Source organism: Bacteroides oleiciplenus YIT 12058, assembly GCF_000315485.1.
Classification (GTDB): domain Bacteria; phylum Bacteroidota; class Bacteroidia; order Bacteroidales; family Bacteroidaceae; genus Bacteroides; species Bacteroides oleiciplenus.
Map to the genome: position 1 here is coordinate 57,672 of NZ_JH992944.1, position 54,165 is coordinate 111,836.

The following is a 54,165-nucleotide window of genomic DNA, read 5'->3' on the forward strand; positions in this document are numbered from 1 at the left end:
AATAGTGCTTCTTTAATTAACTTAAAGTTGCAGAAGCTATTGTATTATGTACAAGCATGGTCTTATGGCATCAATAAGAAGCCAATGTTTACCGGAGAATTTGAGGCATGGATTCATGGTCCGGTTAACCGTAGTATTTATGACCGTTTTAATGCAACAAAATATCTCTATTCTGAAATCAATCTGGACGATTGCATTAATAAGGATGTTGCTTTATCACCGGAAGATGCAGAGTTCGTGGACTTCATCTTGGAGAATTACCTTAAATACAGCGGTGCTGAATTGGAAAGATTGTCACATTCAGAAACACCTTGGGTTAAGACAAGAGGGGATTTAGGGAATAATGAACGATGTGATAACATTATTTCTTCAAGACTAATGGAAGAATTTTATGGAAAAAAATGGGAAGAAATTAACGCTTAATGCTGATAAACCCAAGTTTGGTAGTAAGGCATTAGTATCTTCCGAGCAAGAGAAAATAATAGAGAGAAGGAAAATTACTTTTTCCTTCTCTTATTTTAAGCAAATATCCAACTTTGGCGTTGGAGGATGTTCTCCTAAATGGTATGTCAGCTTTTTGGATAGAATGTCCGTATTAGGCACAATGACACCACAAGAAGTATTGGAAGTAAATCGTGGAAGTGATGCCCTTCGTTGCCATCCGATTGACTGGAATGCACAAAATATACCTATCCAAAGAGATGATTTGGATTGGTTGCCTGAAAATATATTAAAGAATGAAGCTGAATTTCCAATCATGCAATTCTCCATATCTACGGGGACAGGACGAATAGTAGGCTTTTTTGATAGGGATTCTTCCGTTTTCCATGTCGTTTTATTAGACCCCAATCATAATATACAACCTTCCAAGAAAACCAATTATCAGATTCAACCCACTACACAGGGAATATCACAATATGACGAATTACTGAATAAATTGGAAAATATAAAGAAAATTGTACAGGATTGTAAAGATAAAAATTGCAAATTACATGCGCATTTAAAAATGATAGAAGGTTTGCATGATAATATCGTGTATGTAGGCATTGATGAAGATTTCTACGCTACTTACCAAGAAATACTTCAAGTACATTCCTTGCAAGAAATTCTGGAACAGGGAATTTTGGAATTTGCAGACAGCAATTAATTATATTATTAAACTAATTTTCATTTCAAAGCGCATAATAGTGAAAAGGAAAAAACAGCAAGGGAGTCCCTACAACCTGTTTCCCGAACATAATCCCTATGAGTTTGCATACGAACCGGACGACTGCGACTGTATGCCGGAGATGATTGCCGAAAGGAAGAGCTTCAAGAAGCTGGGCAGGGACGAAAAAGCAGTCATAAAGGACTTTATCGTGGATGCCGTTACGACGTATTGGCATGAGAAACGGCAGATACCTGTGGGGGAAAGTCTGGCAGCCATCAGGAAAACGCTGGCACAGCTTTATCTGGAAGAGTACCGCGTCATACTGAAAGACGATACGGAGTTGAAGAACTACCTGCGCGACAATGCCCTGTCCACTATAAACAAGCTGCTGAAAGCGGAGAAACAGGAAGAACGGAAATAATAATCCGGTCATCAGACATGATACAGAAGAAATGACGGTCAAGGCTATAACAACCCTGACCGTCATTTCTGTTTGTTTACCCTTTGTTCTGCAACAGGTGTTTCAGGTTCTCATCACCGGCGATGCGTTCCAGTTCGTCGGTAACTATCTGTTTCACTTCCGACTTGATACGGTTGTAGTTCTCCTGTATCATTTCCTTCATGCAGTCCTTGCCGTTCTCGTCGGTAAAGTCCGTAATGATGGGAATAGGCTTGTAAGCCTTCGTTTCCGCATCGACTTTGGCACTATCCACCACAATCTCCGCATGGAAGATTTTCTGCTCGATGCGCTCGGTGAAGTTGTCGGACACCGAACCGACGAACATTCCCTGTGTCAGACCGGAAATCTTGCTGGGCGGGATAAGGCTGTCCATCTGCGTGTTGATGGAGGTGGATTTGTCCTGCCGGTTGATGGTGATGCTCTGCCGCTTCTGCAACACCTTTCCGAAGCGTTCGCTCAATGTTTTGGCGGTTTCGCCTACCACCTGACCGGAGAAGATATTGCCGACCGTATTCATCACGACCTTCGCCTCCTTGTCGCCATAGTCGCGGACCAACTGACTAAAATCCTGAAAGCCCAAACAGACGGCTACCTTATTGGAACGGGCGGTTGCAATCAGATTGTCCAGTCCCTTGAAGTAAATGGTGGGAAGCTCGTCGATGATAACCGATGATTTGAGCATCCCTTTCTTGTTGATGAGCTTGACAATACGGCTGTTATACAATCCGAGCGCTGCGCCGTAAATGGAAATTCGGTCGGGGTTGTTGCCCACGCAGAGAATTTTAGGCTCCTTCGGGTTGTTTATATCCAACGTGAACTCACTGTCCGACATCACCCAATAAAGCTGCGGTGAAATCAGTCGGGAAAGAGGAATTTTGGCGGATGCAATCTGCCCCATCAACTGCTCGGCTGCGCCTCCGAGCCATGCGTCCATGAAGGGAGAGAGGTAATTTTCCAGTTCGGGATAACTCGTAAGAATAGGGAAAATATCTTCATAGCGACGGTTCAAAAGTTCAATGGCATGGGGAAACGTGCAGTACCTGCCGTCCTTGTAGATGCGCAAATACCAGATGATGGCGGCAAAGAGGATAATGGGCGACTCCACAAAGAAGTCGCCCTGCTTCTGCACCCAACTCTTGTTTAAGTTAAGCATGATGGTGTACGCACTCTCGTAGGCATCGGTAATATCCTCCATGAAATCGGGATGTATGGGGTTACAACGGTGGCTGCGGCGCGGATCGTCAAAATTGATTACATAGAACTGCGGCTTGACCTTGTAACCGTCCAGATGATTGATTAAGTGGTTGTAGGCAATCATGGAAAGGTCGGGAAACTTGAAGTCATAACAGTACATTGCAAAGCCTTTCTCAACCTGCTGCTTGATAAAATTGTTTACAACCGCGTATGACTTCCCGCTACCCGGCGTGCCTAATACGATGGACGCACGAAAGACGTTTACCACGTTAATCCATCCGTCATTCCACTTTTTCCTGTAATAGAAACGGGTGGGCAGATTGACCGAATACTCGTTTTCTATCAGGCGTGTTTCCTGCTGGAAACTCTCGTTCTCGTTATTGAAAACATCGTCCATGAGGTTGTACTTCAACAGGCGGGACATCCACAGACCGGACATGAGCAGGCAGATATAGCCTGCGGTCATGGTGGCTATATAAAGTGCCGTGTCCGCCTCAATAGGTAACGGCAAGGCGAGCAGCCACCAGTTTAAAAAGAACAGTACGAAGCCTATGGCAAGCACCGCCCAAATTTTGCGCCATGTGATTTTTTCCTCCTTCACCCCGTGTGTTCCCAAACAGGAAAGCGCAAGCAGGACAAGGGCGAAGAGTTTCGTGTAGAGGATGGAGCCGAACAGTCCGGCGGTGCGGTGGAAGTTCATCAGTACCTTGTCCACCACGCCTATGTTCACGCCCCATAGCTGTATCGCTTCATAGCAATACCAATAGATATTGATTACTACTAACAGGATACTGACGGCACGCAGAAAATCCATGATTTTCGCCAGTGCCCTTAAATCGTCTTCTTGTTGTGACATACTTCTTTGAATTAAATTTTACGTTGGTTCTTCTTCTTTTTCTTACGTTTCAGCTCACGGGCGAAAGCGTCTTCGGCCGCATCGGTTCCGGATGAGCCGGAGGTGAACAAGCCGAGTGAGTTGTCCGGTTCCTCATAGCCGGAAACGGCGGTCTGCTGCGGCGCATCCTGCGCTGCGCTTTCCGCGGGAAGGGTGAACGGCAGAAGCTGTTCTCCGGCAAAGGGCAGCGTGAAATGCTCCTGCAAGGCGTTGGCGGAAAGCTCCTTTCCCATGCGGGAGCCGTTGAGTACGCATCCGGTACGGTGGTCGATGAAGGTCGCCCCGTAGATGCGCCCCGTGTCGGTTTCACGCAGCACGGTGTCGATACCTTTCTCTTTCAGCATTTTCACGAACTCGTCCCTGCGGAACGTGCGGTTCAGGACGGCAAGCACCGTCCGCTTTGTCGGTACGGTGAAGTCCTTCTCCTTGATTTGCTCTTTGGAGGTTATCAAGCGTTCCGCAATGGCTTCGTAGCCTGCGGATTTGCCGATACGGGAGGCTTTGAACGGGTTGCCCACCTTGCTGCCCTTGTCATCGGTTGCGGAATAGACCAGTCCGTGATACTCGCGTCCGTCCACTTCGCCACGGGCTTCTTCCACGGTGACGTTGTACAGGGAAAGCAGGGCGCGGTACTCGCCCATTGACTGGAAGCGGTAGGACACGGCAAGGGATTTGACCGTGCTGGCCACCTGCTTTTTTATGTCGCCTTTAGCCGTGTCCACCTTCTGCACGGGTTCCCGGCTGCTGCGCCGTGAGCGTTCCGCCGTGTGCAGCCCGTAGCGCTGTTCCATGTCACGGGTGATACGCTTGCTGCGGCGGAAGAGGTAGTCCTTGTTCAGCCGCTTGCCCTTCTCGTCCACGTTCAGCGACACGATGTGCAGGTGGTGGCGGTTGATGTCCTCATGTTTATAGACCATATAAGGCTGGTTGCCGTAGCCGAGCTTCTCCATGTACTCGTGTGCGAGGTTTTCCAGTTCCACGTCCGTGAGCTTGTCATCGGGATGCGGATTGAGGGAGATGTGGATAACGGTGTTGCGTGTACGCACGTGGGCGGGCATACAGTTCCGGAAGTCGTCCGCCGCCCGGCTTATGTCCACCTTTCCCGTACCCGCGTCAAAAATTCGGTTGGTGGCAAGGAGCTTGCCTTCGTCCTTGTTAATCTTCTCGCCGTTGTAGGCGAGCGCCCCGTAAAGGGAGTTGCCTACACTGATTTTTGCGACCATCGTTCTTCAAATTTTTGGGTGAGTGCGATGATTTGGCGGCTCAACTCTACCAGTTCCATTGTCTGCTTTTCCAGTTTGTAGAGCAATGCCATCGCCTTTTTCTCGGAAAAGCGGCTCTTCAATTCCTTTACGGTCTGGTTGTAGTTGTTGCCGACGGCGCGGTATTGTGCATGCAAAGCGGACAACTTGGTGTAATAGTCAAGCAAGGTCTTGTCGGTTTTCATCACGCGGAACGTGTCACCGAAGACACGTGCCTTGACGAAAACCGCCTTCGCATAGACGCCGGACTGTTCGTACATGGTGAGGAATTTCACCCATTCCTCATTGTCAAAACGCACCATCACGCAGTGCGTCTTGCGGCTCTCTTTGGGGTGTCTGCCCCATTTCGGTTTCTCTTCTTTCATAAAACTGTGGATTTTAGTGGTGTCGCAACAGCACCCACAGCAAAAAGCCAACGGCAGTTTTCTCAGGGCTCACGACTTCGGAGTGAAGCCCCGCCCCCTGCAAGGGCAAGGTGTTGTTTCGGGGAGTAACCCGGAACCCTTTGAGTTACTCAAAGGACACCTTGCTATGTTCTAATGAACATAAAAATCCGCCGTAGGACGGATTGGGGAGTAACCTTGTTACCACTGCCGCCGGGCATCTGCTTTGGACCCCGTCGCTTGGGGGCAAAGATAGAGGGATAAGCACAAAGGAATGAGGCACTTTACTGTGCCAATGACTGCCACTTGCTGCCACAAGCTGCCACTTACGGAGGAAGTGGTACAAGCTGTTGTTTTTCTGTTTTTATTTGCAGCATGTTTGATTGACAAGGCTATCTGTAAGACTATAAACCGTACTGTATGGAAGTCAGTAAACAGGTTAATCAATCAGCCGGTATAGCAATATATCAATATACTGATAATATAGTTTGTAAACAGATACCGTTATCAGCAGATTGATTAGCCGGTTTACAAGTTGTATCACTGGTCGTAAGATTAACAGGCAGCTCTATCAGAGTATTGACCGATTGACCGGCTGGCATATTGATAAATGAATGATTTGATAAACTGATTGTATAACTAATTAAAAAGAAGAAGTATGAGTGAAACTTTATTTGTGGCTTTTTCCACCCAAAAGGGTGGAGCAGGCAAAACGACACTGACCGTATTGATGGCGAGCTATCTCCATTTTGTCAAGGGGCATAACGTAGCCGTGATTGATTGTGATTTTCCACAGTTCAGCATCAAGGACATGAGGGAAAGGGATTTGAGAAATATCGAACGCAATCCCTATCTTAAAAAGATTGCGTTCGAGCAGTTCAAGAAATTAAAGAAAAGGGCTTACCCTATATTGGCAAGCCGACCGGAAGAAGCCATTGATACGGCAAAACGTCTTCTTTCGGCGGAAACCCCACCGGACATCATTTTCTTTGACCTGCCCGGAACGATTAACAATGTGGGAGTTATCCAGACGATTGCTACAATGGATTATATTTTCTGTCCGATTGCTGCTGACCGGGTAGTCATGGAAAGCTCCCTGAAATTTGCAAGTATCTTGAATGACACGCTGATAAGTACGGGAAAATCCAATATCAAAGGATTGTACCTGCTTTGGAATATGGTGGACGGAAGGGAGAAAACGAACCTATACTCCATCTATGAAGCAATCGCCGGAGAGCTGGGGCTCGAAATAATGAAAACCTTTTTGCCTGACAGCAAGCGTTTCCGCAAGGAAGGTTCGGAAGACGAGGAAAAATCCTCTTTCCGTTCCACCGTGCTACCACCGGACCGGATACTCGCCAAAGGCAGCAATATCGACAAATTGGCGGAAGAAATGCTCACTCTGTTAAAACGATAACCTATGGCGAAAAATCTTGATGTAAACATAGATGCAGGTGATTTCCTCGATTCGTTCCGTCCCGAACTGCCTCCGCCTACCTCCCCAAAAGCTGGCATGAAGGGAGAAACGGAAACGGAGGAAAAGGAAAAGAAGGAAGATGTACTACCTAAAAATGAAAAGTCTGCGGATAACGGACAGGGCAAAAAAGAAGCGAAAAATCTGGAAATTGAATATCTGGAACTGTTCATCCGCAATGCGGCTACGGCTGCCCGTGACGGTAAGCTGACTTATGTACGCAAGGAATACCATGACCGGATAATGAAAATCATTCAGGTAATCGGAAAGAACGGGCTTTCTCTCGCCGGATACATAGACCATGTACTGACACAGCATTTTGAACAGTACGAGGAAGTGGTGAAGAAACTGTATAAGAAGAATTATGAAGACGTATTTTAATCCATAAAAAAACAAGAGTATGAAAACAAGTAAGAAAGAAGAGTTTATAAGAAAATTCATGAAAGTTCCTGCCGCAAAAACGGGAGAAAAGAAACAGGTTTACATAAGTGAAGAGAACTATGAGTGCCTCACACTGATTGCCCAAAAACTTAGCAAGAATAAATTTGATTTGAGTGGGTATTTGGATAATATTTTGGCTGACCACATCACCCGTTATGGAAAAACGGCAATAGAACTGAATAGAGAAAGAATAAGGGAAGAAATGATTGAAAATTCATTAAAAAAGTCTTGAAGCTATGACAACCGTACTTGTATGCCTGCTGGTACTCTATAACGCATGGCTCGTGACCTACCTGTTATGGGAGAAACGGCAGGGAGCGGAACGTCCCGAAGCGGACGAGCCGCAACCGCAAGGAAGAACCGCAGACCCGACGGATGTTGTCGGCAGGAGCCTTTTCAGGATGACGGAGAAAGTGCCAACACCTGCCACTTCTGTGCCACAAGCTGCCACTTATGGAGAAAGCGAGGAAGTTGAGGAAGAGGATGTTACTTTTGCCGACGAAACGGACGGAACACCGCCGGAGCAGATACCGGACGACCAACTGGACGATGCCTTTTCCGACCTCCGCATTACCGACGTGCCCGTGGAATATGACGGGGACGGACCGAAAAAGGATGCTACGGTGGGTTACGCTTCGGGAGCTACCTTTGAGGAAATCGACAAGGCGGTACGCACAGCGAAAAATCCGTCGGCAAGTGAGGAAGAACAGCGCAACGCCGGAAAGGTGTTCAGTCAAATGGAAGGCAACGAACTTTTCGACAGGCTGACGAACATGTCTTCCATCGGTAGTAAGATAACGGGGTTGATGGACCTCTACCTGAATAAACCTGTTATTCCAAAGGGGGGGAGAAAGGAAGTCAGGCAGGTCCAGCCCCAACCCATACCCGTGATGCCCGACACCGTGGAGGGCTTCAACATACGGGATTTTGTATAACGGTTAAAAAAGTAATGAACGATGAAGAAAATTGATTACGGTTAGCGGCAAGTGCGACACCACTGAATCCACAAGTAAAAAAGTATCAAACCCGCCGTGAGGACTATCCACCCTCACGGCAACAAAAAAAGAACGATTTATGACAAAGAAACATTTCCTTTCCGCAGCCGCCCTTCTGCTGGCTGCATCTTCCGCCTTTGCACAGGGCAACGGCATGGCTGGTATCACCGAGGCGACCGGCATGGTGACTTCGTATTTCGAGCCCGCCACGAAATTAATTTACGCCATCGGCGCGGTCGTGGGGTTGATTGGCGGGGTAAAAGTTTACGGTAAATTTTCATCCGGCGACCCCGACACGTCCAAAACTGCCGCCTCGTGGTTCGGAGCCTGTATCTTCCTGATTGTAGCCGCCACCATCCTGCGCTCCTTCTTCCTATAATATATAATGTATAGGAATTATGGCAGAATACCCTATCAACAAAGGGATCGGGGCGTCGGTTGAGTTCAAGGGACTGAAAGCGCAATACCTCTTCATCTTTGCGGGAGGTCTGCTGCTTCTCTTCGTCCTTTTTGTCATCATGTACATGGTTGGTATCAACCAATGGTTCTGCATCGGCTTCGGAGTGACCTGTGCCTCCGTGCTGGTCTGGCAGACCTTCCGGCTGAACGCCCTCTACGGCGAACACGGGCTTATGAAGCTCGGAGCCGTCAGGAGCCATCCGCGATACCTTATCAACCGCCGCCGCATCTCTCGGCTGTTCAAACTTAAAAGAAGAAAGGAAGAGAAACAATGAGAAATATACTGAAAGCCACCACGCTGGAAAACAAGTTCCCGCTGCTTGCCGTCGAGGACGGCTGCATCCTCTCGAAAAACGCTGATATAACAGCCTGCTTTGAAGTGGTGCTGCCCGAACTGTACACGGTGACTGCCGAAGAATACGAGGCGGTACACGCTGCCTGGTGCAAGGCGGTGAAAGTTCTGCCGGACTTCAGCGTGCTGCACAAGCAGGACTGGTTCATGCGTGAAAGCTACAAGCCGGAGCTTGGAAAGGAGGACATGAGTTTCCTTTCCCGTTCATTCGAGCGCCATTTCAACGAACGCCCGTACCTTGCCCATACCTGCTATTTGTTCCTGACGAAAACCACGAGAGAACAGAGCCGCAGGCAGAGCAATTTCAGCACGCTGTGCCGGGGGCATATCATCCCCAAAGAGATAGACAAGGAAAGTGCGGCACGCTTTATCGAAGCGACGGAGCAGTTCGAGCGTATCCTGAACGACAGCGGCTTTATCCGCCTGCGCCGCCTGCCTACCGATGAAATCATAGGGACGGAGGAATGTGCCGGAATAATTGAGAAATACTTCTCGCTCTCGCAGGAGCATACCGCCTGTTTGCAGGACCTGGCTTTTTCGGCGGATGAAATGCGCATCGGTGACAACATGCTGTGCCTGCATACGCTTTCCGACACGGAAGACCTGCCGGTGAGCGTGGCGACCGACACGCGCTACGAACGACTTTCCACCGACCGTTCGGACTGCCGCCTTTCCTTCGCCTCTCCCGTTGGGTTGCTGCTGGACTGCAACCATGTCTATAACCAATACCTGTTTATAGACAACAGCGACGAGAACCTGCAAAAGTTCGAGAAGTCCGCCCGTAACATGCAGTCGCTCTCACGCTACTCGCGCAGCAACGCCATCAATCAGGAGTGGATAGACGAGTATCTGAACGAGGCGCACTCCAACGGGTTGGTTTCCGTGAGGGCGCATTTCAATGTAATGGCATGGAGCGACAACGCGGAAGAGTTGAAGCACATAAAGAACGATGTAGGCTCCCAACTCGCCAAAATGGAATGTATGCCTCGCCACAACACGATAGACTGCCCGACCTTGTTCTGGGCGGCTATTCCGGGCAACGCCGGGGATTTTCCGGGTGAGGAGAGCTTCTACACGTTCATTGAGCAAGCCGTCTGCCTCTTTACGGAGGAAACCAACTACCGCAGCTCATTGTCCCCGTTCGGCATCAAGATGGTGGACCGGCTCACCGGACGACCGCTGCATCTGGATATTTCCGACCTGCCGATGAAAAGAGGCATCACCACCAACCGAAATAAATTCGTGCTGGGACCTTCGGGCAGCGGCAAGTCCTTCTTTATGAACCATCTTGTGAGGCAGTATTACGAGCAAGGCACGCACGTGGTGCTCGTGGACACGGGTAATTCGTATCAGGGGCTTTGCGAGATGATACACCGCAAAACAAACGGGCAGGACGGAATTTATTTCACTTATACGGAAGAGAAGCCCATCAGTTTCAACCCATTTTTCACCGACGACTATAAGTTCGACGTGGAAAAGAAGGACAGCATCAAGACCCTGTTACTCACCCTCTGGAAAAGCGAGAACGAGGAAGTGTCAAAAACGGAGTCGGGAGAATTGGGCAGCGCGGTGTCGGCTTATATCCGCCGGATACAGGATGACCGCAGCATCGTGCCGTGCTTCAACACCTTCTACGAATACATGAGGGACGTGTACCGCAAGGAACTGGAGGAAAGGGAGATAAAAGTCGGTAAAGACGACTTCAACATCGACAACTTCCTCATCACACTGCGGCAATACTACGAGGGTGGGCGGTATGACTTCCTGCTGAACTCCCGCGAGAACATCGACCTGCTTTCCAAACGGTTCATCGTCTTCGAGATTGATGCTGTGAAGGAAAACAAGGAACTTTTCCCGGTAGTGACCATCATCATCATGGAGGCGTTCATCAATAAGATGCGAAGGCTGAAAGGTGTCAGGAAACAACTGATTGTGGAAGAGGCTTGGAAGGCTCTCTCTTCGGCGAATATGGCTGAATATCTGCGGTATATGTACAAGACCGTTCGTAAATATTTCGGTGAAGCCATCGTCGTGACGCAGGAGGTGGACGACATCATTTCCAGTCCGGTGGTAAAAGAGAGTATCATCAACAACTCGGACTGCAAGATACTGCTCGACCAGCGGAAGTACATGAACAAGTTCGACCAGATACAAGCGTTGCTCGGACTGACAGACAAGGAAAAGTCGCAGGTACTCTCCATCAACATGGCAAACCATCCGAACCGGCTATATAAAGAGGTGTGGATCGGTTTGGGCGGTATGCAGTCCGCCGTGTATGCCACAGAGGTTAGTGCCGAGGAATACCTCGCGTACACGACCGAAGAGACGGAAAAGGTGGAAGTGTACCGGCTTGCCGAAAAGCTGGGCGGCGACATTGAGGCGGCTATCAGGCAGCTTGCCGAAAAACGGAGGAATGAAAAATAACAGAGTGATTAACTAAAAGAAAAAGAAAGATGAATTTCAACAGACGACAACTGCTGCTTATGGGCAGCTACCTGATAGGACTTGCCGGTGTCATGCTGCAAGCCTGCACCGAGATAAAAGGGACAGACCGCGACAAGCTCTGCGGAAATTGGGAAAGCGTGGAAGGCAAACCCGACGTGCTGATATACCGCGAGGGCGGAGCCTACAAGGTGACGGTATTCAGGAAAGCGGGCAAACCGCGCAGGCTCAAACCCCGGACCTATCTATTGCAGGAAGAGGACGGCAACCTGTTTATCCATACGGGTTTCCGCATAGACGTTTCCTACAATGAGGCGGCGGACGTGCTGACCTTCTCCCCGAACGGCGACTATGTACGCGCGGCGGAAAACGGCACGGGCAGAAAGAAACAGAAATAAGAACAATTCCACTAAATCCACAAGAAAATGAGAATGAGAACAAGAATTATCTGGCTTTTCAGCCTGTGCCTGCTGCTGGCGGGCAGGGCAAACGCCCAATGGGTGGTGAGCGACCCCGGCAACCTGGCACAAGGGATTATCAACGCCACGAAGAACATCGTGCATACCTCGAAGACGGCTTCCAACATGGTGAGCAATTTTCAGGAAACGGTAAAGATTTACGAGCAGGGTAAAAAATATTACGACGCGCTCAAATCAGTGAGCAATCTGGTGAAGGATGCCCGGAAGGTGCAGCAGACCATCCTGATGGTAGGCGACATCACGGACATCTACGTGAACAGTTTCCAGAAGATGCTGCATGACGAAAATTTCACGCCCGAAGAGTTGTCCGCCATCGCCTTCGGCTACACGAAGCTGCTGGAAGAGAGCAACGGGGTATTGACCGACCTGAAAAACGTGGTGAACATCACCACGCTCTCCATGACGGACAAGGACCGCATGGACGTGGTGGACCGGTGCTACAACTCCATGCGCAACTACCGCAGCCTTGTGAGCTACTACACCAACAAGAACATCTCGGTGTCGTACCTGCGTGCGAAGAAGAAACAGGATACGGAAAGGGTGCTCTCCCTTTACGGCAGTGCAAACGAAAGATACTGGTAACCCATGATGCTGATGACGATTGAATTTGATAACCTGCACGCGCTTCTGCGTGACCTTTACACGGATATGATGCCGTTGTGTGGAGATATGGCAGGTGTGGCGAAAGGCATCGCGGGACTGGGTGCGCTGTTCTATGTGGCACTCCGGGTATGGCAGTCGCTCGCCCGTGCCGAGCCGATAGACGTGTACCCGATGCTGCGCCCCTTCGTGATAGGTTTCTGCATCCTCTTCTTCCCGACCGTCGTACTGGGTACGCTCAACGGGGTGTTAAGCCCCATCGTGCAGGGTACGGCAAAGATGCAGGAGGGGCAGACAATGGACATGAACAAGTATCGCGAACAAAAAGACAAGCTGGAATACGAGTCCAAGATGCGCAACCCCGAAACGGCTTATCTGGTGTCGCAGGAAGAGTTCGACAAGCAGTTGGAGGAATTGGGCTGGGGACCGGAAGATATGTGGACCATGACGGGCATGTACCTCGACCGGAAGATGTACGAGGTGAAGAAATGGGTGCGCGACCTCATGCGTGAAGCGTTGGAACTGATGTTCGCCGCCGCCTCCCTGCTGATTGACACGCTGCGCACGTTCTTTCTGATAGTGCTCTCGATACTCGGACCGATAGTTTTCGCGCTTTCGGTATGGGACGGCTTCCAAAGCACGCTCTCGCAGTGGTTCAGCCGTTACATACAGATTTACCTGTGGCTTCCCGTATCGGATTTGTTCAGCAGCATGCTTGCCCGCATACAGGTGTTGATGCTGCAAAAGGACATCGAGGCGATGCAGAACAACCCCGACTTCTCGCTCGATTCGGGGGACGGGGTTTACATCGTGTTCATGATCATCGGTATTCTCGGCTACTTCACTATCCCGACCGTAGCGGGCTGGATTGTACAAGCAGGAGGCGGTGCGGGTAATTACAGCCGTCATGTGAATACAGCCGGGGCGTTGGCGGGCGGTATCGCCGGAGCCGCCGCCGGAAACGTGGGGGGACGTATCGGACGCGGTGCTGCCTCCGCCGGACGCTTCGCCAAGAAACAAGCGGGCAAAATATTCAGGAGGAATAAATAACGGTATAAAAAATAATGTATGGAATTTAAGTCATTAAAAAATATTGAAACGTCGTTCAGGCAGATACGCCTGTTCGGGATAATTTTCCTCGCGTTGTGTGCCGTGGTCGTGGTTTACTCGCTATGGAGTTCCTACACCTTTGCGGAGAAACAACGGGAAAAGATTTATGTGCTGGACGGCGGCAAGTCGTTGATGCTCGCCCTTTCGCAGGACCTCTCACAGAACCGTCCGGCGGAGGCACGCGAGCACGTGCGCCGCTTTCATGAACTGTTCTTCACCTTGTCGCCCGAAAAGAGCGCGATTGAGCACAACGTGAAAAGGGCGTTGCTGCTGGCGGACAAGAGTGCCTACAACTACTATTCGGATTTTGCGGAGAAGGGTTACTACAACCGCCTGATTGCCGGGAACATCAATCAGGTGTTGCAGGTGGACAGTGTGGTATGCGACTTCGACGGCTATCCCTACAAGGTGAACACGTATGCCCGGCAGATGATTATCCGTTCGAGCAACGTCACCCAAAGAAGCCTCGTCACCACCTGCCGCCTGCTGAACGCGAGCCGCTCGGACGACAACCCGAACGGGTTCACCATCGAAGGCTTCACGATATTGGAGAACAAGGATTTACAAACATTAAAACGATGAGTATGATAAACAAGCTATCAGACAAGGCGGACGAATGGCTGCGCCGTATATGCGGACGGCTCACGCCGGGGAAACGGCTGGCGGTCATTCTGACGATGCTCCTTACATTCAGTTTCCTTTCCATTTATATGACCGTGAGTTCCATCTACAACATGGGCAGGCGGGATGCGGAAAAGGAGATGATAGAGATAGAACATATCCGGGACATCAACTTGCGCAGGGAGCGCAAGGACAGTATCAACAACCTTTTAAAACAGTATGATTATGGGACAGAACAGAAATCCGACCTCCTCCCCGAAGGAGGCAAAGCCTAAGAAGCCGCTGACCGAACAGCAACGGCAGAGGCGCAAGAAAATGCTCGTCTATCCGCTTATGGGAGTGCTTTTCATCGGCTCGATGTGGCTGATATTCGCCCCGTCCTCCGAAGATAAGGAAAAGGATATGCAGGGGCAGAGTTTTAACACCGAAATGCCGTCGCCTGACGGCGGCGGTATTATCGGTGACAAACAGAAAGCCTACGAGCAGGCTCGTCTGGAAGAGAAACGGACGGAGCGCAACCATGAGATGCAGAGCCTCGCCTCACTCTTCAACGGCAATGCGGAAGAGGAAACGGAGGCGGATGCCGGAAACTACGACTTGGCACAGCCGGGGACAGACATAGGCACGGGCGGAAACCGACCGTCCGCGATAAAATCCTCCGCCACGGCTTACCACGACATCAACCGCACGCTGGGAAACTTCTACGAGCAACCCAAAGAGGACAGCGAGAAAGAAGAACTCCGCCGGCGTGTCGAGGAGCTGGAAGCGCAGGCGGCGGCAGGCAAGGATGCCGCACCGGGCATTGACGACCAGATGGCTCTGTTGGAAAGGTCGTACCAGCTTGCCGCCCAATATATGCCCGCAGGCGGAAAGAAGCCGACAGAAGAGGATGGCAGCCGGGCACGTGCGGAAAAGAAACGGAACGGCAACCTTGTGAACGGGAAGGCGACCGTGGAGGCGGTGTCGCAAGTGGAGCATGAAGTCGTGACGGCTCTTGCGCAGCCGATGAGCAACGCGGAATTTGTGGCGGCGTGTTCGGGTGAACGCAACTACGATTTCCATACTGCCGTCGGTACGGCTTCGACCGTTGAAAAGAATACCATTTCGGCGTGCGTGCATGGCAACCAGACTATCATCGACGGGCAGACGGTACGCCTCAGGCTATTGGAAGCGATGGAGGTGGCGGACATGGTCATCCCGCGCAATGCGGTGGTAGCCGGTGCCGCCCGGATACAGGGTGAACGGCTCGGCATTGAAATCACCTCGCTGGAATACGGCGGCACGATAGTGCCGGTTGAATTGTCGGTGTTTGACAGCGACGGGCAGGAAGGCATCTTCATCCCGAACTCGATGGAGGTGAGCGCCGCCAAAGAGGTAGCCGCCAACATGGGCAGTTCGCTGGGAAGCAGCATCAATATCTCGACCGATGCCGGGGCACAACTCGCCTCCGATTTGGGAAAAGGGGTGATACAGGGGGCGAGCCAGTACATAGCCAAGAAAATGCGCACCGTCAAGGTACATCTGAAAGCAGGTTACAAGGTCATGCTGTACCAACCGGAAAACTAAGTTGAAAACCAATTTTTATTATTTACCACTAAATCCACAGTTAAAATGAAAAAGTATTTTGTAATGATGTTCGCCCTTATCATGGGCGCAGGTGCGGCAAACGCACAGGAAGTGAAAACAGATGAGAACGGGAAACAGGAAATCCGGGTGTCGGAAGTGAAAGTTTCGGAAGGGGAAGTTTCGGATGCACAGGTCCCGGAGGACGCAAAGGAACTGACCTTGCGGAAAGACGTGTACCCGCAGCAGGAAGAGGACGGGGATTTATACCACGGGCTCAGCCGCAAGCTGACCTTTGACCGGATGATACCACCTCATGGCTTGGAAGTGACGTATGACAAGACGGTACATATCATTTTTCCGAGTATGGTGCGCTATGTGGATTTGGGTTCGCCCAATCTGATTGCCGGGAAAGCGGACGGGGCTGAAAACGTGATCCGTGTCAAGGCTACGGTGAAGAATTTCCGTCAGGAAACGAACATGAGCGTGATTACCGAAGACGGTGCGTTCTATACGTTCAACGTGAAATATGCCGACGAGCCGCTGCTCTTGAACGTGGAGATGTGTGACTTCATCCACGACGGCGAGGCGGTGAACCGTCCGAACAACGCGATGGAAATATACCTGAAGGAGCTGGGCAGCGAAAGCCCGATGCTCGTCCATCTGATAATGAAGTCCATCCACAAGCAGGACAAGCGTGAGGTGAAGCATATCGGCTGCAAGCGTTTCGGCATCCAGTACCTTTTGAAAGGTATCTACACACATAACGGCTTGCTGTATTTCCATACGCAGATAAAGAACAGTTCCAACGTGCCGTTTGACGTGGACTTTATCACGTTCAAAATCGTGGACAAGAAGGTCGCCAAGCGTACCGCCATTCAGGAACAGGTCATTTTTCCGCTGCGTGCGTACAACTATGCCACCCGCATTGCCGGAAAGAAAAACGAGTGTACGGTGTTCACGATGGACAAGTTCACCATTCCCGATGACAAACAACTCGTGGTGGAACTGAACGAGAAGAACGGGGGCAGACATCAGTCATTCGTGATTGAGAATGAAGACCTCGTGCGTGCGAAAGTGATTGACGAACTGAAAGTACAATGACCATGAAGAAGTCCATTATTATTCTAAGCGTGTTGCTTGCCCTGATTGCAGGGCGGGCACACGCCCAACGCTGCCTCCCCAAGATGAGGGGCGTTGAACTCCGTACAGGCATGGCGGACGGATTTTACTCGCACGCCAACCGTGCGGAAACGGGCTATTATTTCGGGGCGGCTCTCGCCACGTACACCAAAGGCGGAAACAAATGGGTGTTCGGCGGTGAATACCTGCTGCGCAACCATCCTTATAAGGACATCCGCATCCCCACGGCACAGTTCACGGTGGAGGGCGGCTACCATTATAATTTCCTTTCGGACGCACGAAAAATATTCTTCCTGTATATCGGAGGCTCGGCGTTGGCAGGCTATGAAACGGTAAACTGGGGCGAAAAGGTACTGTTCGACGGTTCACGGCTGACGGGAAAGGACGCTTTCGTGTATGGTGGCGCTCTTACGCTGGATTTGGAAGTCTATGTAGCCGACGGGGTGGCGTTGCTGGCAAATGTGCGTGAAAGATGCTTGTGGGGCGGTTCATCGGAACGGCTGCATTTCCAGTTCGGAGCAGGACTAAAAATTATTCTTTAACTGATTATCAATTAAAAACAGAGAAACAATGAAAAAGATACTATCCAATATACTTGTATGCGGCTATGTGTTAGCCGCCCTCTTTTGCTGTGTGGCTTGTGATAATGACTTGGACGTTCAGCAGTCTTATCCGTTCACGGTGGAAATGATGCCGGTTCCCAACAAGGTAGCCAAAGGGCAAACGGTAGAGATACGCTGCGAATTGAAAAAGGAAGGCGACTATGCAAATGCCGTCTATACCATCCGTTACTTCCAGTTCGAGGGAGCAGGCAGCCTGAAAACGGAGAACGGCATCGTGTTCCAACCCAATGATCGTTATCTGCTGGAAAACGAGAAATTCCGTTTGTACTATACCTCCGCCAGCGATGAGGCACAGAATTTCATCGTGGTGGTAGAGGATAATTTCGGGAAGTCCTTTGAACTGGAATTTAACCTGAACAATGACAATAAGGAGGATGAGAAAGGGGGTGCGGATGAATAAAGTGTTCATAGAAGTTGCGGGCAACACGCTTGAAACCAAATTGGAAGCCGTGCCGCAGGTGGGCGATGAACTCATATTTTCAGTGGATTTGCTTACGCCTGCCGCACAGTCCTATCTGACAAACCCGCTGTTTGCCGCCCTCGCTCCGGAGATTCCGCCACTGGTCAGCGCATTGGAATACTATACGGGGCGTGTGTATCTGGTAACAGGGAGAACATGGAGGTATGAGAAAAAAGACACACAGTGCCATCTTTCCCTGAAAGGGTTGAAGCGGTAAAAGATTGCATTATATGATAGAGGCTTCACCGGACAAACCGGTGGAGCCTTTGCTGTTCTTATGCAGATATGGAAATGCCGTTTCACCAACCAATAATAACGGCAAAAAAACAACCTCCGAAAATTCGGAGGTTTCTTCAAGGGCTTTTTGGCTACTTTTGTGCCGCCTTAGCTCACCGTCAAAAGTAGCCGCCGGGCGGCTTTCCACCGCCCGTTTCTTTCATTCTGTTTTCTTCATTACTTAAAATTTTCATGTCAAAAACTCATTGAGTTCTATGCTGCCTATAAAATTGTAATCTTCTATCGGAGTATAATCACTGTCAGTCATAGGTATTTCATGCTTGACTATCACTGTTCCTGTATGATTAACCAAGACGTTTAATTCAATCGTATCAAAATCTTTGGTTTCTCCTGCCCGTATATCGTAAGCGAACAAGCCTTCGGGTAATGTACTTCGATTTACACGGTAATCTGTGAATATAGCCGGGATAGCCTTCTGATTATGAATATCCAGCTCAATAAGCTGGAAATCGTCTATTTCATTGATATTTTTCGGACTCATACTTGTATCGTTTTAGGATTGTTAAAAATGTACAGACAACAGCCTGTTGGCTAAAATCATGTCGGGGTTGCTCGTATAGCGTTGGTGCATATAGAAATGGTGCGAGCCGTAACCGTAAGCAAAGAACTTGTCAAGTTCGTTTGTTTCTGCAAACTTTCTGATACTTTCTCTCAATTCGTCCTCGTTCCTTGCCAATGTAATGATGTTGATAAGGATAAGGAGCATTTCGGGGATTTTATCATCCCACATACAAAGCATTGTTTCAAATCTTACTTCCATGATGTTTTATTGTTTTAGGGTTTATATTATGCGCTCATCCGTTGTCGGACAAGTCCGATATTTTTTCTTACAAGACTGATTATCCGATTGTGATACTTCGTGTCTTGGTTGCACTCGCCACGGGACTGGACGATTTGAAATGTCTCCAATGATATTTCTATCGTTTCTATCCGTTCATCCCCGATACGTGCGGAGAAAATGAGGGAATCCTTTCTTTTGAAATAATCGTTCGTGAATACACAATGGCGCATTGCTTTTCCTTCCTCGTAGAACTCCTGTACGCTTTGAAGAACTTGGATGCGGAGTACTCCGTCAGAGAAAACAAGGTCGAAAAACTTAGCTTTCATTTCGGCATACAGGCGTTCGTTTTCCTGCATCCGTTCCAGTTTCCTGCGTTCACTCTCCTGCCTGTCGATTTCCCGTCTGCGTTCCCGTTCCCTGTCTTCCTTTTCCCGTTGCCTGTTCCGCATGGCGACAAGGCGGTCGTGTTCGGCTTTCAAGTCGGCAGGACAAACGTATTTTGCGTTCTGCGTGTCCTTGTGGAAGTGTTTCAGCAGGTCGATATAGTCGCACCATAAAGTTGCATCCTTGATGATGTAGCCGTTACGGATGCAGATTTTTACAGCGTTCCAAAGATTTCCCATTCTGTGGGGGTAGTGGATGAAATGAGGTAAAACCGCATATTGTCCTGCTTTAAGCAGCGTTTCCGCTTTGCTGTCCGTCAGAAGTGACCGAAAGAATTTGACGGGGCTGGCATTGTGAAATTTCCCCTTAAATCCGTTGCGCTTGAATATCGGCAGTACACGTACACGGGGGTAATTGTCGCAATCGGAGATAATATTGTAGATGTCGTGGTGCGGTCTTATCTCCATACCACTACCGAAATACCATAAATCTGCATAACAACCTATTCCTCTTAACAGAGCCATTGTTGTTATTTTACCGTCGGGCATTATCCACCGTTGTGCGACTTCCTGATAAAAATAAGTTGATGCGCTGCCTTTCTTGCTTGTGGATTTAATCATCACGATACGCACAACTTGAAAACCTTGGCAGGTAGTCACGACACAGAAGTAATAACACTGGTTGAATGTCCTCTTACGGGTATCACTGACCTTTAGTTCTGCTCCGCAATGCGGACACTTGCATCCGCATAAGGTATCTGCAAGCGTGGTTCCGCTCTTCCATGTATGCCCACAATCTCCACAAGTGAGGGTGTTCTTTGCCGTACGGTAGGCTATATGCTCAAAACAATGTTTGTATGCCCATGTTACCTGTTTTTCCGTGATAGGTTTAAGTCTCTTGCTTAATGCCGCAATCTTTCTTTGCTGTGCGTTCTTCGGTTTCATAATCGTCAGAATATAAGTGTCATTTGTCCGTTATTGCTCTCTTTCTTAGTGTTTAGCTTGCGCTGTGCCATCCGGGTATAGGTTTCATTCTGTACCCGTTGGATGGCTTGCTTGCGTGCTTCGTCCTTTTCTTCGGTGGTAAGTTCCACGGTATGGTTTACCGTTACTCTTGCGTTGATAGGCTTGCCTATTTCGATGTTGTCCTCGTCATAGTAATGAACCGCCATCGAATAGACCTCCCCGTCGGTAAGACCGTTGCAACCGCTTTTCTGTACTTCGTTCAAAATATAGGTACAACAATCGTTGATGTTTTTATTTGGCTTTTTATAGGTCACGGCAAACAGTTCATCTTCCATTGCCCGTTGTGCCAAATATGCCTGTATCGTTCTTTTAAAATGGGGTGTTGCGTCCATGATGTCAAATTTTAGAGGGGTTGTCATTCGTGAAAATTATATTGCAGTCCTCCACATCGGCAGGTAAACCGAAAAGGGGGCAATGCAAGAAATAAGGCTGTGCATTTCCTTCCCCGTCCGTAATGGGTGAAACGGTTTGCACCTGCCAATCATTGAGCCAATTATCTATCATTCGGATTTCTCCGTCCGTCAGTCCCGTTGCATCACCGTTGATGATGTAACACAGGCTCCATGTGGGTATCTTTTCCATGCTTGTATTCATTTCCATAGTGAATGTAATTTTAAAAGGTTGTTAAATGGTTGTCTGAATTATCGCCATGAGGTATTGCGGATTTACTTCGCTGAAACAGTATGAGATAAACTCTTTCCGTGCTTCTGTACACAACTCCTTGTAAAGTTCCCGTAACTGGTTGATATTGCCGTTCAGATAGGTTTCTACCATGTATTCGTAGATGTTCCCGACTTCGTAATATCTGCATTGCTGTGCTACTGTCTTGCTGTATCGTTTCATAAGGCTGACTTTGTGAATAGGTTGATAATTGTTTTATTAGCTTGCTGCGCTTTCTTGATGGTGTAGAAAGTCCCTCCTTTGAATATGCCATCGTGATAGGCTACCACTGTATCGGCTTTATTGATTAGATAGTCGTTCCTGCGGTGGAAACAACCTCTGAAATAGTATTCGGAAAGTACGATTATTTCGTCCGCTTGACCGAGCAATGTCCGATACTGTATCTTATCCAACGGTTCATATCTTGCCGATTGGTTACGGAACGGAACAACGGCTATCAAACGGATGTCGTTGTATTTCCATCTGCAAGCGATTACTGCGGATGCTGCCAACAGGTCGAAGCCTTCCGCCATGCCGTTATAAAAAGTCCTGCATCCCTGTTTATACAATGTTTCCACCTGCTCTATGATAGCAAGTTGTACTTGTCCGAGAATACACGGATTGTTGCCACTTTCTTGTAGGATGCGCTCTTTCCTGTGTCCTGTGAACGCTACTGAATGGATGTTGTCTGCTGTCATAAACGTATTGTATTAAAGGGTGAGTAACCAAATGATTAAACCGAAGAAGGCAGCCACCGAAGCCAAAGCGATGATACAGCCGACTGCAAGCTGAATGATGCCACCTGCGATGTTTGCCACCAGCGAGAGGACGAAATAACCTGCCCAAAGGATAACGCCCACCGCCATTTTCACAACTGCCATCCCTATCCGAGCCGCCATTTCCAATAATTTATGCGGGAATAGATTCGCAGCAACGATATTGTTTCTAAATGTATTTTCTTTTCTTGCTTTCATAATCACGACTTTTTTTTTATGCGTTAATGAGTTGTTGCAACTGACTTGTTTCGTGGGCTTCTTCAAGGCAGAGAGTTTTACAGAACCAAATTTTTTGGGCAGAATACTACCCGACGAAGGAGGTGTGGAGATTGTGACATAAAAAATTTGGTACGCCCGTAAAACCCTGCCTTATCTTTGCCCGCGCAACAAGTTGGTTGCTTGCAGACAACTTTTTAACTTCAAGCATAAAACGGAGTGATGGCAAATGAAAGCAGGAAGAGAAATCACAAAAACAAGATTGGTGCAAGCTATTCCCGTAAATCAAAATAGCTTGCTATTCCCCAAAAGAATAAAAAGAAGGTGCGCTGGAACAAAAGCGGCTTTCGTAAAAAGAATTTTTCAAAAACAGCAAAAGGGTATTGTCCCCTGAAAGGTTTTCATCGTAAAACTCCGTAGGATATTGGGGTGGGTGGACAATCATAAAAGCTACCACTCGCATAGCCGTATAAAAGAAGTGTCCCGTCTGTCAATGTGATGCTTGCATCTGCTTGCAGACGGGATATTTCTTTAGACTATGCCATAGGCTGAAAATGGTTATTGGAACTTGTGGAGATAATGGTTTTCAGCCGAAAGCACGGGCTTTTATACCACTGAATGGGTTGGGGAAAAAGAAAAATGATAGAAAAACAGTCGCTGGAATTTGGCTTATATTTGTTTTTATGCTACTTTTGTAGTCATATAAACGTTCTTTGTGATTGTGCAAAATGAAGCAAATGGAAGCCACTCGCTCGTTTCTAAATCGTTACCTGTTGGCTGATAAATCTTTGTAACTTGTTCATTTTAAGATAGTAAGAATATTCATTGTGTCTCGCAGTATGGAAGGTGACTTCCTTGTTGATTTTGCAAACGGCGGCTATCTTTTTAAGGTAGTCGTTGCAAGTGCCGTTGCCCGGCATGGGAAACACGTAATCATCTTCCGCAAGCCCCTTGTAGCGTTCGATCAGTTCTTTGGCAATCTCCATCAGGGGGACGTTGCTCGATACTTTGGTCTTTGTCCTGCGGGTGATAATCCATTCTTCGCCGTCGAAGTCCATGCGCTGTATCTTGTCATGGGTGAGTGTCTTTATATCAATGTAGCTAAGCCCGGTGAAGCACCCGAAGAGAAACATATCACGGACAAGGTTTGTCTGCTTATCCACAAACACGGTATTGGCAATCAGTTTCAGTTCTTCTTCCGTGAGGTAGCCCCGGTCGGTTTCCTGCATTTCGAGGCTGTACTCGCTGAACGGATCGGTGCGGATAATTCCCCTGCGCCAAGCCTTGTCGGTAAGGCTGAGTATGGGCATGGTGTAAATCCAGAGGGTGTTTGCGCTCAATCCCTTTTCATTACGCAGGTAGCTGTCGAAATCGTCTATGAAGTCTTTCGTCAGTTCCTTGTAAGCCATATCGGTACGCTTCCTCTTCTCCCACATGAAGGCTTCGAGGTGCTTGTAAACGGTCAGGTACTTGTTATAGGTGGACTTCGCACGGAGTTTCTTCTCCACCATTTCGCCAAACTCCCTGTTCATGGTCTGGAAGTCTTTAAGGATGCAGTTCTCCATCACGCCGATGCCTAAAAAGGCGTTGCGCACCTTCTCGGAAGTGACAAAATCGTCCGCCCGGAGTATCTGGTAGTAGTGGTTGTTGATGCGGGCTTTGATCTCTTCCAACTGCGGGTTGATCTCCAAGGCTTCGGCGGACTTGCCGCTTACTTTTCCGGCTTCGGCGTTCCACAAGGAAGGGGTGACGAACAGCTTTGCGCTGAACGTGGCAATATCGCCGTCAATGGTGATACGTGCCATTACAGGGGCTTTTCCGTCACTTACTCTCGCTGCTGTTCTCTTCACGTAGAACAGGACTTTAAAGGTGCTTCTCTTTGTTTTCATAACTCTAATTATTCGTTTGTAAAGGTAATTACTTTCCCGTTACCACGAGTTATGAAGAATTACGCAAAATAGTGAAACAGAACTTGTTACCGTTGTAGTAGGGTGTCATGGATTAGGTAATGACTTAGTACCTGAACTATGGCTTAACCCTACTTTTCGGGGCTTTTTTTGCCTATGGCTGTTTCTTTCCGCTTTGCTACTAAGATGCTGACCTGCTTATTTTTAAGCTAAACTTTGCTTTTCTTTGCGACTGTTCCCGATTTTTCTGCAAAAAAACGATAGTATATAGACAAGAACTCTCTTTTCTTTTTTATACTTTTGTGCCCACATAAAAACAATTCCAAACAATATGCAACAAGTATACAGTAAACTTCCGCTCTTATTTTTAGCAATAATCATCACCAGCACTTCCCTTGCCGGATGCAAAAAGAAAGATATGTCCCTCAAACTAAACGAGCCGCGAAACATCAAAGGGGTAATCAGTTACAGACGGACCTTCGGCGACTTGAATGAAGCGCATCTGAATGTTGCACAAGCCATAGGCATTGCCCCCATCGCTTCGCGCAAGGATGCAGAAAGCATGAAAGAGAAATTGCATCATATAGAGACAAACGATTTATATAAGGTGGATTCTCTCACGCACTCCATCCCTTATCTGATTCCGAGTGCAGCACAATTGCTCGATACCATCGGCAGCAATTTCCTAGATTCGCTCACAGCAAAGGGACTGAATCCGAATAAAGTTATCGTGACTTCTGTACTTCGCACCCAGGATGATGTAAAACGCCTGCGCCGCCGTAACGGAAATGCCTCTGCAAACTCTGCACACTTCTACGGAACCACGTTCGATGTAAGCTGGAAGCGCTTTCAGACAATAGAAGATGAAGATGGACGCCCCTTGCAGGATGTCAGTGCGGATACTCTGAAACTGGTTCTCTCGGAAGTGCTGCGCGACCTGCGAAAAGCTGAGAAATGCTACATCAAGTACGAGTTAAAACAAGGATGCTTCCACATTACGACGAGAGGAAAGGGATAAAGGATTAATAGTATTTTTCAATACCACCAAATCCTGTTATTATTCTATTGTCTTTCGTTTTATTGATAAAGTTGTTTAATCGTTTTTCAAATTCTTCCGGTCGTTTCCTTGCTGCTTCAATATATGCAATTCGGATACGCTTATATGCATCAGAGAAAAGTTGATAATTTTTCCATGTGATCTTATCTTCCTTCAATCTGTCAATTATATCATCGGGGAAAACAAAAGGAACAGACAAAACATTTCGTATTTTATCCTCAAACTTAGGGTGTATCATTTTATTGTCCAGTAACCACTTAAGTCTTTCTTTATTGGCCTGCGAGTATGTACTTTTAGGATTTCTGGGCGTGAAATGCTGAATTTTATGTTCTTTATCAAGCGCCTTTATTGTACTGTCAATCCACTCGAAGCAAAGGGCTTCTTCAACAGCATCGTTGTAGGTAATACTTTTTTCGCCCGAAGACTTACTGGGAAATACAAACCAGACATCACTGGCAGTCTCAAAGTTGTCAGTCAACCACTTTCGCCAATCTTCCCTATTTTCAAAATATCTTATTTCTGTTGACATAACAACTCCTCCAACATAACCATTTTACACTTCTCCTCATTCCTCCATCATCCTCCACGCTAACGGCAAGCAGTTCACAATGTCCCCTGCCGTCATTCCCATCATTCCCTGCTTCTTGCGGGCGATGTCTCCGGCAAGACCATGAACATACGTAGCCAGGCAAGCTGCATCCTGCGGCGCATATCCCTGGGATAATAACGCAAGCACAACGCCTGTCAGCACATCACCACTGCCTCCTGTTGCCATGCCGGGATTACCTGTCGTATTAAAATAGCACTTCCCTTGCGGAGTGATAATAACAGAATACGCACCTTTCAGCACAATATATACCCCTGCCGTCCGTGCCAGTTCACGTGCCTTCGTCAGCCGCTCGTAAGAGTCCTGACACTTTCCTACCAAGCGTTCCAGTTCCTTGGGATGAGGCGTAAGTATGCTGCCTTTTGGCAAACGGCTGATATAATTGCGGTGTCCCGCCAACACATTCAGTGCATCAGCATCCACCACCATAGGTGTCTGACAAGCATCTATCTGCTCCAATACCGCCGCCTCGGTTTCTTCCGACTTTCCCAGTCCCGGCCCAATACCTACCGCCTGATACTCATCCGTATCCGTAGGACAGGCAAAACAAGTATCGCTGGGATCCATTTCCGTCATTGCCTCCGGAACAGAAGTTTGCACAATCATGTTGTTGCAATAAGGCACATGCACTGTCAGCAATCCTACTCCGGAACGCAGGCAGGCCTTTGCAGCAAGTATGGACGCTCCTGCCATTCCTTGCGCCCCCGCAATGAGCAAAGCCCGTCCGAAGTCTCCCTTATGGGCAAACTTATTGCGTGTCTTCAACAAATACTGCATATCTTCCCCTTCCAGCAAGAAATAGTCCGTATCCGTTTCCTCTATTGCATCTTCACTCAGACCGATATCCAGCAATTCCCATTCGCCCACGAACTCCTGGTTCTCTGCAAAAAGAAAAGCCAACTTCGGCAATTGCAGACTTAGCGTCACATCTGCACGAACAATATTCGCCCGGATATTGAACGTATTCTCTTCTCCCATCAAGCCCGAGGGAACATCAATAGCCACTATCCGTGCCGGCGAAGCATTGATATACTTCACCACGGCAGCAAAACCACCGCTCAACGGCTTGTTCAGTCCGCTGCCAAACAGTCCGTCAATCACCACATGGTCATCCGTCAGCACAGGCGGCACGAATTGTGAGGTCACTTCGTGAAAATCTACATTCTCCACATCCGCAAGTCGCTCCTTATTCGTCTCGCAATCGGGAGAAAGCTCTCCCTTGGTATTAAACAAATAAACCGAGACTTTATAGCCTTTCTTTGCCAGCAAACGGGAAACTGCCAGCGCATCACCACCGTTATTGCCCGGTCCGGCAAATACCGTAAACGGTGTTTCTGCGTCCCAACGTTCGGCAATAGCCTTTGCTAATGCCAATGAAGCACGTTCCATCAGGTCAATGGAAGCAATCGGCTCATTCTCTATGGTGTAAGCATCCAACTCTTTGATGCTTTGGGTAGGAAATATTTTCATTATGTTTTTTTTATAAAAGTAGTTCAGAAAGTACTAACATGCACAGGTTGGTAACACTGTTTATAGAACAAAGATAGACTATTTATGAGAGATAAGCAAGAAAGAATTAAAGAGAATAAGTAGTGCTTTTCCATTCCCGCTTTTGTTCTATACCTCTTCTCCACCTTACCAATTTCGCATCTTCTTCGCTTCTATACAGAAGTTAGATAAGCGAAGGGGGTAAGAAGAGAGTACGAAGAGGATACGATGAAGCTAAGAGGCGGGTAATATTGTTCTGTTTATCCTATTTTGCATGTACGCAAATACTGCATCGGCGTCTCACCGGTATATTTCTTGAAATCCTTGATGAAATGATTCGTATCACTATAACCGCTTTCCGCAGTAATACCAGACAAATCTTTCTGCACCAGAAAAGCGGTATAAGCATTGATGAACCGTTGCAAAGAGGAATACAGTTTGGGCGTCATGCCCATAGCCTCAGAAAAGTTCCGTTCCAACCACTTGTAGTTGACGCCTAAGTGCGACTTCAATTCATCGATAGACAACATTCCTTTATGCAGTCTGATGTAATGAATAGCCTCATCCAACAGCTTATTGGAGTTTCCCTCCGTTGATATTACACCCCGAAGGTAGGTTTCTATAAGTTGTATCTTCTCTCCTGCCCCGGTACATTGCTGCATATCTTTCAGCAGGGCATCCGCACCACCCAGTACGGATTTTAAATTCCAAAACGGGCGGGTATTGAAATATCGGGCATTCAACCCTGATAAACGGTAGAAAGATGCTGGTTTAAACCGCACTATCAACAAATAAGGCACTTGTCCGGAAAGGCGGATGGACATCCTGGCAAAAGACCTTGTACTGAACCAGCCGGAGTTAAAACTTGAAATAACATTATTATACTCTAATTCCACCCTGTCCTCTGCCATCGGCAAGAACGCCAGCATAGGTGTGCCGTCATTATATGCCAAGGTATCCGCCAGATTACAGCAAGGAAAGACATAGAAACTGTCAATGTATTCCTGCAAATCTTCTGAAGGGGCAACTGCTTCTATCTCTTTTACAGAGACAAAAGACTGTGATATGATATGTTCCAATAAACTCACCGGCATGCTACAAAAATACGCAAATATTGTACACCCCAGCACGAACTGTCTAAAATTTACCATGAAGGTTGAAAGTTGCAGACTACTTTTGCCTCAAAAAAGAATATGATTAAACCGATAACCATCTACGGCAACCCCGTATTAAGAAAAAAATGTGAAGATATAGAACAGAGCTATCCTAATATCCAAGAAGTAATAGAAACCATGTGGCAGACGCTGAGGCATGCAGACGGATGCGGATTGGCTGCGCCGCAAATCAACCTTCCCATCAAGCTGTTCATAATGAACAGCCGGGACACTTATGCCTATATGTCCGCTAAAGAAAGGAAACACTTCTTTGCGGAAGAGGATTGCGGAATAGAGGAAACATTCATCAATGCAGAAATAACCGCTTATAGCGAGGAGGTGTGGACTGCCGGAGAAGGTTGTTTGAGCATCCCCGACCTTTATGAAGAAGTGACAAGGCCCTGGTCGGTGACGATAAAGTATCAGGATAGTGAATTCAAAGAGCAAAACAGGACTTACCACGGATATACCGCACGAATCATTCAGCATGAGTTTGAGCATACGCAAGGAAAATTATACATAGATCGCTTGTCTCCGTTGAGAAAACAACTCATAAAGAATAAGTTAATGCGGATTATTAAGGGAAACAGAAGAAAGTAACAGCATTTCTGTATCACAATAAAAAAACGTCTGATAAACAAGTTTATTTTGCCCTGTCTATATAGTTATTATATTGATTAGTTGTTATCTTTGCAAAAGAGGTGCAACAACTATATAGATGATTATTATTTAGGTGAACCAGCTCTAAGCTATTATTTAGAAGATGACAATGAACATCTTATGTTTGATACCGGATATTCCGACTCATTCATCAATTCATGAGGTAGTTGTCGGACTAAAAATAGAGATTGAATAACTACATATAAAAAACAATGTTATGAGAACGTTCACTGTTTTATTAGTAACTGCGTCTTTAGCGCTAACTTCACTGGGAGGAAGTTCCGAACCATACCGCCCTAACGGCTGGTACTACATTACAAGCGGCACACAAGACAGCCTTTCGGCAGAACCCATCGTAACTACCAAAGATTTTGCTTCCATAAGCCTTGACTCTTTTATGAGCGAGCGGACAGGTGGAATGGCCTATCAAATTGTGGGTAGAGTGAACGACCAATCCATTGAGATATGGGCAGACGCTACTGAACAGTCGATAGGCAAACATATCGGTTTTGTATGCAACAACAAAGTAGTATGCAATCCCTTGGTAAACGCCCGCATCGAAAGCGGTAATTTTGCAATTTCAGGTGAAGGGCCTGAGTTTAAAGCAATGTACAGGCAAATTCAAGAGGACATCAAAAACGAAGAGATTGCTTCGGAGCATAAGAAAGCATGGGAAGAGGCCCGCAAACTGCGTGCTTCTATCACCGACACCACTTTCTTAAAGACCAAACGCCCGATGTCTGACGATGCAATCGGTCCTTACAATTACCATACAGGATTAAATGAAGACCGTGCATACAATCAAACAGTTTATACAATTGCGATAGACAGAGCCAAAAAGTTCCTTTCCGTTAAAAACGACCAATTAGTATTGAACCTGAAATCGGGTGCGGAAATCAACATCGCAGAAGACCTGTTCCAGTATATCGCCGGGCTATTCGATGATTGGAACAAATGGGTGGAAGAGGGGAAATTCAAGATTATACAAACAAAAGAGGGGTACTACGACATAGAACCGACACCTCAGAAGCGCAACAATTAATATTTTTTCTCCAGACTTTTCAAAGCTGTGATGGAAGCGGATACATACGTATTATCCGGTTCTATTGACCGCCAATAGCACAGTGTCCCGATCAGCCGTTTCAGGTAAGCCGGGTCGTGAGAACCAATCCGGCGTTGATGTTCTGCCAGACCTTTCGTCAGGATATAATGCACATTCTTGCGTATTTCCCTTTTCCGGATTTTAGGAATAGTCAGCTTCACACCGGAACTGATGGAAACTCCTGTGATAATCTTCCGGCTGTGTTCTTTCAGGAAGCGCGTTTTCTTATGATTCACCTCAAACTTTTCTTCCCGGACAATCTGCTTAACCTGAGACAGAATCTGTTCTCCCGGAAAAACATTCCCCGAAAAAGTAAGGTCATCGGCATACCGGGTATAAGTCAAACCATATTCGGCAGCCAGTGCCGAAAGTTTCTTATCCATCTCATAAGATATAATATTACTCAATGCCGGACTCGTAGATGCCCCCTGAGGCAGACAACGATGTAAACAGCATAAAGTGCCAAGCACCTTCGCAATATCAGGCGGATAGCCCATTGCCTCAAATGTCTTCCGCACGCGAGGGCTACGTATCGAACCAAAGAAGTCATGAATATCCGTTTTCAGCACACACTGTTTTCCCAAGTGCGGGCGGACATTATCGACTACGGACATCTTGCACCGAAAGCCGGTAGCTGCCGGATGAACGTTTACAAAGGATAAGATTCGGTGATTAATAGCGTCCTGAATAGGCTTTAGCTCGTGGTCCGGAGCAGAAATCATGCGGTAACCTCCCCTTCTTTTACCTATCCAGAACTCCCGGTAGTGGGCAGAAACATCCTTCAATATTTCTTTCAACTTCACTTCTTCCACTCCCAGCAAGTTTACACACTGAGATATGGCTTCTTCTTTAAACCAGGGAGAGATTCGCGGAGCAGAAGTTTCAAAAAGCTGGCTGAACCATCCTTTACGGATGGTTCCGGCATTGGCAGTATGCTCCGTATGGTCGCGGTTTCCTGCTTTCCACCTCTTGTATCCTTCCTGTTTACGACTCGAAGAAATAATCTTGTAGAGTAATAAACAGGTGACAATAAGTACAGCTATCAGAATTTCATTCATCGTATCAATAGGTATGAAAAAGAAGAGGATGAGTATTTACTAATGTAAATCGTGGTATTCATACCAGAGTATTTACATTCTAAGAAAGCCCATGAGCTTACGAGGCGACTGCACCTCTTTCCTGCTAAATCTTTTTCTCATCCTCTCCGTGTGCAAAAATAGGCCTTTTTGATTGAAAGCAATAATTCTATCCGTCTTTTTTCTTTTTTATTTGATATGCCTCTTTTCATTCAGGGCAATCGTATAAAAAGTTTGCTTCCTGCTTGAACAGGAATGAGTATAAGTGTTCTCATTTTGCGAACTTTAGACCAATCTTATGACCCTCCACGTACCCGGTCCGTATCAAAGCCGTACCTGGTCCGTATCAAGTCCAAGCGTAAGGATACGGAGATGATACGGACCTGATACGGTTCGGGTATGGGGAAAGCAGGACAAATAGACCAAAAAATGAATTCATCCTTTTCGGAGCGATTATAAATAAGAATTTTGATGCGGTTGTCCTGATTTAGTTGCTTTACAGAAACAGTCTTCCAAATGGTCGTTCACAAAGCCGGCTGCCTGCAAAAAAGCATAGCAGATAGTGGAGCCAAAGAATTTAAAGCCTCGCTTTTTCATGTCTTTACTCATAGCATCCGACTCGGGAGATGTGGCAGGAACCTGACTTAGAGACTTAAAGTTATTGACAATAGGTGGCTGTTGGGAAAAGAATGATAAGATATACTTGTAGAAACTACCGAATTCCTGCTGAATAGCCATAAATAGTTTCGCATTATGGATGGTACTATTAATCTTTAACCGGTTTTTGACGATTCCATCAAATTTCATCAATCGTTCAATGTCTTCTGATGTCATTTGCGCCACTTTCTCCACATCAAAGTGATGAAAAGCTTCCCGGTATCCTTCACGCTTTCGGAGGATAGTAATCCAAGATAGCCCCGCCTGGGCACTTTCGAGTACAAGAAACTCAAACAGGGATTTGTCATCGGTGACGAGTTTACCCCATTCTTCATCATGATACTTTATGTAAAGTTCGTCTGTTCCGGCCCAACCGCAACGTGCATTTATTAGATCTTCCATGCTTTTTTATGTTAATAGAAACTCAACAAAGGTATATTTTCTAACTCAAAGCAAAGCCATATCCTAAAAATTATCCCTACTTTTGTGGAACAATAAAGAATTATTAACACAATAGACAAGCTTTCTAATGAGTACACCCAAACATCCCAAAGGTCTTTACCTCATCTTCGCTACCAGCACGGCAGAACGTTTCAGCTACTATGGTATGCGGGCTATCTTCATCCTGTTCTTAACCCAGGCACTCCTACTCGACAAGGAACATGCCGCTTCCATCTACGGCAGCTACACCGGAATGGTCTATCTGACGCCGCTTATCGGCGGATATATTGCTGACAAATACTGGGGAATACGCCGCTCCGTATTCTGGGGAGCGATGATGATGGCAGTGGGGCAATTCCTGATGTTCTTCAGCGCCTCCATGCTGGATACCAAAGAACTCTCCCACTGGCTGATGTATGGTGGACTCACCTTTCTCATATTGGGAAACGGCTGTTTCAAACCTACCGTAACGACATTGGTGGGGCAACTTTACGAACCGGGAGACAAACGACTGGACTCTGCTTATACCATATTCTATATGGGAGTGAATGTCGGTTCTTTCTTTGCCCCGTTAGTTTGCGGCTATTTCGGTGAAACAGGTGATCCAAATGACTTCAAATGGGGTTTCCTAATTGCGGCAATCGTTACGGTATTTACAGTTATTCTATTCCAAACGCAGAAGAATAAATATCTGATCGGACCTGACGGACAGCAACTAGGTATCATACCGGATGCCAAGCGTGAATACCACCAAGAAAGCAAAACTGCTCAACAAACTGCAATAGATAAAGATAAGAAAACCCGTAATTACCTGCTTCTCACAGTATTAACCGTTGCTCTCGCCACCTTCTTTTATTGGTGTTTTGGCAATGATTGGTTCAGCATCGGCATCTTTACCGCTTGTATTGTATTCCCTGTCAGCATCCTGCTGGATGGTTCGCTCACCAAGATAGAACGCAGTCGCATCTTTGTCATCTACATCATTGCCTTTTTCGTTATCTTCTTCTGGGCAGCCTATGAACAGGCAGGTGCTTCATTGACACTCTTTGCATCGGAACAAACCAATCGAGTCATCCTCGGCTGGGAAATGCCTGCTTCATGGATACAGTCTTTTAATCCGTTCTTTGTAGTAATGCTGGCGGCAATCATGCCGGGGGTATGGGGCTTCCTCAACAAACGGGGTATGGAACCTGCTTCTCCCACGAAACAAGCTATCGGGTTGTTATTGCTCTCTTTAGGCTATTTAGTTATCTGCTTCGGAGTGAAAGATGTGCAACCGGGTATAAAAGTCAGCCTTATTTGGCTGACAGGACTCTACTTCATCCATACCATGGGCGAGATATGCCTCTCCCCCATCGGGCTGTCTATGGTAAATAAACTGACACCACTCCGTTTTGCTTCTCTGATGATGGGTATCTGGTATCTTTCTATGGCCACAGCTAATAAATTTGCAGGCACTCTTACCGGCCTTTATCCCGAAACCGGAAAAGTGAAAACATTGCTTGGATACCCCATTGAAACGATGTTCGACTTCTTTATGGTATTCGTCATTATGTCCGGCATTGCCTCCCTTATCCTCTTCCTGCTTTCAAAGAAATTGCAGAAGATGATGCATGGAGTGGAATAAAAATCGTATTTTTGTGCCAATTTTTAAAATCTATCCCTTATGGACACTATACAAATAAAAGACAAGAAGTTCACTGTCTCCATCAAGGAACAGGATATTCTGAAAGAAGTAGCCCGCGTTGCGAATGAAATCAATTGTGACCTGGCAGGAAAAAATCCTCTGTTTCTCAGCGTATTGAACGGTTCGTTCATGTTTACCGCTGACTTAATGAAGCTTATCACCATTCCTTGCGAGATTTCTTTCGTGAAACTGGCTTCTTATCAAGGTGTGTCCTCTACCGGAACCATCAAGGAAGTCATCGGCATCACCGAAGACCTCACCGACCGTACGGTAGTAATTGTGGAAGACATTGTAGATACGGGACTGACCATGCAACGCCTGTTGGATACTCTGGGCACACGCAATCCAAAAGAAATCCACATCGCTTCGCTGTTGGTGAAACCGGATAAGCTAAAAGTGGACCTGAACATCGAATACGTAGCAATGGAGATACCCAATGATTTCATCGTAGGTTACGGATTGGACTACGACGGTTTCGGCCGCAACTACCCGGACATTTATACGGTAGTAGATTAAGAGAATCAGAAACAGGCTTAAAAGTATGATTTGTACAAGCGAATTTTGAATTAGGTATAATATAGTAACAGTTAAATTGTAAATCACAAATGTTGAACATTGTAATTTTCGGTGCTCCCGGTTCAGGAAAGGGAACACAAAGTGAGAAGATCGTAGAAAAGTACGGTATTAACCACATCTCCACCGGTGATGTACTGCGTGCAGAAATAAAGAACGGTACGGAACTGGGCAAAACAGCTAAAAGTTATATCGACCAAGGTCAGTTAATCCCTGATGAATTGATGATTGACATCCTTGCAAGTGTATTCGATAGCTTCCAGGATAGCAAAGGTGTTATCTTCGACGGTTTCCCCCGTACCATTGCACAGGCAGAGGCACTGAAAAAGATGCTTGCTGAAAGAAAACAAAGTGTTAGCGTAATGCTCGACCTCGACGTGCCTGAAGAAGAACTGATGGTTCGCCTCATCAAACGCGGTAAGGACTCCGGCCGTGCCGATGATAACGAAGAAACAATCAAAAAACGTCTGGCTGTTTATCACTCACAGACTTCTCCGCTGATTGACTGGTACAAGAAAGAAGGACAATACCAGCACATCAAAGGTTTGGGTAAACTGGAAGAAATCTTCGCTGACGTTTGCACAGCGATAAATTCTTCAGTAGTTAGTAGTAAGTAGCTAGTAGAAATGCCTGCACAATCATTTGAGAATCTAGTAGTTTGGCAAAAAGCTCATCAATATGTACTATGTATATACCGGATTACAAAAGGATTTCCGAAAGATGAGTTGTTTGCTCTAGTCAATCAGATGCGCAGGGCTTCTGCTTCTATTACCGCTAATATCGCAGAAGGTTTTGTCAGAGAAGGACAAAAAGACAAGTTACACTTTTATAATATATCTCAGGGGTCATTAGAAGAAACCAAGAACTTCATTATTCTTTCTAAAGACTTGGGATATATGTCTAAAGAGAACAAAACACAACTTCTGGCACAAGCCTGCGAAGTTGGTCGTCTTTTAAATGCTTATCGTCAAGGCCTGATGAAATATTACTAAAACTATCTACTACTAACTACTTATTACTAACTACTAACTACTTTTAAGATTATGGCTGAATCGAATTTTGTTGACTACGTAAAGATATATTGCCGCTCCGGAAAGGGCGGACGAGGCTCTACGCACATGAGGCGCGAGAAATACATACCCAACGGAGGCCCCGACGGAGGTGACGGAGGACGAGGAGGTCATATCATCCTGCGCGGCAACCGTAACTATTGGACGTTGTTGCACTTGCGTTACGATCGCCATGCATTGGCGGGACACGGAGAATCCGGTTCCAAAAACCGCAGTTTCGGTAAGGATGGAGAAGATAAAGTGATTGAAGTTCCTTGCGGCACAGTAGTGTATAATGCCGAAACGGGTGAGTACATCTGTGACGTCACTGAGCACGGACAAGAAGTTATTTTGCTGAAAGGCGGACGAGGCGGTCAGGGCAACAGCCACTTCAAGACAGCTACCCGTCAGGCTCCCCGCTTTGCACAGCCGGGCGAACCGATGCAGGAAATGACCGTAATCATGGAGTTGAAACTCCTGGCAGACGTAGGTCTGGTAGGTTTTCCAAACGCCGGAAAATCAACCTTGCTTGCTTCCGTATCTGCAGCCAAACCAAAGATAGCCAACTATCCTTTTACCACCCTGGAGCCGAATCTGGGTATTGTTTCCTATCGTGACGGAAAATCATTCGTCATGGCGGACATTCCCGGTATCATCGAAGGAGCCAGTGCCGGAAAAGGTTTGGGACTACGTTTTCTGAGACATATCGAGCGTAACTCGCTATTGCTTTTCATGGTGCCTGCCGATAGCGACGACATCCGTAAAGAATACGAAATCCTGCTGAACGAACTAAGTACTTTCAACCCTGAAATGCTGGATAAACAACGGGTACTTGCCATCACCAAGAGCGATATGCTCGACCAGGAATTAATGGACGAGATAGAGCCTACGCTGCCCGAAAACGTTCCACACGTATTTATTTCTTCCATCACGAGCATGGGACTTTCCGTACTGAAAGATATTCTGTGGGAAGAACTGAACAAGGACAGCAACAAAATAGAAGCTATCGTTCACCGTCCGAAAGATGTAAGCAAACTTCAGGAGGAACTGAAAGAGATGGGTGAGGACGAAGATCTCAGCTATGAATACGTAGAAGACGAAGAGGATGTGGAAGACCTGGAAGACTTTGAGTACGAGGAGGAAGACTGGGAGGATGACAAGCAATGATTGCTTTGACAGAAGATAAAAGAATGTTGGGATACGGGGTTATGACACCGTACTCCAACATTTTTTGTTTTGCAACTACTCGCCGGGGAGGTTTCAGTGAAGGGAATTATTCCTCTTTCAACTGCACGCCTTATACTGGGGATGATGCGGAATGCGTCCGCCGTAACCGGGATTTGCTTTGTAGCTCCATGCCTCAACGGCCGAAAGAGCTGGTTATCCCATTCCAGACGCATAGCACGAAAGTTTTCGTTGTTGACGAGACTTATCTGCAAGCTCCCAATGAAAAGCGCACAGCGATGCTTCAAGGAGTGGATGCACTGATAACCCGTGAACCGGGTTGCTGCATCTGCATTTCTACGGCAGATTGTATTCCCATCTTACTTTACGACCGCAAGAACCAAGTTGTAGCTGCCGCCCATGCCGGTTGGCGGGGAACGGTGAATTACATAGCCGGGCATACACTCGACAGAATGCGGGCACTCTACGGCACAGATGGAAAAGACGTGATAGCCTGTATCGGTCCCGGCATCTCCCTACCCTCTTTTGAAGTAGGCGAAGAAGTGTACGAAGCTTTCCGCACGAATGGTTTTGCCATGGATTACATTTCGGAATGGAAACCAGAGACACATAAGCACCACATTGACCTGTGGGCTGCAAACAGGATGCAATTGCTCGACTTCGGAGTACCCGGAGAACAGATCGAGACATCGGGGATATGCACTTATATGGAACATGAAGAGTTCTTCTCGGCAAGACGGTTGGGAATTAAGTCCGGACGTATGCTGTCGGGAATAATGATAAAGATTTGAATATATGTACAACATTACCATATCAGAAGAAATAAAGAACGCCTGCCCCATCTTTAAAGGGGCAGCCGTTTATGCTGAAGTTACCAATACCGCTTTCTGCGAAGGACTTTGGGAAGAAATAAACGCCTTCACCAAAGAGCTGATTTCTACCACTCAGCCAGAAGACATCAAGTTGCACCCTGCCATTGCAGCTACCCGCGAAGTCTATAAACGCTGTGGCAAAGACCCCAGCCGTTACCGTCCTTCCGCCGAAGCCTTGCGCCGCCGGTTGATACGCGGAATAGACCTTTACCAGATAGACACACTGGTGGACCTGATTAACCTGGTTTCCCTGCGTAGCGGTTATTCCATCGGTGGTTTTGATGCAGACAAGATACAGGGAAGCAATCTTGAGTTGGGAGTAGGTCGTGCCGAAGAACCTTTTGAAGGCATCGGACGTGGTGTGCTGAATATCGAAGGACTTCCCGTTTACCGTGATGCCATTGGCGGCATCGGCACTCCTACCAGCGATAATGAACGCACTAAAATGGATTTGGATACCAAACATATTCTTGCCATCGTAAACGGCTACAGCGGACAGGAAGGCTTGCGCGAAGCTGCCGGAATGATTCAAGAGCTATTAAAAAAGTATGCATCATCCGATGGAGGAGAAATCATCTATTTTGAATAAAAGTAAAGCCTTAAACCATGAACATACTCTATTTATTATTATCCGTACTATTGTCCATCACTCCACCGGAGGAGAAACCGAGCTTCACTCCAATGGAAATCAACCATATCCGCGTTGCCACACCGGAACTTTTCGCCAACAATAAGTTATTAGAATTACATCTGGAACAAATACCCGATACCGCCTATTGTTTTCCGCTTCCCGGAGGAAAAGTAATCTCTCCTTATGGACGCGGAGGGGGGCGCCATTCCGGCATAGACATTAAGACTTTTGCGAAAGATACCATCCGTAGTGCTTTCGACGGCGTTGTACGGATGTCAAAGCCCTATAGTGCCTACGGCAATGTTATCGTCGTACGCCACTCTTCGGGGCTGGAAACCATATATAGCCATAACTTCAAGAACCTCGTGCAAAGCGGCGATGTGGTAAAGGCGGGGCAAGCCATTGCACTGACCGGACGCACCGGACGCGCAAGCACCGAACACCTGCACTTCGAAACCCGCATTAACGGCCAGCATTTCAACCCTAATCTCATTTTCGATTTCAAAGAAAGGACACTCCGCAAAGAATGTATTCATTGCACCAAGAATGGGAATAGGGTCATCGTGAAGGCTGCAACAAAAAAAACAGCCGGAACTACCTAAGTATCCAAACGTTTCACTAAATTTGCAACTGTTTTACCTATAAAACGACATGAACTTATAAACAATTCAATGATAGAAAAACTGATTGTTCTCGAGGATATCGACCCGGTTATCTTTTATGGCGTAAATAACGCCAATATGCAGCTGATAAAAGCTTTGTACCCCAAACTACGCATTGTTGCACGCGGCAATGTCATCAAAGTGTTGGGAGATGAAGAGGAGATGTGTGCCTTCGAAGAAAACATCACCAAACTGGAAAAGTACTGCGCCGAATACAACTCACTGAAGGAAGAGGTTATCATCGATATCATCAAAGGGAATGCACCGCAAGCGGAAAAGTCGGGCAACGTCATCGTATTCAGCGTGACGGGCAAACCGATTATCCCCCGCAGCGAGAACCAAATGAAGCTGGTGGAAGGGTTTGCCAAAAACGACATGGTATTTGCCATCGGTCCCGCCGGCTCCGGAAAGACATACACCGCTATTGCTCTTGCTGTACGTGCCCTTAAAAATAAAGAGATAAAGAAAATCATCCTCAGCCGTCCTGCCGTAGAAGCCGGTGAAAAGCTTGGTTTCCTGCCCGGCGACATGAAGGATAAGATAGACCCGTATTTGCAACCGCTATACGATGCCTTACAGGATATGATTCCGGCAGCCAAACTGAAAGAATATATGGAACTGAACATTATCCAGATCGCTCCCCTTGCCTTCATGCGCGGACGCACGCTGAATGATGCAGTCGTTATTCTAGATGAGGCGCAAAACACCACCACCCAGCAAATCAAGATGTTTCTTACCCGTATGGGTATGAATACCAAGATGATCGTGACGGGTGACATGACGCAGATTGACTTGCCGACTTCCCAGACATCGGGATTGGTGCAAGCGCTCCGCATCCTGAAAGGTGTAAAGGGTATCAGTTTTGTAGAGCTGAATAAGAAAGACATTGTACGCCATCAATTGGTGACCCGCATTGTAGACGCCTACGAAAAGTTTGACAAAGAAGCTAAAGCTGAACGGGAAAGCCGGAGAAGCGATAAGAGTAAAGACATAGTTCAATAACAATATTACAGTTATGAAAGCATTAACAAAAACTGATTTTAATTTTCCGGGACAGAAAAGTGTGTACCATGGAAAAGTACGCGATGTTTATAACATCAATGGTGAAAAACTGGTCATGGTAGCAACTGACCGTATCTCTGCATTCGACGTTGTTTTGCCGAAAGGTATCCCCTTCAAAGGACAAATGCTGAACCAGATTGCAGCCAAGTTCCTGGATGCCACCACCGACATCTGCCCCAACTGGAAAACAGCTACGCCCGACCCTATGGTAACGGTAGGTGTAATGTGCGAAGGTTTCCCTATCGAAATGATTGTACGCGGTTACCTTTGCGGTAGCGCATGGCGTACTTACAAAAGCGGTGTACGCGAAATCTGCGGTGTGAAACTTCCCGAAGGAATGAAAGAAAACCAGAAGTTCCCCGAACCTATCATCACCCCGACTACAAAAGCTGAAATCGGCGAACACGATGCAGATATCTCCAAAGAAGAAATTCTGGCACAAGGTCTGGCTACTCCCGAAGAATACGCTATATTGGAGAAATATACCATGGACCTCTTCAAGAGAGGAACAGAAATCGCGGCAGAACGCGGTTTGATTCTGGTAGACACAAAGTATGAATTCGGTAAACACAACGGCACCATCTACCTGATGGATGAGATTCATACTCCTGACTCCAGCCGTTACTTCTACACTGAAGGTTATCAGGAACGCTTTGAAAAAGGCGAAGCACAGAAGCAACTCTCCAAAGAGTTTGTACGCGAATGGTTAATGGATAATGGTTTCCAAGGCAAAGAAGGACAGCAGGTTCCTGAAATGACAGACGAAATCGTAGCTTCTATCAGCGAACGTTACATCGAATTGTACGAACACATCACAGGTGAGAAGTTCGTAAAAGAAGATACAAGCAACATTGCTGCACGCATAAGCAAAAATGTTACCACATTTTTAAATGAATAATTAATAATTAAAAATTAAAAGCTGTCATACGTCATCATAACGCATCCCGGCTTTCCTTTTTTAATTTTCAATTTTTAATTTATCGAATGGATTATCCCCAGGAACATATCAAACCTTACGGTGAGGACGGAAAGAAGAGTGAACAAGTAGAAGAAATGTTCGACAACATTGCTCCTGCCTATGACAAGCTGAACCATACCCTTTCACTTGGCATCGACCGCAGTTGGCGCCGGAAAGCAATCAAATGGTTAAAGCCTTTCCAGCCGAAGCGCATCATGGACGTGGCCACCGGCACAGGTGACTTCGCCATCCTTGCCTGCCGCGAGTTGCAGCCCGACAAACTGATAGGCACTGACATCTCGGAAGGAATGATGAACGTGGGGCGTGAAAAAGTAAAACAGGCGCACCTCTCGGACAAGATTTCTTTTGCCCGGGAGGATTGCACCTCTCTCTCATTTGCCGATGAAACGTTTGATGCCGTAACCGTAGCGTTCGGTATCCGCAACTTCGAAGGACTGGACAAGGGACTGGCGGAAATGTGCCGCGTACTGAATCCCGGAGGACATCTCGTCATCCTGGAACTCTCCACGCCGGACCGTTTCCCAATGAAACAGCTCTTCACCATTTACTCTAAAGTTGTCATCCCCCTGCTCGGCAAATGCCTGTCAAAAGACAACAGTGCCTACACCTACCTTCCCCAAAGCATCCGTGCTTTCCCGCAAGGCGAAGTGATGCAGGAGGTTATCCGCAAGGCAGGTTTCAGCCAGGTAAACTTCCGGAGGCTGACGTTTGGTATATGCACTTTGTACACTGCAACTAAATAGAATATTATTAACGTTAGCACACTAAGAGAATTATGCAGAAATATGGTTTAATAGGCTATCCGCTGAAACATTCGTTTTCTATCGGATATTTCAATGAAAAATTCAAGTCGGAGAACATCGACGCCGAATACGTGAACTTTGAAATACCCAGCATTAACGATTTTATGGAAATTATAGGGGAAAATTCCAACCTATGCGGACTCAATGTGACCATTCCTTATAAGGAACAAGTCATCCCTTACCTTGACGAACTGGACAAAGACACCGCAAAAATAGGCGCAGTCAATGTTATCAAAATCATCCGCCAGCCGAAAGGAAAAGTTAAGCTCGTCGGCTACAATTCGGACATCATCGGATTTACGCAGTCCATTGAGCCTTTGCTGCAACCCCACCACAAGAAAGCACTGATTCTGGGCACAGGCGGTGCATCCAAAGCCGTATTCCACGGTCTTGCCAATCTGGGCATCGAAGGTGTATTCGTATCGCGTACGAAAAAAGGATCGGAATACCTTACTTACGAAGAACTGACACCGGAAGTCATGCAGGAATATACGGTCATCGTTAACTGCACCCCTGTTGGCATGTATCCAAAGGTAGATTTCTGTCCGAACATACCTTATGAACTATTAACTCCCAACCATTTGCTCTACGATTTGTTATATAATCCCAACGAGACTCTCTTCATGAAGAAAGGAGAGGCACGCGGCGCCGTCACCAAAAACGGACTGGAAATGCTGCTGTTGCAGGCTTTCGCTGCTTGGGAAATATGGAACAAATAGAGTAAAAAGGAAGGAAATATGAAGAAAGGTATCAGGTACGGTCTATTAGGACTGTTAGTGATTATCATTGTTGCCCTCGTAGGTGCGAGTTTCTATATGCTCAGTTATTCGCTGAGACCGGAACACAATAAAGGAAAAGACATTCCCGGCTCCTACGAGTACATGCTCAGCGAGTATCCGCAAATCAAACCCTGGTTAGACAGTTTGCAAACTGCCGGCGCTTTGCGGGATACCTTCATCATCAACCCCAAAGGAGTGCAACTGCATGCCATCTATGTAGCCGCCCCTGAACCTACCAACAAGACTGCCGTCATCGTACATGGTTACACGGACGATTGCATCCGCATGCTGATGATAGGCTACCTCTACAACAAAGACTTAAAGTACAACATCCTGCTACCCGACCTGCAAAATCAGGGACTGAGTGGTGGTCCTGCCATCCAGATGGGATGGAAAGATCGCTTGGATGTACTACACTGGATGGATATTGCCAACAATATTTATGGCGGAAACACTCAAATGGTAGTACATGGCATCTCAATGGGAGCTGCAACAACCATGATGGTATCCGGTGAACCGCAACAACCTTTCGTGAAATGTTTTGTGGAAGATTGCGGCTATACCAGCGTATGGGACGAATTTTCGCATGAACTGAAAAGCCAGTTCAGCTTGCCTGCTTTCCCGCTGATGTACACCACCAGTTGGCTGTGCAATGCCAAGTACGGTTGGAATTTCAAAGAAGCTTCTTCGCTGAATCAAGTGAGAAAATGCAAGTTGCCGATGTTCTTTATTCATGGTGATGCAGATACATATGTGCCCATCTGGATGGTCTATCCCCTCTATGAAGCCAAGTCGGAACCAAAAGAATTGTGGATTACCCCCGGTGCCACACATGCCATGTCTTACAAGGATTATCCGGTGGAATACACCGAACATGTGAAGAATTTCGTAGGAAAATACATCCATTGATGTGATTTTTCCTACCTTCGTCCTACAAATACATTAGTATGAAAAGATTAATCTCTATAAGTTTATTCCTATGCCTGCTCCTATCCGTACAGGCACAGAAGGTCTATACTACAGACAATATCCCCAAAGTACATCTCCAGAACAAAATGCGCTATGTCTGCAATCCGGACGACATCCTCTCACAGGCTGCCTGCGACAGTATTGATCGTATGTTGTATGCACTGGAGCAACAGACGGGTATTGAAACAGTAGTTGCCGTGGTTCCCTCCATTGGCAATGAAGACTGCTTTGACTTTGCACACCGACTGCTCAACGAATGGGGTGTGGGAAAGAAAGGAAAGAATAACGGTCTGGTCATCCTCTTGGTAACAGACCAGCGTTGCATACAGTTCTACACAGGCTATGGTCTGGAAGGGGACTTGCCTGATGCCATCTGCAAACGTATCCAGACACGGGACATGATACCTTATCTGAAAGACGGTAACTGGGATGCCGGTATGGTGGCGGGTGTGCGTGCCGTTTGCGGCAGACTGGACGGCAGCATGGTGAACGATACGGAAGACGAAGAAGATATCTCTTTCTTTGGTATTCTGGCAGCAGTCATTGGTTTCTTTGTGGTAGCCGGACTGATAGGCTGGATTGCGGCACGCGCTGCAAGCAAATGCCCCAACTGCGGGCAACACAAGTTGCAACGCACCGGAAGCAAAGTCGTTTCACGCCACAACGGAGTAAAAACGGAAGACGTCACCTATACCTGCCGCAACTGCGGACACAGCATAGTGCGCCGTAAGCAATCGTATGATGAAAACTATCGTGGCGGCGGTGGAGGCGGTCCAGTCATCTTTGGTGGTGGCGGTGGCTTCGGCGGCAGAGGCGGAGGTGGTTTCAGCGGAGGCAGCTTCGGCGGAGGTATGGGAGGCGGCGGAGGTGCCGGTTCCCGATTCTAAGAGCTAAATACATTATATATAATCATTTAATAAAGAAAAGTATGAAGAAGTCAACTATTATCATTCTTGTTGTTTTAGCACTCCTCGTCATTTGGGGCGTCACTGGTTATAACGGACTGGTAACGATGGATGAAAACGTAAGCGGACAATGGTCGAACGTTGAAACACAGTATCAACGCCGTGCCGATTTGATTCCCAATCTGGTTAGTACAGTAAAAGGATATGCATCTCACGAACAAGAAACATTGGAAGGTGTAGTGCAGGCTCGCAGTCAGGCAACTCAGATAAAAGTGGATGCCAACGACCTGACACCCGAAAAACTGGCTGAATATCAGAAAGCACAAGGTGCCGTCACTTCCGCATTGGGCAAGTTGCTCGCCATCACCGAGAATTATCCCGACCTGAAAGCCAACCAGAACTTCCTGGAACTGCAAGCTCAGTTGGAAGGAACGGAGAACCGTATCAATGTGGCACGTACTAACTTCAACAATGCAGCGAAGGATTTCAATACAGCCATCCGCCGTTTCCCGAAGAATATACTCGCAAGCCTGTTCGGCTTCGAGAAACGCGCTTACTTTGAAGCTGCCGAAGGTAGCGAAACTGCGCCAACAGTACAGTTTTAGAGATATTAAACTTCACGACGAAGAGAAATAGCTTGTATCCCCCTTTCACACAAAAATACCTGTAAAGAAAGTATTCTTGTGAGAAAGGGGGATGTTTTATGCCTATAATGCAACCCCTCTTACATCTTTTGATTCATTTGTTCTAAACAGTATAAACAAAAGCCATTAATTTTGTGCAATAAGTTTATACTAACCTATTAATAAATTAAATCATGAAAATACCATGTAAAGCAGCATTCACGATTTACCTCCTTTTATTCTCCGGCATCACTCTATATGCAGGAGATATATCTTTCAAAATAACAAAGAAATACCTGAATTTTCCTGTTTCACACAGACAAGACAGATGTAAAATGACATTTGATGTGAAAGGAGAAAGTACGCTGTCCGTAGTAATTCGCTTAGCACCCGATGAAGCAGATTATTGGGTATTCAGAGATGTATCCGCTTTTAAAGGAAAGACTATCAAAATCACTTATGAAGGTAATGATGCCGGATTAAATAAAATCTATCAGGCAGATGAATTTGCCGGACAGGATAGCTTATATAAAGAGAAAAACCGTCCACAGTTTCACTTTACTACCCAAAGGGGATGGATTAACGACCCTAATGGACTGATATACCACAAGGGTGAATACCATTTATTCTATCAACACAACCCCTATGAAAAGGATTGGGAAAATATGCATTGGGGGCACGCCGTCAGCAAAGACCTGGTGCATTGGGAAGAACTGGCAGATGCCTTATACCCCGACCACTTAGGAACCATGTTTTCCGGTTCGGCCGTCATTGATTATGAAAATACGGCAGGTTTCAATAAAGGCAAGACGCCTGCCATGGTAGTGGCCTTTACAGCCGCCGGTCCTGACAGACAAGTGCAAGGAATTGCCTACAGCCTTGACGACGGGCGCACATTCACAAAATATGCCGGGAACCCGGTTATTGACTCTAAAGATAAATGGAACAGCAATGACACACGCGATCCGAAAGTCTTCTGGTATGCTCCATCCAAGCACTGGGTTATGGTGCTGAACGAGCGGGACGGACATTCCATCTATACATCCGGCAATTTGAAAGATTGGACCTATGAAAGTCACATAACCGGCTTCTGGGAATGTCCCGAATTATTTGAGTTGCCGGTAGACGGTGATACGCAGACTATGAAATGGGTAATGTATGGTGCATCGGGCACCTACATGATAGGTTCTTTCAACGGCAAAGAGTTTAAACCCGAAACCGGGAAGTTTTGCTATACGAACGGCTGCATCTACGCGGCGCAGACTTTCACCAATATTCCCGCTACTGATGGACGACGCATTCAGATGGGTTGGGGAAGGGTTTCCCATCCAGGCATGCCGTTCAATGGCATGATGATGATGCCTACAGAACTGACTTTACGCACAACGAAAGACGGAATCCGCCTAATCAGTGTGCCCGTGAAAGAGACAGAACAATTGTTTCAATCGGTTCAGAAATGGCAGTCGCTTACTTCCGATGAAGCCAACCAAAAACTGGCCGCGTTCAAAGCCACAGATTGTCTTCGCATCAAAACGACTATTAAATTATCACATGCAACAGATGCCGGACTCAGCCTTTTCGGACAGCGTATCCTAAATTATGATATGAACTTCAACACAGTGAACGGTCATTTTTATTCGCCGCAAGACCCGACCAGCATGGAATTATCTGCTGACATTTATATTGACCGGACAACCATTGAGGTATTCATAGATGGGGGATTATATTCTTATTCGATGGAACGCCACCCTTCCGATGGGAACAAAGAAGGACTCCATTTCTGGGGAAACCGCATCGAGGTTAAGCATCTGGAAGTTTTCTCTGTAAAATCCATCTGGTAAACTATAAACCAGAAAATGCCTTCTCAGCTCCAACTTTAGCTGAGAAGGCATTTTCATCTTGCCACTACTCCGGTAGTTCTTTATTGTAAGTCCGTTATCGCCTCCCGCAATTCCTTCACGCCACGCCATGCTCTGAGGAACAAACGGAGTCCAGCCAGCAGTCCGATGCCAAGCCCCGTCCATGCACCTGCCATCACATAGGGATCACCAAATCCCGACATATCCCATAGCATACTCACCAGCAAAGGTACGGCACACAATACACTTACAGCGATCCCCACCTTGAAAGACATATGAAAGCGACTTTCTGCCAGACAAACCTCACGCACAGTCAGTTTCAGGCAGTCAATCCGTTTTAGCAATAGCCACCATGTGAATTGGCGAGCTATGATTACAGCCACAAACACAAACAGCAATACCCACGTCAGCAGACTAAAGGCATAGTTGTCATGACGGTTCATTATCAAGAGAAGGGCAGGCAAAACAACCACCAGCATCATGAACCGCTTCAGTATACGTTCCCGCACCTGTTGCAGTTTGCTGTTCACCGTTTTATTCTGTTGCTGACGCTGTTCCATTTCCAACCGCCCCAGTCTTTCTTCCATTATATTCCAGTTTTGTTTCAATTCTTCCAGTTCCATAATCTGTCTTATTTAGCTATTCGCTTGTTTGGTTAGTTTATCCTTGATTCGTTTCAGTCTCGAAGCTACGGTATTGCGCGGCACGCCCACAATTTCCGCAATCTCCTCATAAGAGTTTTCGTCCAGCCATAGGAGGATGACGGCACGTTCAAACTTGTCCAATCCCGCAATGAGGCGATACATCTCTTTCAGGCGCCGGGTAGTTTCGTTATCCTCTGCCTCGAGACCGTAGAGGGAATCGAGCGAGGTATGTTCGCCCCGGCGTTGCTGCTGGCGGTAGAAGGAGATGCAGGTGTTCAGTCCTACGCGGTAAATCCACGAAGAAGGTTTGCCTTTTCCTTCATATCCGTCGAAACCTCGCCAAAGGTTTATCACAACTTCCTGATAGAGGTCCTTAAAGTTATCTCCATCCGTGGCATACATATAGCAGATTTTATAAATCACCCGCTTATATTCCTCAATGAGAGAAGTGAACTGTTTTTCTTTCGTATTCTGTTCCATCTTAAGATAGTCTTTTGTACATAAGACGCCCGCTTTGGATATTAGTTGCAGGAGGGAAGAAAAAAAAGACAAGTTAAGGCTGTTTTCACGCTCAGTATTTGCCATCTTTTGCCAAGCTTATGGCAAAGTTTTGCCAGTGTGGTGGCAAAGTCTTGCCAAGCCTATGGCAAAGTCTTGCCACTTCGATGGCAAAAGTTTGCCAATACGGTGGCAAAACATTGGCAAAGTAATAGCAACGAATTGCTTCACTTAGAGGTCACTGTTTCAGTAGGGCTAGCTATAAAGATTTTATAGTTCATTTCTACCTCGATCTATGCATACTTTTTGAAAAAAAATTGTACCTTTGTCGCGTATTTCTTTCGTAGAGAAGAGATATGTTTCCGATTTGGAGATATCATTTTATTATTCGTAACTTCTAAAGTCTGGTAAATTTTTACAAGCACGGATAATAAGTGAAAAGGTCTCCACGTCCGGGTTGCGTATAACTTTGTTATATACACTCTGGCGTGGGGCTATTGCTTATTATTGCTTGGCAGGTTTACCAGAGCCTTGAGGTTGAATAATATGCCAATAGTTCCCACGTCTTTTTTATGTTTAAAGAAATAGGGAATACACGACTAACCCTTTAAAACTTATAACACGATGAATGAACCTCTTACCTGCTCCTGCCAGATGAAAACCGACTTAGAAAACTCAGCCGATGCACTTTCGTTTCTCGAAGAGAATTACTCTTTACCCAGTATCAGGAACAATCTGAATAAATTTTCTAAGCAAGAACTGCGCTGTGCTTGTTGCCTGTTGGAGACTGCCTTAATGAGAATATCCCAAAAGAAAACGATTTGGGAGCGATTGACTGTAAAGAAGTAGAGTTAGGCTAATTTCTTACGCAAACTCAAGGCTATAAGCAAAATAATCGCTACTTTTGCGCATTCAATTGAAAAAACATATCAACTCATGAGTAACCAAAGATACATGATGCGTGGTGTCAGCGCGTCTAAAGAAGATGTGCACAATGCCATCAAGAACATCGACAAAGGAATTTTCCCGCAAGCTTTCTGCAAAATCATCCCCGACATTTTGGGCGGAAACCCGGAGTATTGCAACATTATGCATGCCGACGGTGCAGGTACCAAGTCCTCGCTGGCTTATATGTACTGGAAAGAAACGGGTGACCTCTCCGTATGGAAAGGCATTGCACAAGATGCCCTGATTATGAATATCGACGACCTGCTCTGTGTAGGTGCAGTGGATAATATTCTGGTGTCTTCCACCATCGGACGAAACAAATTGCTGATTCCGGGCGAAGTAATCTCCGCCATCATCAACGGCACAGACGAGTTGCTCGCCGAACTCCGTGAGATGGGCGTAGGCGTATATGCCACAGGTGGCGAAACCGCCGACGTAGGCGACTTGGTGCGTACCATCATCGTAGACAGCACCGTGACTTGCCGCATGAAGCGCAGCGATGTGATTGACAATGCGAATATCCGTCCGGGCGATGTGATTGTAGGCATGGCTTCTTACGGACAGGCTACTTACGAGAAAGAATATAACGGCGGCATGGGCAGCAACGGCCTGACCTCTGCCCGCCACGACGTATTCTCCAAGTATCTGGCAGAGAAATATCCCGAAAGTTATGATAAGGCAGTGCCCGAAGAGCTGGTTTACAGTGGCGGTTTGAAACTGACGGATGCCGTAGAAGGTAGTCCGCTGGATGCAGGCAAACTGGTGCTCTCCCCTACTCGCACGTATGCGCCGGTGGTGAAAAAGTTGCTGGATGCGCTTCGTCCTGAAATCCACGGTATGGTACACTGCTCGGGTGGCGCACAAACCAAAGTGCTGCACTTTATAGGAGATAATTGTCGCGTAATTAAGGATAACCTGTTCCCTGTTCCTCCCTTGTTCAAAACCATTAAGGAAGAGAGTAACACGGACTGGGCAGAGATGTACAAGGTATTCAATATGGGACACAGACTGGAAGTATACCTGTCGCCCGAACATGCCGAAGAAGTAATCGCCATCAGCAAGAGTTTCGGTATCGATGCTCAGATTGTGGGACGCATTGAGGAAAGCGATAAGAAGGAGCTGATTATTAAGAGCGAGTTCGGAGAATTTAGATACTAATTAAATATCTGACTAATAAAATGAAGAAACTCATTTATATATTATGCTGCCTTTTTTGCCTCTGTATCACCATAGATATGGGGTGCGATATATGGGAACAAGTATCTACACAACCATTCACTTTCCGGATGTTTATGCGTATGCTTGCACTTTTGGGCTGGTGTTTCATCACTTATGGTGTCATCACCCAAAGATATAAATGGGTACAAAAACTTTGTAAATAGAATAAATGGCAGACAACAACACCATATTAGAAAAACTGGAAGGCCTCGTTGCCCGCTTCGAAGAAGTATCGACGCTGATTACAGACCCGGCAGTGATTGCCGACCAGAAGCGTTATGTGAAGCTCACCAAAGAGTATAAAGAACTGGGCGACCTGATGAATGCCCGCAAAGAATATATCCAGGTACTGAACGGCATTGAGGAAGCCAAGGAAATCATCACCAACGAAACAGACCCGGAAATGCGGGAAATGGCACGTGAAGAACTGGATGCCTGCCAAACCCGACAGCCGGAACTGGAAGAGCACATCAAACTCCTCCTTGTGCCTGCCGACCCGCAGGACGGCAAGAATGCCATCCTCGAAATCCGTGGTGGTACGGGTGGCGACGAAGCCGCTATCTTTGCCGGAGACCTCTTCCGCATGTATACCAAGTTTTGCGAAACGAAAGGTTGGAGAATGGAAATATCCAGCGTCAACGAAGGCGCAGCAGGCGGATTCAAGGAAATCATCTGTAGCGTGACGGGCGAAAATGTCTACGGAACCCTGAAATATGAATCGGGCGTACACCGCGTGCAACGCGTGCCGGCTACTGAGACACAGGGTCGTGTGCATACTTCTGCCGCCAGTGTGGCAGTGCTTCCCGAAGCCGAAGAGTTTGACGTAGTCATCAACGAAGGCGAAATCAAATGGGATACTTTCCGAAGCGGCGGTGCCGGCGGACAGAACGTAAACAAGGTGGAATCCGGCGTGCGCTTGCGTTACGTCTGGAGAAACCCCAACACAGGCACTTCCGAAGAAATCCTGATAGAATGTACCGAAACGCGTGACCAGCCTAAAAACAAGGAACGCGCCCTCTCCCGTCTGCGTACCTTCATCTACGACAAGGAACACCAGAAATACTTGGATGACATCGCTTCCAAGCGGAAAACAATGGTATCTACCGGAGACCGCTCCGCAAAAATCCGTACCTATAATTATCCGCAGGGACGCATCACCGACCATCGCATCAACTATACCATTTATAACCTCGCCGCCTTTATGGATGGCGGCATCCAGGACTGCATCGACCACCTGATTGTTGCAGAAAATGCAGAACGACTGAAAGAAAGCGAACTGTAAAAAAACAATAGCGAAGCGGATGAAAGAACCTTTGTTAAAAAAAACATTCCATACCATGACGGAAGCTTTTCAGAATTGCTGGAAGCGCTTCCCCATCACTGTATGTTTTGTTTTTGTGCTTGCTGCCTATTTAGCCTATCTGGTGGCTACCGACATGGAAGGCGACAGGAAGCAATTGATGGTTCTGGGCTACTATTTCTCCATCGGCATGTTGCTTTCACTCACTCTCCATCTGTGGAGCGAAGAGATAAAAAGCAAACTGAAAAGCACAATTGTGCATGTAGTGATGCATGTGTTGCTCATTGCAGACGCCGTATATCTTTACAGCCTCTCACCCGAACAATCACTCACCGAAATAGGCATAGCCCACGGAGCAGGTATACTGGCTTTGTGGCTTTCGGTGTTTTTCCTTTCATTCACCAAAGAAAAGAATGACATCCCAAGCTGGAACTTTACCTCATATACCATAGGGACTTTTGTCACGGCAAATGTGGTGGGACTCATCATGAGTGGCGGAATAAGTCTGCTGGTATTCTCGCTTCAGAAACTTTTCAATGTGGATGTGAGCTGGAGATGTTATCTATATATCCTTATTATATGTAGCGTACTGCTCCCCATGTTGCTCTTCCTCGGCATGTTACCCAAAGACGAACAGAAACATGACCGGGAACCGCAATCATCGGACTTCCTGAAAGGAACCATACATTTCCTTTTCCTGCCGCTGATAGCAGGATATCTGCTTGTGCTCTACATCTATGCCGCCCGCATTCTTATCAGTTGGGAGTTACCCATCGGATGGGTATCCTGGCTTGTGGTGGCACTTATGGCAGGATGCATCGCTACCGAGTTCGGCCTATATCCGGCACGTATTCAGGAAACCAAACGGGCAAACGAATGGATTGCACGATGGTTGCCTGCCTTGGTATTGCCGCTTCTGGTACTGATGACAGTCGGCATTATGCGCCGTTTCAACGATTATGGCATCACCATAAACCGCCTTTACATCATTACGCTTAATATCTGGTTCTACATCGTTTGCTTCGGACTTGTCTTCACCAAGGCGCGTCGCATAAGCTGGATACCCATTTCATTTTCCATTATCTTCCTGCTCACCTCGGCATTGCCCGTGAACTATGCAAGTATCACACGGAATACAATCCGCAATGACGTAAAGGAAGAACTAAAACGTAGCTGCGACATGGAGTTGCCGCTCACGCGTGAGCAATATAATCAGTGGATAGAGACGCTTCCGGAGGGAACCGCGGCACAAGTGAACGATAAATTCATGTATCTGCGCAACTGGTTCGGGCGAAAAAGCATAGCCGACCTTGTGGATAGGGATGTATCGTTCTATTCTGCCAGACATCATTATGAAACAGATAATGACGACATTGCTGTTGATGCTGAACCGGTATCTACACCCACCATATCATACAGAGCACAGGCAGCATCTCAGGTCGACATCAAAATACCCAATGGGTATAATCGGTTCATAGCCATCCCCGACCCGAAAGAGTCAGATTGGAGTTGTACCATCCCACGTAAATATCTCGAGACAGGAATATTACCCGTCTCCCTCGGTACTCGGACAGGTCATATGAACGATAGTGTCTATATTGACCTGAAAACCCTTGAGACACTCCGCCAATACAAATATGGCGAAATGCCTCCCACTACATTCCAATGTAACTCAAACAAGAACCTGTTCATGCTTACCCGCTTCTCTTTAAATTATCCGAAAGTAGGACAAGAAGAACTTAAATTAGGCATAAACGGTTATCTATTCAAGAAATAATCAAATGAATCATAAACAGACTAAAAATATTCGTCATGAATAAACAACAGCTTTTTGAAAATATCAAGCGCAAGAAATCATTCCTCTGCGTAGGTCTGGATACAGACATCAAGAAAATTCCCGAACACTTATTGAAAGAAGAAGACCCGATTTTCGCTTTCAACAAAGCCATCATCGACGCAACGGCCGACCTTTGTATCGCCTACAAACCCAATCTCGCTTTTTATGAAAGCATGGGTGTGAAAGGTTGGATCTCCTTCGAAAAAACCGTGAAGTATATCAAAGAAAACTATCCCGACCAATTCATCATCGCTGACGCCAAACGCGGTGACATAGGAAATACATCTGCCATGTATGCCCGCACCTTCTTCGAAGAACTGGACATTGACTCTGTAACCGTGGCTCCCTACATGGGTGAGGATAGCGTCACTCCGTTCCTCACTTACGAAGGCAAATGGGTAATCCTACTGGCACTGACCAGCAACAAAGGTTCGCACGACTTCCAGTTGACGGAAGACCCTAACGGCGAACGCCTCTTCGAGAAAGTATTGCGCAAATCGCAGGAATGGGCCGGAGACGAACAAATGATGTACGTGGTAGGCGCTACCCAAGGCCGTGCTTTTGAAGACATCCGTAAGATTGTTCCCAACCACTTCCTGCTCGTGCCGGGTGTGGGTGCACAAGGTGGTTCACTGGAAGAAGTTTGCAAATATGGCATGAACTCCACTTGCGGACTGATTGTGAATTC

General features: G+C 46.8%; 67 protein-coding genes (2 of these 67 running past the window's edge). 48 read left to right on the forward strand and 19 right to left on the reverse strand.

All coding sequences use genetic code 11. The annotated features are described in order from the left end of the window. The 3 genes in view from HMPREF9447_RS19905 to HMPREF9447_RS19915 are tightly spaced (at most 40 nt apart) and all read left to right on the forward strand, a layout consistent with a single transcriptional unit that may run on beyond the window. A protein-coding gene (locus HMPREF9447_RS19905) for a Panacea domain-containing protein (RefSeq protein WP_009131579.1) crosses the window boundary here: on the forward strand, positions 1 to 423 show its 3' portion. 57 nt of this gene lie to the left of the window's left edge; the window shows 423 of its 480 coding nt (coding positions 58-480); its start codon lies off the left edge, out of view; the stop codon is at positions 421 to 423. Continuing rightward, positions 392 to 1,147: a BTB/POZ domain-containing protein gene (locus HMPREF9447_RS19910; RefSeq protein WP_009131580.1), complete on the forward strand. Its 756-nt coding sequence runs from the start codon at positions 392 to 394 to the stop codon at positions 1,145 to 1,147. Before HMPREF9447_RS19905 ends, HMPREF9447_RS19910 begins: the two co-directional genes overlap by 32 nt. 40 nt (positions 1,148 to 1,187) lie before the next feature. After that, positions 1,188 to 1,571: a hypothetical protein gene (locus HMPREF9447_RS19915; protein ID WP_009131581.1), complete on the forward strand. Its 384-nt coding sequence runs from the start codon at positions 1,188 to 1,190 to the stop codon at positions 1,569 to 1,571. Between the two features lie 76 nt (positions 1,572 to 1,647). Here HMPREF9447_RS19915 and mobC read toward each other — a convergent pair whose 3' ends face one another. The 3 genes from mobC to mobA are packed head-to-tail and all read right to left on the reverse strand — an operon-like array spanning position 1,648 to position 5,326. Then, complete coding sequence (mobC, locus tag HMPREF9447_RS19920) at positions 1,648 to 3,660, reverse strand: conjugal transfer protein MobC (protein ID WP_009131582.1); 2,013 nt, start codon at positions 3,658 to 3,660, stop codon at positions 1,648 to 1,650. 11 nt (positions 3,661 to 3,671) lie between these two features. Then, positions 3,672 to 4,922 carry a conjugal transfer protein MobB gene (gene mobB, locus HMPREF9447_RS19925; RefSeq protein ID WP_009131583.1) on the reverse strand — a complete coding sequence of 417 codons (1,251 nt, stop codon included), beginning with the start codon at positions 4,920 to 4,922 and terminating at the stop codon, positions 3,672 to 3,674. Continuing rightward, the gene (mobA, locus tag HMPREF9447_RS19930) at positions 4,901 to 5,326 is read right to left on the reverse strand and encodes a conjugal transfer protein MobA (RefSeq protein WP_009131584.1); all 426 of its coding nucleotides are present in this window, start codon (positions 5,324 to 5,326) and stop codon (positions 4,901 to 4,903) included. The genes mobB and mobA overlap by 22 nt, the downstream gene beginning before the upstream one ends. A 292-nt stretch (positions 5,327 to 5,618) precedes the next feature. Between mobA and HMPREF9447_RS28560 the strand changes: the two genes are divergently transcribed. The 19 genes from HMPREF9447_RS28560 to HMPREF9447_RS28565 all read left to right on the forward strand — a co-directional run bounded on the left by HMPREF9447_RS28560 (position 5,619) and on the right by HMPREF9447_RS28565 (position 18,567). Continuing rightward, entirely contained in the window at positions 5,619 to 5,804 is a 186-nt protein-coding gene (locus HMPREF9447_RS28560) for a hypothetical protein (RefSeq protein WP_148374857.1), read from the forward strand. A 198-nt stretch (positions 5,805 to 6,002) separates the two neighbouring features. Continuing rightward, positions 6,003 to 6,761: a ParA family protein gene (locus HMPREF9447_RS19935; protein WP_009131585.1), complete on the forward strand. Its 759-nt coding sequence runs from the start codon at positions 6,003 to 6,005 to the stop codon at positions 6,759 to 6,761. Positions 6,762 to 6,764: 3 nt separating this feature from the next. Further along, entirely contained in the window at positions 6,765 to 7,199 is a 435-nt protein-coding gene (locus HMPREF9447_RS19940; RefSeq protein WP_009131586.1) for a DUF3408 domain-containing protein, read from the forward strand. A 19-nt stretch (positions 7,200 to 7,218) separates the two neighbouring features. After that, positions 7,219 to 7,491 carry a DUF3408 domain-containing protein gene (locus HMPREF9447_RS19945; RefSeq protein ID WP_009131587.1) on the forward strand — a complete coding sequence of 91 codons (273 nt, stop codon included), beginning with the start codon at positions 7,219 to 7,221 and terminating at the stop codon, positions 7,489 to 7,491. Positions 7,492 to 7,495: 4 nt separating this feature from the next. Beyond that, a complete protein-coding gene (locus tag HMPREF9447_RS19950) occupies positions 7,496 to 8,194 on the forward strand; it encodes a hypothetical protein (protein ID WP_009131588.1) in 699 nt (232 codons plus the stop codon). A 139-nt stretch (positions 8,195 to 8,333) separates the two neighbouring features. Then, positions 8,334 to 8,633 (forward strand): DUF4134 domain-containing protein, encoded by a 300-nt coding sequence (locus HMPREF9447_RS19955; RefSeq protein WP_009131589.1) that lies wholly within the window; start codon positions 8,334 to 8,336, stop codon positions 8,631 to 8,633. Positions 8,634 to 8,652: 19 nt separating this feature from the next. Further along, positions 8,653 to 8,988: a DUF4133 domain-containing protein gene (locus tag HMPREF9447_RS19960; RefSeq protein ID WP_009131590.1), complete on the forward strand. Its 336-nt coding sequence runs from the start codon at positions 8,653 to 8,655 to the stop codon at positions 8,986 to 8,988. Beyond that, on the forward strand, positions 8,985 to 11,489 hold the full coding sequence (locus HMPREF9447_RS19965) for a TraG family conjugative transposon ATPase (RefSeq protein WP_009131591.1): 2,505 nt from the start codon (positions 8,985 to 8,987) through the stop codon (positions 11,487 to 11,489). Before HMPREF9447_RS19960 ends, HMPREF9447_RS19965 begins: the two co-directional genes overlap by 4 nt. Positions 11,490 to 11,518: 29 nt before the next feature. Then, on the forward strand, positions 11,519 to 11,905 hold the full coding sequence (locus HMPREF9447_RS19970; RefSeq protein ID WP_009131592.1) for a DUF3876 domain-containing protein: 387 nt from the start codon (positions 11,519 to 11,521) through the stop codon (positions 11,903 to 11,905). Positions 11,906 to 11,938: 33 nt separating this feature from the next. Next, on the forward strand, positions 11,939 to 12,568 hold the full coding sequence (locus HMPREF9447_RS19975) for a DUF4141 domain-containing protein (RefSeq protein WP_044138550.1): 630 nt from the start codon (positions 11,939 to 11,941) through the stop codon (positions 12,566 to 12,568). Between the two features lie 18 nt (positions 12,569 to 12,586). Beyond that, positions 12,587 to 13,636, forward strand: a complete 1,050-nt coding sequence (traJ, locus tag HMPREF9447_RS19980; RefSeq protein ID WP_044138551.1) for a conjugative transposon protein TraJ — start codon at positions 12,587 to 12,589, stop codon at positions 13,634 to 13,636. A gap of 18 nt (positions 13,637 to 13,654) precedes the next feature. Next, positions 13,655 to 14,278: a conjugative transposon protein TraK gene (gene traK / locus HMPREF9447_RS19985; RefSeq protein ID WP_009131595.1), complete on the forward strand. Its 624-nt coding sequence runs from the start codon at positions 13,655 to 13,657 to the stop codon at positions 14,276 to 14,278. 2 nt (positions 14,279 to 14,280) lie between these two features. Continuing rightward, positions 14,281 to 14,592, forward strand: a complete 312-nt coding sequence (locus HMPREF9447_RS19990; protein ID WP_009131596.1) for a TraL conjugative transposon family protein — start codon at positions 14,281 to 14,283, stop codon at positions 14,590 to 14,592. After that, on the forward strand, positions 14,543 to 15,883 hold the full coding sequence (traM, locus tag HMPREF9447_RS19995) for a conjugative transposon protein TraM (protein ID WP_009131597.1): 1,341 nt from the start codon (positions 14,543 to 14,545) through the stop codon (positions 15,881 to 15,883). The genes HMPREF9447_RS19990 and traM overlap by 50 nt, the downstream gene beginning before the upstream one ends. A gap of 45 nt (positions 15,884 to 15,928) precedes the next feature. Then, positions 15,929 to 16,984, forward strand: coding sequence for a conjugative transposon protein TraN (gene traN, locus HMPREF9447_RS20000; RefSeq protein WP_009131598.1), 1,056 nt, complete (start codon positions 15,929 to 15,931; stop codon positions 16,982 to 16,984). A 2-nt stretch (positions 16,985 to 16,986) separates the two neighbouring features. Then, the gene (locus HMPREF9447_RS20005; RefSeq protein WP_044138552.1) at positions 16,987 to 17,565 is read left to right on the forward strand and encodes a conjugal transfer protein TraO; all 579 of its coding nucleotides are present in this window, start codon (positions 16,987 to 16,989) and stop codon (positions 17,563 to 17,565) included. Between the two features lie 28 nt (positions 17,566 to 17,593). Beyond that, positions 17,594 to 18,046, forward strand: a complete 453-nt coding sequence (locus HMPREF9447_RS20010) for a DUF3872 domain-containing protein (RefSeq protein ID WP_009131600.1) — start codon at positions 17,594 to 17,596, stop codon at positions 18,044 to 18,046. Then, positions 18,039 to 18,323, forward strand: a complete 285-nt coding sequence (locus HMPREF9447_RS20015) for a hypothetical protein (RefSeq protein ID WP_044138492.1) — start codon at positions 18,039 to 18,041, stop codon at positions 18,321 to 18,323. Before HMPREF9447_RS20010 ends, HMPREF9447_RS20015 begins: the two co-directional genes overlap by 8 nt. A 13-nt stretch (positions 18,324 to 18,336) precedes the next feature. Continuing rightward, positions 18,337 to 18,567, forward strand: a complete 231-nt coding sequence (locus tag HMPREF9447_RS28565) for a hypothetical protein (protein WP_148374859.1) — start codon at positions 18,337 to 18,339, stop codon at positions 18,565 to 18,567. 5 nt (positions 18,568 to 18,572) lie between these two features. Here HMPREF9447_RS28565 and HMPREF9447_RS20025 read toward each other — a convergent pair whose 3' ends face one another. The 8 genes from HMPREF9447_RS20025 to HMPREF9447_RS20060 are packed head-to-tail and all read right to left on the reverse strand — an operon-like array spanning position 18,573 to position 22,227. After that, on the reverse strand, positions 18,573 to 18,884 hold the full coding sequence (locus tag HMPREF9447_RS20025; RefSeq protein WP_009131602.1) for an LPD28 domain-containing protein: 312 nt from the start codon (positions 18,882 to 18,884) through the stop codon (positions 18,573 to 18,575). A gap of 21 nt (positions 18,885 to 18,905) precedes the next feature. Further along, positions 18,906 to 19,163, reverse strand: coding sequence for a hypothetical protein (locus tag HMPREF9447_RS20030; protein WP_009131603.1), 258 nt, complete (start codon positions 19,161 to 19,163; stop codon positions 18,906 to 18,908). 26 nt (positions 19,164 to 19,189) lie between these two features. Beyond that, on the reverse strand, positions 19,190 to 20,512 hold the full coding sequence (locus tag HMPREF9447_RS20035; protein WP_009131604.1) for a PcfJ domain-containing protein: 1,323 nt from the start codon (positions 20,510 to 20,512) through the stop codon (positions 19,190 to 19,192). A gap of 5 nt (positions 20,513 to 20,517) precedes the next feature. Then, positions 20,518 to 20,925, reverse strand: coding sequence for a PcfK-like family protein (locus HMPREF9447_RS20040; RefSeq protein WP_009131605.1), 408 nt, complete (start codon positions 20,923 to 20,925; stop codon positions 20,518 to 20,520). 4 nt (positions 20,926 to 20,929) lie between these two features. Further along, positions 20,930 to 21,187: a DUF6926 domain-containing protein gene (locus HMPREF9447_RS20045; protein ID WP_044138555.1), complete on the reverse strand. Its 258-nt coding sequence runs from the start codon at positions 21,185 to 21,187 to the stop codon at positions 20,930 to 20,932. A 30-nt stretch (positions 21,188 to 21,217) separates the two neighbouring features. Further along, complete coding sequence (locus HMPREF9447_RS20050; protein ID WP_009131607.1) at positions 21,218 to 21,436, reverse strand: hypothetical protein; 219 nt, start codon at positions 21,434 to 21,436, stop codon at positions 21,218 to 21,220. Continuing rightward, positions 21,433 to 21,951 carry an SLOG family protein gene (locus HMPREF9447_RS20055; protein ID WP_009131608.1) on the reverse strand — a complete coding sequence of 173 codons (519 nt, stop codon included), beginning with the start codon at positions 21,949 to 21,951 and terminating at the stop codon, positions 21,433 to 21,435. The genes HMPREF9447_RS20050 and HMPREF9447_RS20055 overlap by 4 nt, the downstream gene beginning before the upstream one ends. A gap of 12 nt (positions 21,952 to 21,963) precedes the next feature. Then, positions 21,964 to 22,227: a hypothetical protein gene (locus HMPREF9447_RS20060; protein ID WP_009131609.1), complete on the reverse strand. Its 264-nt coding sequence runs from the start codon at positions 22,225 to 22,227 to the stop codon at positions 21,964 to 21,966. A gap of 247 nt (positions 22,228 to 22,474) precedes the next feature. On the opposite strand from HMPREF9447_RS20060, the gene HMPREF9447_RS28570 reads away from it, so the two are divergent. Then, on the forward strand, positions 22,475 to 22,639 hold the full coding sequence (locus tag HMPREF9447_RS28570) for a hypothetical protein (protein WP_157225285.1): 165 nt from the start codon (positions 22,475 to 22,477) through the stop codon (positions 22,637 to 22,639). Positions 22,640 to 23,003: 364 nt separating this feature from the next. Here HMPREF9447_RS28570 and HMPREF9447_RS20065 read toward each other — a convergent pair whose 3' ends face one another. After that, entirely contained in the window at positions 23,004 to 24,134 is a 1,131-nt protein-coding gene (locus tag HMPREF9447_RS20065) for a site-specific integrase (RefSeq protein WP_009131610.1), read from the reverse strand. 349 nt (positions 24,135 to 24,483) lie between these two features. Between HMPREF9447_RS20065 and HMPREF9447_RS20070 the strand changes: the two genes are divergently transcribed. Then, complete coding sequence (locus HMPREF9447_RS20070) at positions 24,484 to 25,170, forward strand: DUF5715 family protein (RefSeq protein WP_009131611.1); 687 nt, start codon at positions 24,484 to 24,486, stop codon at positions 25,168 to 25,170. Positions 25,171 to 25,174: 4 nt separating this feature from the next. Here the strand turns inward: HMPREF9447_RS20070 and HMPREF9447_RS20075 are convergent, their stop codons facing one another. The 3 genes from HMPREF9447_RS20075 to HMPREF9447_RS20085 all read right to left on the reverse strand — a co-directional run bounded on the left by HMPREF9447_RS20075 (position 25,175) and on the right by HMPREF9447_RS20085 (position 28,455). After that, on the reverse strand, positions 25,175 to 25,738 hold the full coding sequence (locus HMPREF9447_RS20075; protein ID WP_009131612.1) for a YdeI/OmpD-associated family protein: 564 nt from the start codon (positions 25,736 to 25,738) through the stop codon (positions 25,175 to 25,177). A 36-nt stretch (positions 25,739 to 25,774) separates the two neighbouring features. Beyond that, positions 25,775 to 27,286, reverse strand: a complete 1,512-nt coding sequence (locus HMPREF9447_RS20080; RefSeq protein ID WP_009131613.1) for a bifunctional ADP-dependent NAD(P)H-hydrate dehydratase/NAD(P)H-hydrate epimerase — start codon at positions 27,284 to 27,286, stop codon at positions 25,775 to 25,777. A 278-nt stretch (positions 27,287 to 27,564) separates the two neighbouring features. Further along, entirely contained in the window at positions 27,565 to 28,455 is an 891-nt protein-coding gene (locus HMPREF9447_RS20085) for a helix-turn-helix domain-containing protein (RefSeq protein ID WP_009131614.1), read from the reverse strand. 42 nt (positions 28,456 to 28,497) lie between these two features. Between HMPREF9447_RS20085 and def the strand changes: the two genes are divergently transcribed. Both def and HMPREF9447_RS20095 read left to right on the forward strand, forming a co-directional pair. Next, a complete protein-coding gene (def, locus tag HMPREF9447_RS20090) occupies positions 28,498 to 29,058 on the forward strand; it encodes a peptide deformylase (RefSeq protein ID WP_009131615.1) in 561 nt (186 codons plus the stop codon). A gap of 277 nt (positions 29,059 to 29,335) precedes the next feature. Beyond that, positions 29,336 to 30,160, forward strand: coding sequence for a SecDF P1 head subdomain-containing protein (locus HMPREF9447_RS20095; RefSeq protein WP_009131616.1), 825 nt, complete (start codon positions 29,336 to 29,338; stop codon positions 30,158 to 30,160). Here HMPREF9447_RS20095 and HMPREF9447_RS20100 read toward each other — a convergent pair. Together HMPREF9447_RS20100 and HMPREF9447_RS20105 are read right to left on the reverse strand one after the other, a co-directional pair. Further along, entirely contained in the window at positions 30,157 to 31,278 is a 1,122-nt protein-coding gene (locus HMPREF9447_RS20100) for a retron St85 family RNA-directed DNA polymerase (protein ID WP_009131617.1), read from the reverse strand. The genes HMPREF9447_RS20095 and HMPREF9447_RS20100 overlap by 4 nt on opposite strands. Before the next feature lie 471 nt (positions 31,279 to 31,749). Beyond that, positions 31,750 to 32,355: a DNA-3-methyladenine glycosylase I gene (locus HMPREF9447_RS20105; protein ID WP_009131618.1), complete on the reverse strand. Its 606-nt coding sequence runs from the start codon at positions 32,353 to 32,355 to the stop codon at positions 31,750 to 31,752. A 127-nt stretch (positions 32,356 to 32,482) separates the two neighbouring features. Here HMPREF9447_RS20105 and HMPREF9447_RS20110 point away from each other — a divergent pair, with 127 nt between their 5' ends. The 16 genes from HMPREF9447_RS20110 (at position 32,483) to HMPREF9447_RS20185 (ending at position 47,014) form a co-directional block, all read left to right on the forward strand. Beyond that, positions 32,483 to 34,021, forward strand: coding sequence for a peptide MFS transporter (locus tag HMPREF9447_RS20110; RefSeq protein ID WP_009131619.1), 1,539 nt, complete (start codon positions 32,483 to 32,485; stop codon positions 34,019 to 34,021). Positions 34,022 to 34,060: 39 nt separating this feature from the next. Continuing rightward, a complete protein-coding gene (gene hpt / locus HMPREF9447_RS20115; RefSeq protein WP_009131620.1) occupies positions 34,061 to 34,597 on the forward strand; it encodes a hypoxanthine phosphoribosyltransferase in 537 nt (178 codons plus the stop codon). Between the two features lie 89 nt (positions 34,598 to 34,686). Next, positions 34,687 to 35,271, forward strand: coding sequence for an adenylate kinase (locus tag HMPREF9447_RS20120; protein WP_009131621.1), 585 nt, complete (start codon positions 34,687 to 34,689; stop codon positions 35,269 to 35,271). A gap of 9 nt (positions 35,272 to 35,280) precedes the next feature. Continuing rightward, positions 35,281 to 35,646: a four helix bundle protein gene (locus HMPREF9447_RS20125; RefSeq protein ID WP_009131622.1), complete on the forward strand. Its 366-nt coding sequence runs from the start codon at positions 35,281 to 35,283 to the stop codon at positions 35,644 to 35,646. A gap of 51 nt (positions 35,647 to 35,697) precedes the next feature. Next, positions 35,698 to 36,870, forward strand: coding sequence for a GTPase ObgE (gene obgE, locus HMPREF9447_RS20130; protein ID WP_009131623.1), 1,173 nt, complete (start codon positions 35,698 to 35,700; stop codon positions 36,868 to 36,870). Then, positions 36,867 to 37,679, forward strand: a complete 813-nt coding sequence (gene pgeF / locus HMPREF9447_RS20135; protein ID WP_009131624.1) for a peptidoglycan editing factor PgeF — start codon at positions 36,867 to 36,869, stop codon at positions 37,677 to 37,679. Before obgE ends, pgeF begins: the two co-directional genes overlap by 4 nt. Before the next feature lie 4 nt (positions 37,680 to 37,683). Beyond that, positions 37,684 to 38,349, forward strand: a complete 666-nt coding sequence (locus tag HMPREF9447_RS20140) for a B3/B4 domain-containing protein (RefSeq protein ID WP_009131625.1) — start codon at positions 37,684 to 37,686, stop codon at positions 38,347 to 38,349. Between the two features lie 17 nt (positions 38,350 to 38,366). Beyond that, a complete protein-coding gene (locus HMPREF9447_RS20145) occupies positions 38,367 to 38,993 on the forward strand; it encodes a M23 family metallopeptidase (protein ID WP_009131626.1) in 627 nt (208 codons plus the stop codon). A gap of 69 nt (positions 38,994 to 39,062) precedes the next feature. Continuing rightward, the gene (locus HMPREF9447_RS20150) at positions 39,063 to 40,055 is read left to right on the forward strand and encodes a PhoH family protein (protein WP_009131627.1); all 993 of its coding nucleotides are present in this window, start codon (positions 39,063 to 39,065) and stop codon (positions 40,053 to 40,055) included. A 13-nt stretch (positions 40,056 to 40,068) separates the two neighbouring features. Continuing rightward, entirely contained in the window at positions 40,069 to 41,013 is a 945-nt protein-coding gene (locus tag HMPREF9447_RS20155; protein ID WP_009131628.1) for a phosphoribosylaminoimidazolesuccinocarboxamide synthase, read from the forward strand. Positions 41,014 to 41,099: 86 nt separating this feature from the next. Beyond that, positions 41,100 to 41,837 (forward strand): bifunctional demethylmenaquinone methyltransferase/2-methoxy-6-polyprenyl-1,4-benzoquinol methylase UbiE, encoded by a 738-nt coding sequence (gene ubiE, locus HMPREF9447_RS20160; RefSeq protein WP_009131629.1) that lies wholly within the window; start codon positions 41,100 to 41,102, stop codon positions 41,835 to 41,837. Positions 41,838 to 41,869: 32 nt separating this feature from the next. Continuing rightward, positions 41,870 to 42,616 (forward strand): shikimate dehydrogenase family protein, encoded by a 747-nt coding sequence (locus HMPREF9447_RS20165; protein WP_009131630.1) that lies wholly within the window; start codon positions 41,870 to 41,872, stop codon positions 42,614 to 42,616. 18 nt (positions 42,617 to 42,634) lie between these two features. Then, positions 42,635 to 43,585 carry an alpha/beta hydrolase gene (locus HMPREF9447_RS20170; protein ID WP_009131631.1) on the forward strand — a complete coding sequence of 317 codons (951 nt, stop codon included), beginning with the start codon at positions 42,635 to 42,637 and terminating at the stop codon, positions 43,583 to 43,585. A gap of 38 nt (positions 43,586 to 43,623) precedes the next feature. Next, a complete protein-coding gene (locus HMPREF9447_RS20175) occupies positions 43,624 to 44,532 on the forward strand; it encodes a TPM domain-containing protein (protein WP_009131632.1) in 909 nt (302 codons plus the stop codon). 41 nt (positions 44,533 to 44,573) lie between these two features. Beyond that, entirely contained in the window at positions 44,574 to 45,155 is a 582-nt protein-coding gene (locus tag HMPREF9447_RS20180) for a LemA family protein (protein ID WP_009131633.1), read from the forward strand. Positions 45,156 to 45,367: 212 nt separating this feature from the next. Then, entirely contained in the window at positions 45,368 to 47,014 is a 1,647-nt protein-coding gene (locus tag HMPREF9447_RS20185) for a GH32 C-terminal domain-containing protein (protein WP_009131634.1), read from the forward strand. A gap of 80 nt (positions 47,015 to 47,094) precedes the next feature. On the opposite strand, the gene HMPREF9447_RS20190 is transcribed toward HMPREF9447_RS20185, so the two are convergent. Then, positions 47,095 to 47,655 carry a hypothetical protein gene (locus HMPREF9447_RS20190; RefSeq protein WP_009131635.1) on the reverse strand — a complete coding sequence of 187 codons (561 nt, stop codon included), beginning with the start codon at positions 47,653 to 47,655 and terminating at the stop codon, positions 47,095 to 47,097. A 12-nt stretch (positions 47,656 to 47,667) separates the two neighbouring features. After that, complete coding sequence (locus HMPREF9447_RS20195) at positions 47,668 to 48,156, reverse strand: RNA polymerase sigma factor (protein ID WP_044138556.1); 489 nt, start codon at positions 48,154 to 48,156, stop codon at positions 47,668 to 47,670. Positions 48,157 to 48,798: 642 nt separating this feature from the next. Here HMPREF9447_RS20195 and HMPREF9447_RS20200 point away from each other — a divergent pair. From HMPREF9447_RS20200 to pyrF, 6 genes are all read left to right on the forward strand, one after another. Further along, positions 48,799 to 49,023: a hypothetical protein gene (locus HMPREF9447_RS20200; RefSeq protein ID WP_009131637.1), complete on the forward strand. Its 225-nt coding sequence runs from the start codon at positions 48,799 to 48,801 to the stop codon at positions 49,021 to 49,023. An 87-nt stretch (positions 49,024 to 49,110) separates the two neighbouring features. Continuing rightward, positions 49,111 to 50,280: an AIR synthase-related protein gene (locus HMPREF9447_RS20205; protein WP_009131638.1), complete on the forward strand. Its 1,170-nt coding sequence runs from the start codon at positions 49,111 to 49,113 to the stop codon at positions 50,278 to 50,280. Positions 50,281 to 50,300: 20 nt separating this feature from the next. Next, positions 50,301 to 50,504, forward strand: coding sequence for a hypothetical protein (locus HMPREF9447_RS28575; protein WP_009131639.1), 204 nt, complete (start codon positions 50,301 to 50,303; stop codon positions 50,502 to 50,504). Positions 50,505 to 50,509: 5 nt separating this feature from the next. Next, positions 50,510 to 51,622 carry a peptide chain release factor 1 gene (gene prfA, locus HMPREF9447_RS20210; protein ID WP_009131640.1) on the forward strand — a complete coding sequence of 371 codons (1,113 nt, stop codon included), beginning with the start codon at positions 50,510 to 50,512 and terminating at the stop codon, positions 51,620 to 51,622. Positions 51,623 to 51,641: 19 nt separating this feature from the next. Beyond that, the gene (locus tag HMPREF9447_RS20215) at positions 51,642 to 53,417 is read left to right on the forward strand and encodes a DUF4153 domain-containing protein (RefSeq protein ID WP_009131641.1); all 1,776 of its coding nucleotides are present in this window, start codon (positions 51,642 to 51,644) and stop codon (positions 53,415 to 53,417) included. A gap of 35 nt (positions 53,418 to 53,452) precedes the next feature. After that, a protein-coding gene (gene pyrF, locus HMPREF9447_RS20220) for an orotidine-5'-phosphate decarboxylase (RefSeq protein WP_009131642.1) crosses the window boundary here: on the forward strand, positions 53,453 to 54,165 show its 5' portion. Its footprint extends 118 nt past the window's final position; 713 of the gene's 831 nt are visible here — the first part of the coding sequence; its start codon is at positions 53,453 to 53,455; the stop codon falls past the right edge of the window.

What these genes read in the sequence shown, in the direction of transcription:
- HMPREF9447_RS20100 (WP_009131617.1), bottom strand. Translation starts at nt 31,278, where the DNA reads ATGAATGAAATTCTGATAGCTGTACTTATTGTCACCTGTTTATTACTC.
- HMPREF9447_RS20180 (WP_009131633.1), top strand. Translation starts at nt 44,574, where the DNA reads ATGAAGAAGTCAACTATTATCATTCTTGTTGTTTTAGCACTCCTCGTC.
- HMPREF9447_RS20080 (WP_009131613.1), bottom strand. Translation starts at nt 27,286, where the DNA reads ATGAAAATATTTCCTACCCAAAGCATCAAAGAGTTGGATGCTTACACC.
- HMPREF9447_RS20170 (WP_009131631.1), top strand. Translation starts at nt 42,635, where the DNA reads ATGAAGAAAGGTATCAGGTACGGTCTATTAGGACTGTTAGTGATTATC.
- HMPREF9447_RS20025 (WP_009131602.1), bottom strand. Translation starts at nt 18,884, where the DNA reads ATGAGTCCGAAAAATATCAATGAAATAGACGATTTCCAGCTTATTGAG.
- HMPREF9447_RS20030 (WP_009131603.1), bottom strand. Translation starts at nt 19,163, where the DNA reads ATGGAAGTAAGATTTGAAACAATGCTTTGTATGTGGGATGATAAAATC.
- HMPREF9447_RS28565 (WP_148374859.1), top strand. Translation starts at nt 18,337, where the DNA reads ATGATAGAGGCTTCACCGGACAAACCGGTGGAGCCTTTGCTGTTCTTA.
- HMPREF9447_RS20035 (WP_009131604.1), bottom strand. Translation starts at nt 20,512, where the DNA reads ATGAAACCGAAGAACGCACAGCAAAGAAAGATTGCGGCATTAAGCAAG.
- HMPREF9447_RS20060 (WP_009131609.1), bottom strand. Translation starts at nt 22,227, where the DNA reads ATGAAAGCAAGAAAAGAAAATACATTTAGAAACAATATCGTTGCTGCG.
- HMPREF9447_RS20205 (WP_009131638.1), top strand. Translation starts at nt 49,111, where the DNA reads ATGAGTAACCAAAGATACATGATGCGTGGTGTCAGCGCGTCTAAAGAA.
- HMPREF9447_RS19940 (WP_009131586.1), top strand. Translation starts at nt 6,765, where the DNA reads ATGGCGAAAAATCTTGATGTAAACATAGATGCAGGTGATTTCCTCGAT.
- def (WP_009131615.1), top strand. Translation starts at nt 28,498, where the DNA reads ATGATTAAACCGATAACCATCTACGGCAACCCCGTATTAAGAAAAAAA.
- HMPREF9447_RS20105 (WP_009131618.1), bottom strand. Translation starts at nt 32,355, where the DNA reads ATGGAAGATCTAATAAATGCACGTTGCGGTTGGGCCGGAACAGACGAA.
- HMPREF9447_RS20185 (WP_009131634.1), top strand. Translation starts at nt 45,368, where the DNA reads ATGAAAATACCATGTAAAGCAGCATTCACGATTTACCTCCTTTTATTC.
- HMPREF9447_RS20010 (WP_009131600.1), top strand. Translation starts at nt 17,594, where the DNA reads ATGAAAAAGATACTATCCAATATACTTGTATGCGGCTATGTGTTAGCC.
- HMPREF9447_RS19990 (WP_009131596.1), top strand. Translation starts at nt 14,281, where the DNA reads ATGATAAACAAGCTATCAGACAAGGCGGACGAATGGCTGCGCCGTATA.
- HMPREF9447_RS20215 (WP_009131641.1), top strand. Translation starts at nt 51,642, where the DNA reads ATGAAAGAACCTTTGTTAAAAAAAACATTCCATACCATGACGGAAGCT.
- HMPREF9447_RS20125 (WP_009131622.1), top strand. Translation starts at nt 35,281, where the DNA reads ATGCCTGCACAATCATTTGAGAATCTAGTAGTTTGGCAAAAAGCTCAT.
- HMPREF9447_RS19975 (WP_044138550.1), top strand. Translation starts at nt 11,939, where the DNA reads ATGAGAACAAGAATTATCTGGCTTTTCAGCCTGTGCCTGCTGCTGGCG.
- HMPREF9447_RS20120 (WP_009131621.1), top strand. Translation starts at nt 34,687, where the DNA reads ATGTTGAACATTGTAATTTTCGGTGCTCCCGGTTCAGGAAAGGGAACA.
- traK (WP_009131595.1), top strand. Translation starts at nt 13,655, where the DNA reads ATGGAATTTAAGTCATTAAAAAATATTGAAACGTCGTTCAGGCAGATA.
- obgE (WP_009131623.1), top strand. Translation starts at nt 35,698, where the DNA reads ATGGCTGAATCGAATTTTGTTGACTACGTAAAGATATATTGCCGCTCC.
- mobA (WP_009131584.1), bottom strand. Translation starts at nt 5,326, where the DNA reads ATGAAAGAAGAGAAACCGAAATGGGGCAGACACCCCAAAGAGAGCCGC.
- HMPREF9447_RS19950 (WP_009131588.1), top strand. Translation starts at nt 7,496, where the DNA reads ATGACAACCGTACTTGTATGCCTGCTGGTACTCTATAACGCATGGCTC.
- HMPREF9447_RS20015 (WP_044138492.1), top strand. Translation starts at nt 18,039, where the DNA reads ATGAATAAAGTGTTCATAGAAGTTGCGGGCAACACGCTTGAAACCAAA.
- HMPREF9447_RS20145 (WP_009131626.1), top strand. Translation starts at nt 38,367, where the DNA reads ATGAACATACTCTATTTATTATTATCCGTACTATTGTCCATCACTCCA.
- HMPREF9447_RS20110 (WP_009131619.1), top strand. Translation starts at nt 32,483, where the DNA reads ATGAGTACACCCAAACATCCCAAAGGTCTTTACCTCATCTTCGCTACC.
- traM (WP_009131597.1), top strand. Translation starts at nt 14,543, where the DNA reads ATGGGACAGAACAGAAATCCGACCTCCTCCCCGAAGGAGGCAAAGCCT.
- HMPREF9447_RS28560 (WP_148374857.1), top strand. Translation starts at nt 5,619, where the DNA reads ATGAGGCACTTTACTGTGCCAATGACTGCCACTTGCTGCCACAAGCTG.
- HMPREF9447_RS20065 (WP_009131610.1), bottom strand. Translation starts at nt 24,134, where the DNA reads ATGAAAACAAAGAGAAGCACCTTTAAAGTCCTGTTCTACGTGAAGAGA.
- mobC (WP_009131582.1), bottom strand. Translation starts at nt 3,660, where the DNA reads ATGTCACAACAAGAAGACGATTTAAGGGCACTGGCGAAAATCATGGAT.
- HMPREF9447_RS19970 (WP_009131592.1), top strand. Translation starts at nt 11,519, where the DNA reads ATGAATTTCAACAGACGACAACTGCTGCTTATGGGCAGCTACCTGATA.
- HMPREF9447_RS20045 (WP_044138555.1), bottom strand. Translation starts at nt 21,187, where the DNA reads ATGAATACAAGCATGGAAAAGATACCCACATGGAGCCTGTGTTACATC.
- prfA (WP_009131640.1), top strand. Translation starts at nt 50,510, where the DNA reads ATGGCAGACAACAACACCATATTAGAAAAACTGGAAGGCCTCGTTGCC.
- HMPREF9447_RS19955 (WP_009131589.1), top strand. Translation starts at nt 8,334, where the DNA reads ATGACAAAGAAACATTTCCTTTCCGCAGCCGCCCTTCTGCTGGCTGCA.
- HMPREF9447_RS20195 (WP_044138556.1), bottom strand. Translation starts at nt 48,156, where the DNA reads ATGGAACAGAATACGAAAGAAAAACAGTTCACTTCTCTCATTGAGGAA.
- HMPREF9447_RS20040 (WP_009131605.1), bottom strand. Translation starts at nt 20,925, where the DNA reads ATGGACGCAACACCCCATTTTAAAAGAACGATACAGGCATATTTGGCA.
- HMPREF9447_RS20140 (WP_009131625.1), top strand. Translation starts at nt 37,684, where the DNA reads ATGTACAACATTACCATATCAGAAGAAATAAAGAACGCCTGCCCCATC.
- hpt (WP_009131620.1), top strand. Translation starts at nt 34,061, where the DNA reads ATGGACACTATACAAATAAAAGACAAGAAGTTCACTGTCTCCATCAAG.
- HMPREF9447_RS20150 (WP_009131627.1), top strand. Translation starts at nt 39,063, where the DNA reads ATGATAGAAAAACTGATTGTTCTCGAGGATATCGACCCGGTTATCTTT.
- HMPREF9447_RS20085 (WP_009131614.1), bottom strand. Translation starts at nt 28,455, where the DNA reads ATGGTAAATTTTAGACAGTTCGTGCTGGGGTGTACAATATTTGCGTAT.
- HMPREF9447_RS19935 (WP_009131585.1), top strand. Translation starts at nt 6,003, where the DNA reads ATGAGTGAAACTTTATTTGTGGCTTTTTCCACCCAAAAGGGTGGAGCA.
- HMPREF9447_RS20050 (WP_009131607.1), bottom strand. Translation starts at nt 21,436, where the DNA reads ATGAAACGATACAGCAAGACAGTAGCACAGCAATGCAGATATTACGAA.
- HMPREF9447_RS20165 (WP_009131630.1), top strand. Translation starts at nt 41,870, where the DNA reads ATGCAGAAATATGGTTTAATAGGCTATCCGCTGAAACATTCGTTTTCT.
- pgeF (WP_009131624.1), top strand. Translation starts at nt 36,867, where the DNA reads ATGATTGCTTTGACAGAAGATAAAAGAATGTTGGGATACGGGGTTATG.
- HMPREF9447_RS28570 (WP_157225285.1), top strand. Translation starts at nt 22,475, where the DNA reads ATGAAAGCAGGAAGAGAAATCACAAAAACAAGATTGGTGCAAGCTATT.
- HMPREF9447_RS20005 (WP_044138552.1), top strand. Translation starts at nt 16,987, where the DNA reads ATGAAGAAGTCCATTATTATTCTAAGCGTGTTGCTTGCCCTGATTGCA.
- mobB (WP_009131583.1), bottom strand. Translation starts at nt 4,922, where the DNA reads ATGGTCGCAAAAATCAGTGTAGGCAACTCCCTTTACGGGGCGCTCGCC.
- HMPREF9447_RS20095 (WP_009131616.1), top strand. Translation starts at nt 29,336, where the DNA reads ATGAGAACGTTCACTGTTTTATTAGTAACTGCGTCTTTAGCGCTAACT.
- HMPREF9447_RS20200 (WP_009131637.1), top strand. Translation starts at nt 48,799, where the DNA reads ATGAATGAACCTCTTACCTGCTCCTGCCAGATGAAAACCGACTTAGAA.
- traN (WP_009131598.1), top strand. Translation starts at nt 15,929, where the DNA reads ATGAAAAAGTATTTTGTAATGATGTTCGCCCTTATCATGGGCGCAGGT.
- HMPREF9447_RS20070 (WP_009131611.1), top strand. Translation starts at nt 24,484, where the DNA reads ATGCAACAAGTATACAGTAAACTTCCGCTCTTATTTTTAGCAATAATC.
- HMPREF9447_RS19965 (WP_009131591.1), top strand. Translation starts at nt 8,985, where the DNA reads ATGAGAAATATACTGAAAGCCACCACGCTGGAAAACAAGTTCCCGCTG.
- HMPREF9447_RS20055 (WP_009131608.1), bottom strand. Translation starts at nt 21,951, where the DNA reads ATGACAGCAGACAACATCCATTCAGTAGCGTTCACAGGACACAGGAAA.
- HMPREF9447_RS20155 (WP_009131628.1), top strand. Translation starts at nt 40,069, where the DNA reads ATGAAAGCATTAACAAAAACTGATTTTAATTTTCCGGGACAGAAAAGT.
- HMPREF9447_RS19960 (WP_009131590.1), top strand. Translation starts at nt 8,653, where the DNA reads ATGGCAGAATACCCTATCAACAAAGGGATCGGGGCGTCGGTTGAGTTC.
- HMPREF9447_RS19910 (WP_009131580.1), top strand. Translation starts at nt 392, where the DNA reads ATGGAAAAAAATGGGAAGAAATTAACGCTTAATGCTGATAAACCCAAG.
- HMPREF9447_RS28575 (WP_009131639.1), top strand. Translation starts at nt 50,301, where the DNA reads ATGAAGAAACTCATTTATATATTATGCTGCCTTTTTTGCCTCTGTATC.
- HMPREF9447_RS20075 (WP_009131612.1), bottom strand. Translation starts at nt 25,738, where the DNA reads ATGTCAACAGAAATAAGATATTTTGAAAATAGGGAAGATTGGCGAAAG.
- HMPREF9447_RS19945 (WP_009131587.1), top strand. Translation starts at nt 7,219, where the DNA reads ATGAAAACAAGTAAGAAAGAAGAGTTTATAAGAAAATTCATGAAAGTT.
- HMPREF9447_RS20175 (WP_009131632.1), top strand. Translation starts at nt 43,624, where the DNA reads ATGAAAAGATTAATCTCTATAAGTTTATTCCTATGCCTGCTCCTATCC.
- ubiE (WP_009131629.1), top strand. Translation starts at nt 41,100, where the DNA reads ATGGATTATCCCCAGGAACATATCAAACCTTACGGTGAGGACGGAAAG.
- HMPREF9447_RS20190 (WP_009131635.1), bottom strand. Translation starts at nt 47,655, where the DNA reads ATGGAACTGGAAGAATTGAAACAAAACTGGAATATAATGGAAGAAAGA.